Source organism: Pseudomonas sp. St386 (assembly GCF_018325865.1).
GTDB classification, from domain to species: domain Bacteria; phylum Pseudomonadota; class Gammaproteobacteria; order Pseudomonadales; family Pseudomonadaceae; genus Aquipseudomonas; species Aquipseudomonas brassicacearum.
In genome coordinates, this window is sequence record NZ_AP021900.1 from 631319 (window position 1) to 688989 (window position 57671).

The following is a 57671-nucleotide window of genomic DNA, read 5'->3' on the forward strand; positions in this document are numbered from 1 at the left end:
TCGCGACGTTATGGGCGAGGTGCAGCGGATTGATGGTGCCGACAATAGCACTGGCGACACCAGGATGCTCAAACAACAGTTCGAAGCTGGCGCGAACCGGGTCTACCCCGGGGCTCAGGCAGACGTGACCACTGGCCAGGGCTTTCTTCACCAGGATCGCTTTGCCGTGTTCGCTGGCGTATTCAATGACAGCCTTTTCGTTTCGTTCGTTCAGATTGTAGGTGACCATCGCACAATCGCCTTGCTCCAGGGCTTTCAAGCCACCGTCGACGGTCTTGCCGGAAAAACCGAAGCCGCCGATCTTGCCCTCGCGCTTGAGCGCCGCCAGGGTCGGGTAGACCTCGCTGTCGTTGAGGATCGCCAGGTCGTTGCCATCCGAATGTACCAGGACCAGGTCGATATAGTCGGTTTCCAGGCGCTTGAGGCTGCGTTCCACCGAAAATCGGGTATGGGTGGCACTGAAGTCGTGGCGCGATTGGCCGTCGCTGAATTCTTCGCCGACCTTGCTGACAATCACCCAGTCCTGGCGTTGGCCGCGCAGCAGCGGGCCGAGGCGCTCTTCGCTGCGGCCATAGGCCGGCGCGGTGTCGATCAGGTTAATACCCAGGTCGCGCGCCAGTCTGAGCAACATGCGCGCTTCGTCGTCATCGGGGATCCGAAAGCCGTTGGGGTATTTGACGCCTTGGTCGCGACCGAGCTTGACGGTGCCCAGGCCCAGGGGGGAGACCCGCGGGCCGTCATGGCCCAGGGGGCGATAGAGGTCATGCAGGGTCGGTTGGCTCATGGCAGCAGTTGCTCCCAGGCAGGGACGCCCATGGGCGGCTTCGGCAGGTCCGGCAGTGGGGCCGGGTGGCTTGGCTGGATACCATCGCGTTGCAGGGCATTGACCACCCGATCGGCGAAGTCCGGCGCCAGGGCCAATTTAGTCGGCCAGCCCACCAGCAGGCGATCCTGTTCGGCGAGGAAGGCGTTGTCCGGGCGGGTCAGGCCTGACTGCAACGGTTCGGCGCGGTCAACCCGCAGCGTGGCCCAGTGCGCGGTGCTCAGGTCAATCCAAGGCAACAATTGGCCGAGTTCTTTCTGGGCGGCGGCGATCTGCGCGGCAGGCTCGCGGGTCACGCCATCACCTTCGGCCAGATCGCCACCCACGTACCAGACCCATTGGCCATCGGCCGCCGGGTGGGTGGTCACGGTGACGCGCGGCTTCGGTCCGCCGCCCAGACAATGGGCGTAGAGGGGCTTGAGGCTGGGGCCCTTGACCAGGACCATGTGCAACGGTCGGCGCTGCATGGCTGGCTGGTCCAGGCCCAGGGCGCTGAGCAGGTCGGCGGTGCCGCCCCCGGCGCTGAGGACAATGCGCTGGGCACGAATCTCGCGGCCATCGACCTTGAGTCCGATCAGCTCGCCACCTTCGCGCAGCGGTTCGATGTGCTGCCCGGCCAGCAAGCTGTCGCCGGCCAGTTCCGCCAGGCGCGCGATCACGCTCGGCACGTCCACCACCAGCTCGGCCAGGCGATAGACCTTGCCCTTGAAGCGCTTGTCTTGCAGGGCCGGTGGCAACTGATCGCCCTTGACCTGATCGACCCGCCCGCGCACGGCCTTGCTGGCAAAGAAACTGGTGAGGTTGCCGGCCAGGGTGCCGGGGGACCAGAGGTAATGGGCATCGGACAGCATGCGCACGCCGGACAGGTCCAGCTCACCTTCACCTTTCAGGGCCTCACGCCAGCGACGCGGCATGTCGGCGATGGCTTCCGAGGCACCGGTCAGGGCGCCGTGCAGGGCGTACTTGGCGCCGCCATGGATGATGCCCTGGGATTTGACACTCTGCCCGCCGCCGAGGCTGGCGCTTTCCACCAGCACGGTCGAAAAACCCTGGCGACGCAGGCGTGCATTCAGCCAGAGGCCGGCGACGCCTGCGCCGACAATCAGAATGTCGGTGGAAATAACGGATGGCATGAGCGACCTCAATGTTCAAGACGAGGGCGCAGTATACAGACTCGATGCAGAGGGAATTTGTTGGCGATCAACCTGTGGGAGCAAAGCTTGCTCGCGATACAGGCAACTCGATTTCTTTAAGACCGCAGAGCCGTCATCGCGGGCAAGCCTTGCTCCCACACAAGCCTTGTTCCCATAGTTTCTGACTCTTGTTAGTGCCCGGCAGTCTTGGAAAAGAGTTGGATCACGACAACCCCGAGAACAATCAACGCCATCCCCAGCATCGCCGGCACGTCCAGTTTCTGCCCGTAGATGAACAGCGCCGCCACACTGACCATGACGATCCCCAGCCCGGCCCAGACCGCATAGGCCACGCCCACCGGTACGGTGCGCACCACCAGCGTCAGCATCCAGAATGCGGTGCCGTAGCCGACGATGACCAGCAGCAAAGGCAGAGGTGTGCTCAGGCCCTTGATCGCTTTCATTGAAACGGTGGCGATGACTTCGGCGCAGATGGCGATGGCCAGGTAGTAGTAGGCGTTCATGAGCGGTTCCTCTTCGACGGTTGCGTCTTTCGATGGGGCCATTCTAGAGGTGGGGCAGATGCGGTAAAGTCATTACCTATCTGTAATGGAGATAGGTTGAGCCATGAACGTACAGTGGAACCTGGAGCAATTGCGGCTATTTGTCGGGGTCGCCGAGAAACGTTCGTTTTCAGCCGTGGCCCGGGATCAGCGCAAGGCCCAATCGGCCATCAGCAGTGCGATTGCGTTGCTGGAGACGGATTTGGGCGTGAGCCTGTTCGAGCGCAGCAGCGGTCGTCAGCCCAGGCTCACCGACGCTGGCGAAGCCTTGCTTGAAGAGGCCAGGGAAGTGCTGCGTCAGTGCGAGCGTCTCAATGGCCGGGCCCTGGCCCTGATGCGCGGGCAGGAAGCGTCGCTGCGCCTGGCCCAGGACGAAGCCATGCCCTATCAGCCGGTCATCGACAGCCTGGCGGCCCTGGCCGAGCAATTCCCCACCCTCGAAGTGCAACTGGCCAGCGCCGCCCAAGGCGATGTGGCGCGCAAACTGGTGGAGCGCCGCGCCGACCTCGGCTTGCTGTTCTATCACGACCAGATCCCCGAGGCGCTGGAGCGCCGGGTGCTGGGCAGCGTCGAGATGGTGACGGTGTGCGGCAGGGGCCACCCACTGGCGAACCATGCTTATGTGACCTGCCGGGAAATGGCCCGGCATCGCCAGTTGTTGATGGCGACCCAGTCCAGTGTCTATCCCGGCAGTGAGCAGGCCAGCCCGCAGGTCTGGCGGGCCGACAGTTTCTATGTGCTGGCCGAATGGCTGAGGAGTGGCCTGGGCTGGGCCTGGTTGCCTCGGCATGTGGTGCAATACCCGGCGTACCTGGGCGACATGGTCGAACTCAGCAGCGAATGGACCCCGCCGGCCCTGGTGGTGGAACTGGTCTGGCGCCGCGACGAACCCCTGGGCCCGGCCGCGCGTTGGCTGGCGGAACGTTTTGCCGTGCAGTTGCAGGCGATTGGCTGAAAAACCGATAAACTCCGCCGCCATGAACAGAACTCTCTATAGCGCGTTGTTTTACCTGGGGCTGCCACTGGTAGCGATTCGGCTGTGGTTGCGGGCCCGCAAGGCGCCGGCTTATGCCCGGCGCATTGGCGAGCGGTTCTCCTGGGGGCTGCCGGTCATGGTGCCTGGGGGCATCTGGGTCCACGCGGTGTCGGTGGGCGAGAGCATCGCCGCCGCGCCAATGATCCGCGCCTTGCTGCAACGTTATCCACAGCTGCCGATCACGGTCACGTGCATGACGCCCACCGGTTCGGAGCGGATCCAGGCGTTGTTCGCCAACGAGCCGCGCATCCAGCATTGCTATTTGCCTTACGACTTGCCCTGCGCCGCCAAGCGTTTTCTCGACCGGGTCCGGCCGTCCCTGGCGGTGATCATGGAAACCGAGCTGTGGCCCAACCACATTCACCAATGCGCCAGGCGCGGCATTCCCGTGGCCCTGGCCAACGCGCGGTTGTCGGAGCGCTCGGCGCGGGGCTATGGGCGCTTTCCCAAGCTCACCCGGCCCATGCTCGCCGAGATGAGCCTGTTCGCCGTGCAGACCGAAGCCGAAGCCGAGCGTTTTCGCCAATTGGGCGCGCGGGCGGAAACCGTCGAAGTCACCGGTTCCATCAAGTTCGACCTGACCATCGACCCGCAACTGCTCGAAGACGCCAGCGCCTTGCGCCGCCAGTGGCAGGCAACCGAGCGCCCGGTGTGGATCGCCGCCAGTACCCATGAAGGCGAGGACGAAGTGGTGCTGGCCGCCCACCGTCGGTTGCTCGAGAGTTATCCCGATGCGTTGCTGATCCTGGTGCCGCGTCATCCCGAGCGCTTCGACGCAGTGCACCAACTGTGTGTAAGCGAAGGGTTGGCCACGGTGCGGCGCTCCAGCGGCCAGTCCGTGACCGCGCAGGCTTCGGTGTTGCTCGGTGACACCATGGGTGAATTGCTGTTTCTCTATGCGTTGGCCGACAGCGCGTTTGTCGGTGGCAGCCTGGTGCCCAACGGTGGGCACAACCTGCTCGAGCCGGCGGCGCTGGCGAAACCGGTGCTCAGCGGGCCGCACTTGTTCAACTTCCTCGAAATAGCCGCGCAACTGCACGCTGCCGGTGCGCTGGCGGAAGTGGACGATGCCGAAAGCCTGGCCCTGGCGGTACAGCGCCTGTTCGAACTGCCCCGCGATGCCCAGCGTATGGCCGAGGCGGGGTTGAAGGTGATGCGCAGCAACCAGGGCGCATTGCAGCGATTGCTGGAGGGGTTGGGGCGGTTGCTCGCCAGACAGTGATCATTCCCACGCAGAGCGCGGGAATGATCGGCACTTAATTACTGCGTCGGCCGTGAGCGCAATTGCGCCGCTGCCGCTTGCGCCAGGTCCGGCGGCAGGAAGTCGCGGTCCGGGTTGTAGTCGGGCTTGAGGTAGCGCGACAGGTCCTGCAGGTCCGCTGGGCTCAACGTTCCGGCCGCCTGCTTGAGACGCAGGTTGTCGAGGATGTAGTCGTAGCGGGCGTTGTTGTAGTTGCGCACCGAGGTGTACAGCTGACGCTGGGCGTCGAGCACATCAACGATGTTGCGGGTGCCCACCTGGTAGCCGATTTCCGTGGCTTCCACCGCGCTCTGGTTGGAGATGATCGACTGGCGCCGGGCCTGGACCTGTTCCACGTCGGTGTTTACCGCGCGGTGCAGGTTGCGGGTGTTTTCCACCACCTGCCGGCGCAGGCCTTCGCGTTGCTGCTCGGTCTGGGTGAGCTGCGAGTAGGACTCACGCACTTGGGAGCTGGTCAGTCCGCCGCTGTAGATCGGGATGCTCAGTTGCAGGCCGATGGTGCGTTGCTCGGCATCGCCGCCATAACGCTGGCCTGTGGGGTTCGGGTTGGTGAAACCGAGGCCGTCGTTGTCGCCTTTTTTGTACTGGGCTATCGCATCGAGGGTCGGCGCATGGCCAGCCTTGCGTTGGCGCAGGGTGTCCTCGGCGGCATCGACGGCGTAGTTGCTGGCCAGCAGGTTCAGGTTCTGCTTGGCCGCCGTGTCGACCCAGGCTTTGGCATCGTTCGGCGTCGGCGGCAGGATCGGCAGGGTGTGGACGATGCCCTGGAGCGAGTTGTACTGGCGGTTGGTCAGGGTGATCAAGGCTTCGAAGGCATCGTCGACCTGGCGCTGGGCGAGGATCCGGTTGGCCCGTGCTGTGTCGTAGCTGGCCTGGGATTGCAGCACGTCGGTCTTGTCCGACAGGCCTACGTCGAAGCGTTCGTTGGATTGGTCGAGCTGGCGCTTGAACGCGGCCTCCTCGGCCTTGGTCGAGGCCAGGTTGTCCTGGCTGCGCAGCACGTTGAAGTAGCTCTCGGCGCTTTGCAGGATCATGTTCTGTTCAGTGGCCGACAGTTGCAGCGACGCTTGTTCGTCGACGGACTTTGCCGCCTGGAGCTGGAACCAGCGGTCGGCGCGGAAAATCGGCTGGGACAGCGTCGCCTGGTAAACCGTGGAGCTGCGGGTGGCGGTCATCGCCGGCTGGTCAAGCTCGGTACGCGTGTTGTTCAGGTCGGCGCCGGCCGAAAGGTTGGGCAACAACCCGGCGCGAGCCTGGGGTACCACTTCCTTCTGGGCGCCATACTGGGCGCGGGCCGCGGCCAGGTCGGCGTTGTTGTCCACCGCTTCCTGATACACGCTCACCAGATCGGTTTTGGTGGTCAGGGGCGCTTCGGCAGCCCATGCCATTGCGTTGGACGCACAAGACACGGCAAGGGCCAGTGAAAGTTTGCGCAGCATGAGGCTATCCCTGCTTTATAAAATGAGAGTTCACGAATGAGAGTGCGCATATCGATGTGCGCGGCGTAGCGAGTGTAGTTGCGCCTGCGCGCGGCAACAATCCTGTATATGCGCCATTCATCACGCCTTTTGCCCTGGTGATGGCGTTCTCTCGTGGTTGTGTCTAGACTGGCCGGGTTCTTGTCGGGGTGCCTTGCTATGAGGCTGAGATCGAATAATTTCGGATCCCGTTGAACCTGATCAGGTTAGCGCCTGCGTAGGGAACAAGATTTCTCGTCACCCGGCGAGTCCTCTTGTGCTTCGTCCGGGATGTTGTTCGACCATCGACTTTCGATCTTCGAACATGCTCGAGCAGCAAGCACAGCGTCCGCACTTTCGTGCTGGGACGCGTCCATTCGTTACAGGTTCGCTCCGACAAAAATCCACTGCCTGGATGTGTGTCTGGAGAGCCCGTGATGACGACAAAATCAAAAAACGCGACCAACCTGAGTGAATCGGCCCAGGTCGATCAGCAATCGGTTCAGCCCTTTACCCGCTCGCAAAAAATCTATGTCCAGGGCAGCCGCCCGGATATCCGTGTGCCCATGCGCGAAATCAGCCTCGACGTGACCCCCACCGACTTCGGCGGCGAAATCAACGCGCCGGTCGTGGTGTACGACACCTCGGGCCCCTACACCGACCCGAACGTGATCATCGACGTGCGCAAAGGCCTGGCCGATGTGCGCTCTTCGTGGATCGAAGCCCGTGGCGACACCGAGCGCCTGGCGGGCCTGAGCTCCAGCTTCGGCCAGGAACGCCTGGCCGATCCCGAGCTGACCAAGCTGCGCTTCGCCCACGTGAACAACCCGCGTCGCGCCAAGCCGGGTGCCAACGTCAGCCAGATGCACTACGCGCGCAAAGGCATCATCACCGCCGAGATGGAATACGTCGCCATCCGCGAAAACATGAAGCTGGAAGTCGCCCGCGCCGCTGGCCTGCTGGACCAGCAACACGCCGGCCACAGCTTCGGCGCCAGCGTGCCGAAAGTCATTACCCCGGAATTCGTGCGTGACGAAATCGCCCGTGGTCGCGCGATCATCCCGGCCAACATCAACCACACCGAACTGGAACCGATGATCATCGGCCGTAACTTCCTGGTGAAGATCAACGGCAACATCGGCAACAGCGCGTTGGGTTCGTCCATCGAAGAAGAAGTGGCGAAGCTGACCTGGGGCATCCGTTGGGGTTCGGACACGGTCATGGACCTGTCCACCGGCAAGCACATCCATGAAACCCGCGAGTGGATCATCCGCAACTCGCCGGTACCGATCGGCACTGTGCCAATCTACCAGGCCCTGGAAAAAGTCGGCGGCGCGGCCGAAGACCTGACTTGGGAGCTGTTTCGCGACACGCTGATCGAACAGGCCGAGCAGGGCGTCGATTACTTCACCATCCACGCCGGCGTGTTGCTGCGCTATGTGCCGATGACCGCCAAGCGCGTCACCGGTATCGTCAGCCGTGGTGGTTCGATCATGGCCAAGTGGTGCCTGGCGCACCACAAAGAGAACTTCCTCTACACCCACTTCGAAGACATCTGCGAAATCATGAAGGCCTACGACGTCAGCTTCTCGCTGGGCGATGGCCTGCGTCCGGGCTCGATTGCCGACGCCAACGACGAAGCGCAGTTCGGTGAGCTGGAAACCCTCGGCGAGCTGACCAAGATCGCCTGGAAGCACGACGTGCAATGCATGATCGAAGGCCCCGGCCATGTGCCGATGCAACTGATCAAAGAGAACATGGACAAGCAGCTCGAGTGCTGCGACGAGGCGCCGTTCTACACCCTCGGCCCGCTGACCACCGACATTGCGCCGGGCTACGACCACATCACCTCCGGCATCGGTGCGGCGATGATCGGCTGGTTCGGTTGCGCGATGCTCTGCTACGTCACGCCGAAGGAACACCTCGGCTTGCCGAACAAGGATGACGTGAAGACCGGGATCATCACCTACAAGATCGCCGCCCACGCCGCCGACCTTGCCAAGGGCCACCCGGGCGCGCAGATCCGTGACAACGCCTTGAGCAAGGCGCGTTTCGAGTTCCGTTGGGAGGACCAGTTCAACCTCGGCCTGGACCCGGACACCGCCCGCTCGTACCACGACGAAACCCTGCCGAAGGACTCGGCCAAGGTCGCGCATTTCTGCTCGATGTGCGGGCCGAAGTTCTGCTCGATGAAAATCACCCAGGAAGTGCGCGAGTACGCGGCCAACCAACGCATCGAGGCTGTGGACGTGGACGTTGCCCAGGGCTTGGCGGAGCAGGCAGAGCGGTTCAAGAAGGAAGGTAGTCAGCTTTACAAGAAAGTCTGATTTGAGCTGATGGGGGCGGTGTTTTCACCGCCCCCATCGCGAGCAAGCTCGCGATAGCGGCCCCCAAAACAACAAATATCCCTCTGAGACAACAACCCTTGAACATCCAACCCAGCACCTACTCCCCAGACACCGCCGTGCCCCTGGACAAGCGCGTCTTCGGCGCCCGCGATCTGTTTTCCCTGTGGTTCTCCCTGGGCATCGGCCTGATGGTCTTGCAGGTCGGCGCCTTGCTCGCGCCGGGCCTGGGCTTGAGTGGTTCGTTGCTGGCGATTTTCCTCGGTACGCTGGTGGGCGTCCTGCTGCTGGCGGCCGTCGGCGTGATCGGCAGCGACACCGGCCTGTCGGCCATGGCCGCGCTCAAGCTCAGCCTTGGCGGCAAGGGCGCGAGCGTGCCGGCGGTGTTGAACCTGCTGCAGCTGATCGGCTGGGGCTCGTTCGAAATCATCGTCATGCGTGACGCCGCCAGCCTGCTCGGTGCCCGAGCCTTCAGCGAAGGCAGCCTGGGCTCCAACCCACTGCTGTGGACGCTGTTCTTCGGCGCCCTGGCGACCCTGCTCGCGGTCAGCGGGCCGTTGACGTTCGTGCGCAAGGTCCTGCGCAAGTGGGGCATCTGGCTGCTGCTGGCGGCGTGTATCTGGTTGACCTGGAATCTGTTTGCCAAGGCCGACCTGGCAGCGCTGTGGGCCCAGGCGGGCGACGGCTCGATGCCGTTGGCGGTGGGGTTTGATATCGCCATTGCGATGCCGCTGTCGTGGTTGCCGCTGATCGCCGACTACTCGCGTTTCGGCAAACGCGCCAAAAATGTGTTTGGCGGCACCGCGTTGGGGTTCTTCATCGGTAACTTCTGGCTGATGAGCCTGGGCGTGGCCTACACCCTGGCGTTCGCGCCAAGCGGTGAAGTCAATGCGCTGCTGCTGGCCCTGGCGGGCGCCGGGTTGGGCATTCCGTTGCTGCTGATTCTGCTGGATGAGTCGGAAAACGCCTTCGCCGACATTCACTCGGCGGCGGTCTCCAGTGGCATGTTGTCGGGGCTGAAGGTCGAGCACCTGGCCTTGGCGATCGGCGTACTCTGCACCTTGATCGCCTGCTTCGCGCCGTTGGCGCAATACCAGAACTTCCTGTTGCTGATCGGCTCGGTGTTCGCACCGCTGTTCGGCGTGGTGCTGGTGGACCACTTCATCCTGCGCAAACGCAGCAGCCAAGTGGTGTCAGCCGCGTTGCGCTGGCCGGCCCTGTTGGCCTGGTTGGGTGGGGTGAGCACTTATCACTTGCTGGCCAACTTCTATCCGGACATCGGCGCAACCCTGCCGTCGCTGATCCTGGCAGGGTTGCTGCAACTGTTGCTGGGCCGGGCTTTCAGCTACGGCCGGGGAACAGCTCGGGCTTGAGGATGCCATTGAGGCGTGGGTAAGCGATCTTCAATTCGATGTGGCCCAGGGCGTATGGCGCGATGGTGCTCACTTCGTACTTGAGGATCACCCCGCCGTAGGTCAGCGCCACGTGTGGGGTTTTCTGGAAGGACCACTGTTTCAGGAACTCGGGTTCCTGATCCAGCTTGGTGCTGATCAGCCAACTGTTGTGGGCGACCTGGGCGGCTTTCCAGAACGCTTCTTCCTGGCCCGGCAGGAGCATGTCCGACAGTGTCAGCACCTTGTGTTGCTGGCGCGAATAGTTGATGAAGCCACGGCCCGGCGTACCGTGGGCGCCGCCGGTGTCCAGGTAGCTGGACAATTCGATGATCACCAGGCCGTCATGTTGCTCACGTACCTTGGCCTGCAAATAGCTGCTGTTGCGGGGCGTGGCGTTGCGCAGGAACTGCTCGCGATAGGCGGCAAGCGTCGGCGCAACCGGGGCGTCCGGGGTGGTGCGGGTCATTTGCAGCAGGCGTTTTTCGACGATGCCGTCCAGGGCCGGCTCGGTGGGGAAGTGCAGGGTATCGATGTTCACCAACGGGCAGTCGGCACTGGCGCAACCTTGTTGCAGTTGTTCCGACGCATCGCGGGTGGTTTCCAGCGGTGCGCGGTAATTGGGTTGGAACAGGCTTTGGCAAGCGCCCAGGGTCAGGGCAATGGCGGCCACGGAGGCAGTTTTGAAAAGCGACATGGGCGTCCTTCATGGAACAGGGAAAGGCGAAAAGTTACCCGCTTCGACTGCCAGCAGGACAATCAGTTCGCCACTAAGCTCATTAGAGTTCTTTCACCTTCTGCCGTCCATCCCGATGAGTGGAAAGGGGCTGCATCAAAGGGTACGGGCGCGTTAGGATGGCGCGAAGCCGAGGTTGGAACCTCGTATTGATCCATTGCACACGAGGATTGTCATGACCGATTTCGCCAACGCCGCACCGAGCACCGTGGACATCGTCAAGCGCGAGAGCTGCTTCCAGGGTTTCTACAAACTCGACCGTGTGCACTTGCGTCACGAATTGTTTGCCGGTGGCATGAGCCGCGAAATCAGCCGTGAATTGTTCGTGCGCCATGACGCGGTGTGCGTGTTGCCCTACGACCCGCAGCGCGATGAAGTGGTGTTGATCGAGCAGTTTCGCGTCGGCGCCATGGACAAGATCGCCAACCCTTGGCTGGTGGAATTGGTGGCCGGCCTGATCGACAAGGACGAACAACCGGAAGAAGTTGCTCATCGTGAAGCGCAGGAGGAAGCTGGGCTTGCCTTCGCTGCGCTTTGGCCGATGACCAAGTATTTTCCATCCCCGGGCGGCAGCGATGAATTCGTCCATTTGTACCTGGGGCGTTGCGACAGCACGGGGGCGGGCGGGCTGCATGGCCTGGTGGAAGAGGCGGAAGATATCCGCGTCAAGGTCTGGTCTTTCGAAGATGCCCTGCAAGCTGTGCGCGACGGACAAATCTGCAATGCACCGAGCATCATCGCCCTGCAATGGCTGGCCTTGAACCGCGAGGAAGTGAGGGGGCTATGGTCCTGAACAAGCTGCGCGATCGCTATCGCGTCGATCTGGTGGGGTTGCAGGCCGCCTGCGAGGCCAACTACGCCCGCCTGATGCGCTTGTTGCCGGACATGCGCAACGATCCGGCGCCGCGGCGTATCGCCGTGACCCACGGCGACCAGATGCTGGGCGTGCTGGCTCTGGAAGTGTTGCAGACTTGCCCCTACACCACCACGCTGCAAGTGCGCCAGGAGCACAGCCTGCCCTGGCTGCCGGTGCCGCAGCTGGAGGTCCAGGTCTATCACGATGCGCGCATGGCCGAAGTCGTCAGCGCCGAACATGCACGACGCTTTCGCGGCATCTATCCTTACCCCAATGCGTCAATGCACCAGCCGGATGAAAAAGCCCAGTTGAACCTGTTCCTGGGCGAGTGGCTGAGTCATTGCCTGGCGCTGGGCCACGAGTTCGAAGTCGTTCGGTAGTTGTGAACCGGTTCCGGTTCGCGGGTTTCCCCTTTCGATCATCCCCCAGCATAATTGCGGCTTCATGCAACGGCGTGACTGCGCCTGGGAGAGAGCGATTTGCCGAGCGTATCCAGCTTGACCACTGCCGATGCGGCGTTGCTGGTCCAACTGTCTGACAGCCATTTGTTCGCCGAGGCCGATGCCTCGTTGCTGGGCATGAATACCCGTGACAGTTTGTGGGCGGTCATTGATTTGGTGCTCAAGCAGCAGCCGGACATTGACCTGATGCTCGCCACCGGGGATCTGTCCCAGGACGGCACGCTGGAGTCCTACGCGGCGTTTCGGCAATTGACTGCGCGAATCGATGCGCCGGCGCGGTGGATTCCCGGCAACCATGATGAGCCGCAGGTGATGCTTGAGGCGGCGGTCAAGAGCACGTTGCTCAATCCGGTGGTGGACATTGGCAACTGGCGGGTGACGATGCTGGATTCCGCCGTGCCTGGTTCGGTGCCGGGTTTTTTGGCCGAGGAGCAGTTGATTCTGTTGGCCAATGCCTTGAGCGAGGCGCCGGAGCGGCATCACTTGGTGTGCCTGCATCATCATCCTGTTTCGATTGGGTGTGCGTGGATGGAGCCGATTGGGTTGCGTAATCCTGAGGCGCTGTTTGCGGTGTTGGATCGGTTTCCTCAGGTGCGGGCGGTGTTGTGGGGGCATGTGCACCAGGAGGTTGACCGGATGCGCGAGGGGGTTCGTTTGTTGGCTTCGCCTTCGACCTGTATTCAGTTTGAGCCGGGGAGTGAGGATTTTGCGGTGGGCTCGCAGGCGCCGGGGTATCGGTGGTTGCGATTGTTGCCGGATGGGCGGTTGGAGACGGGGGTTGAGCGGGTGGTTGGGTTTGCGTTTACCCCTGACTATGGCTCCAACGGTTACTGAGGACGAGGCGGCCTGACAGCCGGCCCGTCTCTCCCGGTCGTACATCCTTCAGATCTGTTTGAGCAGGACCTGTGGGAGCAAAGCTTGCTCGCGAGGCGGCCTGATAGCCGACCTGATTCTCCGGTCATACCCCGATCCAATTGTGTGGGCTTGCTCGCGAAGACGGCGGTACATTCAGCATGGATGCAAGCAGACCCACCGCCATCGCGAGCAAGCTTTGCTCCCACAGGGATCGGCGGTGGACACTGATCTTATAAACAGCCAAAAACCTGTGTGGGAGCGAGCTTGCTCGCGATGGCGGCTGACAGCCGACCAGGGTTTGTGGGAATGGTCGGACATCCTTCCTGGTTCAAGCAGATTTTTCCGACGAGCTCTGGCGGTTGCTGGGTGGGAAGGGCTGTCGCTAACCTTTTCCCGTCGCTGAAAGTTCAGCGGCCGGGCCTGGAAACCCGAAAGTAGGAGGGCGTTATTTCAATCCTAGTGGAGCGCCAACATGTCTGAAGATAACTCTGGGCCAACAAAAAAAGATTCCATTTCTCCCGAAGCCAGCCAGATTCCCCCGATACTCGATGAAGCCGCCAAGCGCGCCATCGACCATTATCTTGACCCCAAACCTCAAGCCAAAAAGAAAAAGCCCTCAGGTCAACTGTTCACCGTCGTGGAAGGCGTCGACACCGAAAGCCTGCTGGCCAACCTCAGCGAAACCCTGGCCTCAGCCGATGCCATGGTCAGCGACCTTGCCTTCGACCTGAAAGGCTCGCGACGCCATGTTGCCCTTGGCATTCAGCAACTGATCGAGCTGGGCGCTTTATTGGCGAATCGGATGCTGGACAACGTCAATACACAATCCTGACCACACCGCGCGCAGAGGCGAGCAAGATCGCTCCCACAATTGGACCGGAGTACGACCGGGAGAACCAGGTCGGCTGTCAGGCCCCCTCGCGAGCAAGCTTTGCTCCCACAGATCTGACGGGTGTACAACCGGGAGAGCCAGGTCGGCTGTTAGGCCGCCTCGTGGTGGACGTTGATCTCGGCGCCCCGTTAACCACGCTGGCCGAGCGCAGGCATTGTGGAGTGGGCAACCCGGCATGGATGCCGGGTTAGCCGCGCTGGGCCATGGATGGCCCTTCGCGGCGGGCCCACGGAGCAAATGCCTTCGTTCAGGCACACCGAGCCTAGGCGAGGTGCCAAGTGGTGGGGCAAGCCTTTTTTGCTTACTTTTTTTGGCGTTTGAAAAAAAGTGAGCCGCCGTCAGGGCGGAACCCTAAGTGGCCGTTACCGCAGAAATGGATATGTACTCAGTTAAGCCGCCATCGCGAGCAAGCTTTGCTCCCACAGGTGCTGTGATCGACGATTCATGGGAGGCAACAACACGGTCAAATCCCCCCAATCACCGCAATCTCCCTGTAAACTCCGGCTTTTGCCCAACACCCAGGGAGTCGGCAATGTCGGGTTCGATCCTTTATATCCATGGCTTCAACAGCGCCCCGGCGTCGACCAAGGCCTGTCAATTGACCGAGGTGATGGCACGCCTGGGCCTGAGCGACCAGTTGCAGGTGCCCGCCTTGCATCACCACCCCCGCCAGGCCATCGGTCAGTTGGAGCAGGCGATTACAGAACTGGGGCGCCCGCTGCTGGTCGGCAGCTCGCTCGGCGGCTACTATGCGACTCACTTGGCCGAGCGCCACGGCCTCAAGGCCCTGTTGGTCAACCCTGCCGTCAGCCCGCATCGGATGTTCGACGGTTACCTGGGCACGCAGAAGAATTTGTACACAGATGAAACCTGGGAATTGACCCACGACCACGTCACGGCCCTGGCCGAACTGCAAGTGCCGGCGCCCCGGGATCCGCAGCGGTTTCAGGTATGGTTGCAAACCGGTGACGAAACGCTGGATTATCGCCACGCCCAACAGTATTACCGCGCCTGTGCCTTGCGCATCCAGGCCGGCGGCGACCACAGTTTCCAAGGGTTTGCCCAGCAGTTGCCGGCGCTGTTGAGTTTTGCCGGCATTGGCGCCGATTTGTACCAGGCGATCGACTTCACGTCGCTGTGAGCCCATCGCCCCTTTTTCATTGAACACTGACGACGAGACCCCATGGCCACTCCCAGCGCTAGCTCTTATAACGCAGACGCCATCGAAGTCCTCTCGGGCCTCGACCCGGTGCGCAAGCGCCCCGGCATGTACACCGACACCAGTCGGCCGAACCATCTCGCCCAGGAAGTCATCGACAACAGTGTCGACGAAGCCTTGGCCGGGCACGCTCGTTCGGTGCAGGTCATCCTGCACGCCGATCACTCGCTGGAAGTCAGCGATGATGGCCGCGGCATGCCGGTGGACATTCACCCCGAAGAGGGTGTGTCGGGCGTCGAGCTGATCCTCACCAAGCTCCACGCCGGCGGCAAGTTTTCCAACAAGAACTACCAGTTCTCCGGCGGTCTGCACGGGGTGGGTATTTCCGTGGTCAACGCCTTGTCGACCCAGGTGCGGGTGCGGGTCAAGCGTGACGGCAACGAATACCAGATGACCTTCGCCGACGGCTACAAGGCCACCGAGCTGGAAGTGGTCGGCACCGTCGGCAAACGCAACACCGGGACCAGCGTGTATTTCGCTCCGGACCCGAAGTATTTCGATTCGCCGAAGTTTTCCGTCAGCCGCCTCAAGCATGTGCTCAAGGCCAAGGCCGTGCTGTGCCCGGGGTTGCTGGTCAGTTTCGAGGACAAGGCCACTGGCGAGAAAGTCGAGTGGCATTACGAAGACGGCCTGCGTTCTTACCTGGTGGACGCGGTCAACGATTTCGAGCGCCTGCCCAACGAGCCGTTCTGCGGCAGCCTGGCTGGTAACAAGGAAGCCGTGGACTGGGCGCTGTTATGGCTGCCCGAAGGCGGCGAAAGCGTCCAGGAAAGCTACGTCAACCTGATCCCCACGGCCCAGGGCGGCACCCACGTCAACGGGTTGCGCCAGGGTTTGCTCGATGCCATGCGCGAGTTCTGCGAGTTCCGCAATCTGCTGCCCCGTGGCGTGAAGCTGGCGCCGGAAGACGTCTGGGAGCGCATCGCCTTCGTGCTGTCGATGAAGATGCAGGAACCGCAATTCTCCGGCCAGACCAAGGAGCGCCTGTCGTCCCGCGAAGCGGCGGCGTTTGTCTCCGGGGTGGTCAAGGATGCGTTCAGCCTGTGGCTCAACGCCAACCCGGAAACCGGCCTGGCCCTGGCAGAGTTGGCAATCAATAACGCCGGCCGCCGCCTCAAGGCCAGCAAGAAGGTCGAGCGCAAGCGCATCACCCAGGGCCCGGCATTGCCGGGCAAGCTCGCCGATTGCGCCGGGCAGGACCCGATGCGTTCCGAGCTGTTCCTGGTGGAAGGTGACTCCGCCGGCGGCTCGGCCAAGCAGGCGCGGGACAAGGAGTTCCAGGCGATCCTGCCGCTGCGAGGCAAGATCCTCAACACCTGGGAAGTGGACGGCAGCGAAGTGCTGGCCAGCCAGGAAGTGCATAACATCGCGGTGGCCATCGGTGTCGACCCGGGCGCCGCGGACATGAGCCAGCTGCGCTACGGCAAGATCTGCATCCTCGCCGACGCCGACTCCGACGGCCTGCACATCGCCACGTTGCTCTGCGCTTTGTTCGTCCAGCATTTCCGCCCGCTGGTGGACGCCGGCCACGTTTATGTGGCGATGCCGCCGCTGTACCGCATCGACCTGGGCAAGGAAATCTACTACGCCCTGGACGAGGCCGAGCGCGACGGCATTCTCGATCGCCTGGTGGCCGAGAAGAAACGCGGCAAGCCGCAGGTCACTCGATTCAAAGGCCTGGGCGAGATGAACCCGCCGCAACTGCGTGAAACCACCATGGATCCGAACACCCGCCGTCTGGTGCAGTTGACCCTGGATGATTTCGAAGCGACCTCGGAGATGATGGACATGCTACTGGCGAAGAAACGCGCCGGCGATCGCAAGTCCTGGCTCGAATCCAAAGGGGACCTGGCCGAGGTGCTGGCCTGATGCGCAACGGTTTCGCCCTGGCGTTGTTGCTGTGGGCGGGGGTTGTGGTCGCAGGGCCTGCACCGGAGCTGAAGTTGCTGTCCGAGCATGCCGTCGATGGCATGCGCGGCGGTAATCTGTCCGGGTTGGCGCTGTGTGGCAGCGAAATGTGGACGGTATCCGATCGCGACGATGATCGGATCTATCGCCTCGCGCCCTCCGAGTCTTCGCTCTGGCAGGCCGAGGTGGTTGAAATCGAGGTGCCGGCGGTTCCCGACAGCGGTTTGCCCTGGGGTTTGAAGTCCCGAACCTGGGCAGCGTCGTTCCTGCGCGGTGGCGAGCTGGATTTCGAAGGCATCAGTTGCGACAGCGCTGGCAATCGCTATGTGGTCAGCGAGTCCCAAGCCGCCGTGTTGCAGGTACCGCCTGCGGGGCCGGCGTCGTGGTTGAAAATTGCACCAACAATGATCCGCCAGGCCCGCGCCAGCGGCATGTTGTTGCATTTCAATGCGCTATTCGAAGGTTTGGCGGTCAACCCGGCCGGTGACCAACTGTGGTTGGCGGCCGAGCGTGAGCGTCGCGGGCTTTTGTTGATCAAGCGTCAGCAAACGGTGTGGGACTGCGATGGCAACTGTGTGTTGCTGAGTGAAGCGGGGCTGGAGATGCAGCCGGCGCAGTTCCCCAAGGCCAAGGCGGTTTCGCGGGATTTTGCTGATTTGTCATTGTTCAATGGCAAGCTGTTTACCCTGGAGCGCAACGCCTTTCAGATCTGCCGGCGTGACCCGCAGACCGCCCAAGTGGAGCGGTGCTGGTCGTTCGCCGCCGAGGCGTTGCAGGACGGTCGGCGTTATTCCCAGGATTATGGGCTGGCCGAAGCGCTGGTGGTGGACACCGAGGGCGCCTGGATCGGCCTGGACAACAACGACGGTGCTCGCGCCGACGGCGAAACGCGGCCGATCATCTGGCGCTTCGCCGCGCCGGACGGGGGCTGGGGCGCCTCGCCATGAGTCAGTCGCCGCCGGGCAGGCGTGCTGGCAGGGTGTTGATGATATTGGCCTGGTGCGCGGCGCTGTTCCTGGCAACGCGGTTTTTTGCCCAATGGGAGCAGCGCCAGCAAAACCCCAATGCCCAGGTGTATTCGCAAAGAGGCGAAGGGTTTATCGAGGTGAAGTTGGTCGGCAATAGACAGGGCCATTTCGTCGCCAGCGGCCAGATCAACGGTCAGCCGGTAGATTTCATGCTCGACACGGGCGCCACCGATGTGGCGATTCCGGTGGAGTTGGCCGAGCGCCTCAAGCTGGAAAAGGGTTTCGGCGTGACGTTGAGTACCGCCAACGGTTTGAGCGAGGGCTATCGCACCCGCATCGACCGGTTGCAATTGGGTGACATCGTGTTGCGCGATGTCCGTGCCCTGGTGGCGCCAGGCCTGGGTGGCACGCAAGTGCTGCTGGGCATGAGCGCCCTGAACAAACTTGAATTTACCCAGCGCGACGGCACCATGCTGCTGCGCCAGACAACGAACTGATGAGGCCCGCATGAGCGACATTCTTGCAGACAGCTTAGACGGCGTAGAACGCCGATCGCTGGCTGACTTCACCGAAAATGCCTACCTCAATTACTCCATGTACGTGATCATGGACCGTGCCTTGCCGCACATCGGCGATGGTTTGAAGCCGGTTCAGCGGCGGATCATCTATGCCATGAGTGAACTGGGGCTGGATGCGGATTCCAAGCACAAGAAATCGGCGCGTACCGTCGGTGACGTGCTCGGTAAGTTCCACCCCCACGGCGACTCGGCCTGCTATGAAGCCATGGTGCTGATGGCCCAGCCATTCAGCTATCGCTACACGCTGGTGGACGGGCAGGGTAACTGGGGGGCGCCGGACGATCCCAAGTCTTTCGCGGCCATGCGTTACACCGAGGCGCGGTTGTCGCGCTATTCCGAAGTGCTGCTCAGCGAGCTGGGCCAGGGCACCGCGGACTGGGGGCCGAACTTCGACGGCACCCTCGATGAACCCCTGGTTTTGCCAGCGCGTTTGCCGAATATTCTCCTCAATGGCACCACCGGCATTGCCGTGGGCATGGCCACCGACGTGCCGCCTCACAACCTGCGGGAAGTGGCCACGGCGTGCGTGCGTCTGCTGGACGAGCCCAAAGCCACGGTGGAACAACTCTGCGAGCACATCCAGGGCCCGGACTATCCGACCGAAGCGGAAATCATCACCCCGCGTGCCGACCTGCTGAAAATCTATGAGACCGGCCGTGGTTCGGTGCGCATGCGCGCCGTGTATCACGTTGAAGACGGCGACATCATTGTCACGGCGCTGCCGCACCAGGTTTCCGGGGCCAAGGTCTTGGAGCAAATTGCCGCGATGATGCAGGCAAAACCGTCGAAAGCACCGCAAGTGGCTGACTTGCGCGACGAATCCGACCACGAAAACCCGTGCCGCATCGTGATCATCCCGGTCAACAGCCGAGTCGACCACGACGCGCTGATGCAGCACCTGTTCGCCAGCACCGACCTGGAGTCCAGCTACCGGGTCAACATCAACATCATCGGCCTGGACGGCAAGCCGCAGTTGAAAAACCTGCGGGCATTGCTGGTGGAGTGGCTGGAGTTCCGGGTCAAGACCGTGCGTCGGCGCCTGCAATTCCGCCTGGACAAGGTCGAGCGTCGCCTGCACCTGTTGGACGGTTTGCTGATCGCCTACCTCAACCTGGATGAAGTGATCCACATCATCCGTACCGAGGAGCACCCCAAGGCCAGCCTGATCGCCCGTTTTGCCCTGAGTGAAATCCAGGCCGACTACATCCTCGACACCCGCCTGCGGCAGTTGGCGCGGTTGGAAGAGATGAAGCTGCGTGCCGAACAGGATGAACTCCTCAAGGAACAGGCCAAGCTGCAAGCCTTGCTGGGCAGCGAAGCCAAGCTCAAGAAACTGGTGCGCACCGAACTGCTCAAGGACGCCGAAACCTACGGCGACGACCGTCGCTCGCCAATCGTCGAGCGTGCCGAAGCCAAGGCGCTGAGCGAGCACGATCTGCTGCCGAACGAGAAAGTGACCGTCGTACTGTCAGAAAAAGGTTGGGTGCGTTCCGCCAAAGGTCATGATATTGACGCGACGGGGCTTTCCTACAAGGCCGGGGACGGCTTCAAGGCCTTGGCGGCCGGGCGTTCCAACCAGTTTGCGGTGTTCGTTGACTCCACCGGGCGCAGCTATTCGGTGCCGGCCCACACCCTGCCGTCGGCTCGTGGCCAGGGCGAACCGCTGACCGGTCGTTTGACGCCGCCGCCGGGTGCAACTTTTGAATGCGTGCTGATGCCTGATGATGATGGACTGTACGTAATTGCATCGGACGCGGGCTACGGGTTCGTGGTCAAGGGCGAGGATCTGCAAGCCAAGAACAAGGCGGGCAAGGCGTTGTTGAGCCTGCCGAACAACGCCAAGGTGATTGCGCCGCGGCCGGTGGCCGATCGGGAGAGCAACTGGCTGGCTTCGGTCACCACCGAAGGCCGGTTGCTGGTGTTCAAGATCAGCGATCTGCCACAGCTGGGTAAAGGCAAGGGCAACAAGATTATTGGGATTTCCGGCGAACGGGTTGCCAGTCGTGAGGAATATGTCACGGATATTGCAGTGTTGCCGGAAGGCGCCACGCTTGTGCTACAGGCAGGCAAGCGCACGCTTTCGTTAAAGGCGGACGATCTTGAGCATTACAAGGGTGAACGTGGTCGGCGGGGCAACAAGCTCCCAAGGGGGTTTCAGCGAGTCGATGCGCTGCTCGTCGAAAACCTCAATTAGGCGTACTAGAGGGCTCGGTCTGCGATTAAATGCCGCAGATCGATACTTTCGCGCTGGAGTCGGCGCGCATATTCACGGATGATAGGCCCTTTCAAGCGCCGGCGTGGCCGAGCGTTCTTCATAATGACCGAGTATTTTTTCACTGTGGTAAGCCTTGTGGCTGCCACCTGGACGGAACGATGACTGCTCTGCGCCTCCCTATTTTGTGGCTCGCCGGCCTGCTTGGCCTGGCGGGCTGCAGCATGAACCAGCCGGTGTCGCTGTACCAACTGGACAGCGGAACCCCGGCCCAGCCTGCGCAAAGCACAGGCATGGCTGTATTGCTGGGGCCGGTCCTGATCGCCGACTACCTGCAACGCGAAACCTTATTGCAACGCCAACCGGACGGCAGCCTGCAGGCCGCCACTGACGGTCGTTGGGCTGGCAGCCTGTCTTCCGACATCGATCAGTTGCTGCTGCGCCAGGTCGCCGGGCATCTGGACAGCCAGCGTGTAGTGCTGGCACCCGCGACCCAAGGCTTCACCCCGGATGTACAGGTGCTGCTGTCGATTACCCGCCTGGACTCGGGTAAAGCCCAGCCGGCAGTGCTCGATGCCCAATGGCGGTTGATCGACCGTCGTGGCAAGGTGCGTGAGAACCGCATCGTTCATCTGCAAGAGCAACATGCCGGCACCACGGCGGCACAGGTCCAGGCCCAGGGCGTGCTCCTGCAACGCCTGGCCGAACAGCTGTCCGTGTCGCTCAAGCCCCTGGCCAACCAGCCACCTGTCGCAGAAGTCCCACGCAAGGCCGCTCCCGCCCCGGCCAAGCCGGTAGAAAAGGATAAGGACAAGATCCCCATGGCCTTGCCGATTCGTACGGACATGGAAGTGTTCAGGTTCTGACGCCAGGACTGGATGCAAAACAAAGCCCGCGTTGAAGCGGGCTTTGTTGTTTCTGCCGGTTGGGTTTTCCGGTGCCTGTACCGGCCTCATCGCGAGCAAGCTCGCTCCCACAGGAGGATCCTGCAGCCACATATCCAATGTGGGAGCGAGCTTGCTCGCGATGGCGGCGCTAAAGGCAACAAAAAAGCCCGCAGACAATCACTCATCTGCGGGCTTCGTCATTTCAAGTCCTGAGGCTCAGGCCTGGCGCTCATGCATCCGCGCCAACTGCCGCTCCAGCATTGATGGATAAGGTTCCATCAAGCGTTCCACGCAGCACGCGCCTTCGGGGCTGGCGATGGGGCGGATGCGAGCGCGTTGGCGGATCAGGGCGTCGTCGTTGATCTTGCGCTCCACCAGCAGCAGGTTGCGGCTGTGTTGCGACAGTGCCAGGGCGTCCTGGGCGGTTTCGGTCAGCAGCAGGTCGATCTGGCTCAGGCCAAACAAGCCATCGCCCAGGGTCAGGCCCAATTGTAGTTGCAGGGTGATGCCGCTGTCGGCGACTTCGATCTGCAACTGGTGGCCCAAGGCGCGCAGCAACTCACCGCAGCAAATGGCGTTGGTCAGGTAGTCGTCACCGCTGTCTTCGGTGTGAAACAGCATTAGCGTGCTGCCATCGTTCAGGGTGTGCAGTTCGCCCTGATAGAGCGATGCGGCCTGGTCGAGGCAGTCGCGGTAGCGCTCGAGCAATTCCTTCAGGCGCGCCTGGGGCAGGCGGCGCAGTTGGTCCTGGGCGCCCAGTTGCACGGCCAGTACGGCACTGTGCTGGGGCAGGTTCGAGGCGACTGGCCTGGCGACCGGTTGAGGTGTTCCATCGACTGACTCGTCCCGCAGGTCGGCAAACGCGTCGTCGTCTTCATCGTCTTCAACCGTGCGTACCACGTGGCGTGGAGCCGGTTTGGAAGCAGGCATTGGCTGGCTTTCATCGAAGCCCGGGTCGCGCAGGTTACGCACTTCGAAGCCCGGCTCGGCATCGTCGTCGTCCACGTAGTCGATGTCTTCAGGTTCCGGCACGGGCTCAGGCTCCGGCGCGAAGCTGGCGTGCAGTTGCCGGGCCAGATCGCCGATTTCGTCCTGGCGCTGGGTGGCTGGCGTGTGTTCGTCGATGTCCCGCAGCCAGACGCGCAATTGCAACAGCGGCGTGGAGATGTGCCGCCCCAGGCGCAGGCTCAAGGCCAGTGCCAGTGCCAGCAGGATCGCGCTGAGGATACCCATGCTTTGCAGGCTGATGGTCATCGGTTGCTGGAACTGGTCCATGTCCAGGCTGATGCGCAGCTGCCCGGCGGTCACGTCCTGGAAGGTGATCTTGCTCTGGTACATGCCGCCGGACTCGCCCAGCAGGCCTGGCTTGGGACGCTGGCCGGCCTCGGCGAGGATGCGGTTGTCCACGCTGTAGATGGCGGCGTGGGCCACCAGTTTGTTCTTGGTCAGGTTGTTGAGCAGCACGTTGAGGCTGAGGATGTCGTTGGACACCAGCAGCTCGGTGGCGGACGTGGCGGTCTGGGTGGTCAGGCTTTCACCCAGGGCGTCGGCCTGCTCGTGCATCGCCTGCTTGAACTGCAAGCCCATCACGCAGGCGTAGATGACCAGGGCCAGGGCGACCAGGATCACGTTATGGCTGGCAATGCGCAATGCTATCGGCACACGACGGTGACGCAGTGCACGGAAGATCAGCAGGAAGAAGTTGTCGGTTTTGACTGGCGTGGGCCGGTTCACTGAGCTCGGCTCTTTGTCCGTGAAATTGACGCGCAGTATAGCGACAGCCCCATGACCGGCAAAGCACTGGCGGTGCCCGATGGTCACTGAATGTGGGTAGAATGCGGTTTTTTTCCACCTGCGGGGGTGCGCCTTGCGCGAAATCGTCCTGATAAACATCACTGGCAGCGACCGTCCGGGTCTGACTGCGGCCATTACCGGCGTTCTGGCCCAGGGTGGTGTGAACATTCTCGACATCGGTCAGGCGGTGATCCACGACACGTTGTCGTTCGGCATCCTGGTTGAAATCCCGGACGCCGAACAAGGCAAGTCGGTGCTCAAGGACATCCTGTTCACCGCCTACAAGCTCGACCAACAGGTGCGCTTCACCCCGGTGTCCGAGGACGATTACCGACATTGGGTGGCCGGCCAGGGCAAGAAGCGCCACATCGTTACCCTGTTGACCCGCAAGGTTACCGCCGAGCAGTTGCAGCGTGTCAGTTCGATCACCGCCAAATATGACCTGAACATCGACCATATCGACCGATTGTCCGGGCGCATGCCGCTGGACACCCCGGACGACAAGGGCAAGGGTTGCATCGAGTTTTCGGTGCGCGGCGAGCCGGCGGATCCCCAGGCGTTGCGTGCCGAGTTCCTCAGCGTGGCCCAGGAACTGAACGTCGACATCGCCTTCCAGGAAGATTCGCTGTTCCGCCGTAACCGCCGCCTGGCGGTGTTCGACATGGACTCGACGCTGATCGAAGCCGAAGTCATCGACGAACTGGCCAAGGCGGCCGGCGTGGGCGACAAGGTCTCGGCCATCACCGAGCGAGCCATGGCTGGCGAGTTGGATTTCCGGGCCAGCTTCAAGGAGCGCCTGGCGCTGCTCAAGGGGCTGGACGTCAGCGTGCTGGATTCCATTGGTGCTTCGCTGCGCCTGACCGAAGGCGCCGAGACGCTGTTCGCCGAACTCAAGCGCCTGGGCTACAAGACCGCCATCCTGTCCGGCGGCTTCACCTACTTCGCCAAGCAGCTGCAGGCCAAGCTCGGCATCGACTACGTGTTCGCCAACGAACTGGAAGTGGTGGATGGCAAGGTGACCGGCGTGGCCGTCGAGCCGATCGTCGATGCCCAGCGCAAGGCGGACCTGCTGCGTGAACTGGCTGAAAAAGAAGGCCTGCGCCTGGAACAGACCATCGCCGTGGGCGACGGTGCCAACGACTTGCCGATGCTGGCGATAGCGGGCCTGGGCGTGGCGTTCCGCGCCAAGCCGCTGGTCAAGCAGTCGGCCAGACAGGCGATTTCCACCCTGGGGCTGGATGGGGTGTTGTACCTGTTGGGCTTCAGGGATCGTGACGGGCAGCTCTGAGTCTGTCGCAATCTTTGTGGCGAGGAGATCTAGCTGTGGGAGCAAGGCTTGCCCGCGATAAACGATAACGCGGTCTATAAAAGAACCGCGGTGCCAGCATCGCGAGCAAGCTTTGCTCCCACAGAGAATTCTCTCTTCACAAAGGGTTACGCGTTGGCTGCCTACAGCGACTTCCACAACGAATCAAAATTCCCTTCTTGCTCGCCGCCATCCCCGTTGGCGGTTGAGTCTTCCGGGTGATAAGCAAACTGATTGAAACTGTGGGTGCTGGTGACCCGGCGGTCCAGGCCGGCGCGGCGTTCCTGGCCGTTGGTGTTGATCAACACCCGCTGGCCCTCCTGGAACGGCAGGCGCGGGGCGATCATGGTGGGGGGGAGATCAATGGCGCTGATCTCGGGGAGTAACAGCCCGCGCAGGTAGTGACCGTGCTCATTTTCTTCGCGGACCAGTTGCAGCCCACAAGGCTGGGCATGCGGTGCGACCAGCTCGATGCCCATTTGCATGGCGCCGTTGCGCACTTGTCGGATCCAGCGCACCACGGCAACGCTCCAGGCTTGGTCGCTGGTGTCCCGGATGCCGATCATTTCCCCGGCTTGCAGTTGTTCCGGCACTTCCTTGGGCCAGCCGAGGCAGTAGCCGCCGGGGCTGTGGTTGATGATTGGCAAGTCGTAGGTGGGGAAGTGATGCTGGTTGTCGGAGCTGGTGCCATCGTCATCGGCCGGGTTGACCGGGTACTCGATTTCTTCATAGGGCAGCAGGTCGCTGTCGCCGGCGGGGGCGGCGTCGAACGCTTGCTTCCAAGTGTCGCTTGTCTTGCTTGGCGAGGCTTCGAAGCGGGCCTTGCGGGTGCCGGGGCTTTTCAGTATCTCGGTGAAAGAGCGCTCGCCGCCGAGGTAGTAGTGCAGCGCGCTCATGCCCACGCACAGGGTCAGCGTGCCGTTGCCCTCGGTGCGCTGGAAGCTGCGTTCGGCCGCTTCGCCCCAGGCGGCTTGCAGGTGATGCAAGGTGTCGACGCTCATGCCGCCCGGTATTGGCAGGCTATGCTCGGCAGGTTGTTCCAGGTGCGTGGCGATTGCGCGCACCAGGGGTTGTGGATCGAAGCCCTGCAAGGTTGGCTGCTGTTCGGCGCGGAACTTGGAGCGGTAGCGTGGCCCGACATCCAGCTCCGGAGCGACCGCGAACAGGCTGGCAGCGCTGGAGGTGGGATCGAGCTTGACCCACTGGCTCCAGGATTCGAGCGCCTGGGTCAGCCACCCGATTTGGCTCTGGCGCAGTTGATTGCTGCGTGACGCTCCCAGCAACAAGGCAACGACATAGGTCTGTTCGGGGTTCAATTGATGAACCTGGCTCGCCAGTTCGTCACTCACGCTCAGGTGCTGCAACCGGTGCAGGCAGGCGATCCGATACAACTGATGTAAATCGAGCCACAGCCCTTCAGGCACTGGGCTGTACAACTGACTGGCGCGCAGCAGCGGGCCATTGAGGGCATGCATCGCCCGTTGCAGCGCGGTGCTCAGCAGGCGGGCCCGGTCCTTGGTGTATTTCGATGCCATACGCGCCACGATCTGTTTGTAGCCCATCGCCAGCTGGGTTTGCAGCGCCTGGCACAGGTTGACGATCTTGCGCGAGCGTTCATCCAGCACGATGGCCTGTTGCAGGAAGTGCCGCTCCAGGTGCTTGCAGACGTAATACACCTCGGGCCGCAGCAGCTCGAGCAGTTGCAGGCGATTGTCGCTGGGCGTGAGCAGTTGGTTGAGTTCGCCAAGGGCTTGGTACAAAAGGCGAGCTGTTTCGCCGATGTTGGCCTTGGGCAGGTTGGCGATCCAGCGCTTGAGGTCCCGTGGCGTGGCGTCGCAGAACGACAAGCGTGCTTGCGTCGGGGTCATGACGCGCAATAGCTGGAGAGGGCTGGTCTCATTCATGCCGTGTACGGGCTCCGGCGGGAAATAAACGTGATGTTTCCAACTCTAGCAGCTGACAGGCCGGCGTGTTGGCCTGAGTGTGCTGTGTGAGCAAAGCTTGCTCGCGATGCAGGCGCCGCAGTTTCTTTTGGACCGCGTCATCGTTCATCGCGGGCAAGCCTTGCTCCCACAGGTCTTGCTCCCACAACCCTGCTTCAAAGGACGGGCGTGAATCAGGCCTTTGGCAGTGCCAGGCCCTGGCCCATCTGCACTGGCGAACCGGCCACCAGGCCTTCGGCCCATTTCACCTGGTCCGGACCGAACAGCACGATGGCTGTCGAACCCAGCTTGAAGCGACCCAGTTCGGCGCCTTTTTCCAGATGAATCGGCGCGCGGGCGGCTTCGTCATAACGGAAGGTTTTCAGCTGGCGCTTGGGAGGTGTCACCAGTCCGGCCCAGACGGTTTCGATGGACGCTACGATCATCGCGCCCACCAGTACAACGGCCATCGGCCCGCGTTCGGTGTCGAAAATGCACGCCACGCGCTCGTTGCGGGCGAACAGCTCCGGAACGTTTTCGGCGGTGGTCTGGTTGACCGAGAAAATCCGTCCAGGGATGTAGACCATCTCCCGCAGGGTGCCGGCCAGTGGCATGTGCACGCGGTGATAGTCCTTGGGGGAGAGGTAGATGGTGGCGAAATCGCCGCCCATGAACGGCGCCGCGTTGGCCGCATCACCGCCCAGCAGCTCCAGCACGCTGAAGCTGTGGCCCTTGGCCTGGAACACCCGGCCATGCTCGATCGGGCCGAGCTGGCTGACGGCACCGTCGGCGGGGCTGAGGATCGCGCCCGGGGTATCGTCCAGCGGGCGTGCGCCGTCTTTCAGGGCGCGGGTGAAGAAGGCGTTGAAGTGCTCGTAGGCAGTCAGGTCTTCCACCAGTGCTTGGGACATGTCCACTTGGTAGCGCTTGGCAAACCATGCGGTGAAGGCGTTCTTGAACCAGCGCACGCGGCATTCGGCAATGCAGCCGGCCAACCGCGACAGCAGGTGGTGGGGCAGCAGGTATTGAGTGAGGATGAACAAACGGTTTTTCATTAACTGTCCTTAAGAACCTTCAAAGCTCGATGGGTGTGTCGGGGTGGTTGCCCCATTCACCCCAGGAACCGGCATAGCCTTTGACTCGTGGATAACCGAGCGCCTTGGCCACCAGGTAGGTGAAGCCGGAGCGGTGGTGAGTCTGGCAGTGGGTGATGATTTCTTTGTCAGGCGTGATGCCCAATTGTTCGAGGATTTGCGGCATGTCCTTGCGGATGCGCAGGTTGCGCGCTTGGTCCATGCCGGCAGTCCATTCGAAATTGACCGCGCCGGGAATGTGTCCGCCTCGGGCTGCGACGACTTTCTCTCCGGAATATTCCAGCGGGCCGCGAGCGTCCCAGATCGCCAGGTCGGCAGCACCGAGGCGGCTTTGCAGGTACTCGCGGGTGGCGGTGGGGGCTTCGTGCAGCGTCAGGCTGACCGGGCCTGCGACGGGCGCAGGCACTTCGACGGACACCGGCAGGCCTTCGTCCAGCCACGACAGCAAGCCGCCGTCGAGGTAGTGGTAGTTTGAATGGCCGATCACGTCCAGCAGCCAGATAAACCGCCCGGCCCAGCCGCCGCCTTCATCGTCATAGACCACGTAGACCGCATCGGGGTTGTGTCCGAGCTCGCCGAACAGGGCTTCGAGGTCGGCTTTGGCCGGCAGCAGGCCCGGCGCCGGCGGTTGACCGAGCTGGGTACGCTTGGGGTCGACGAAGCGTGCGCCAGGGATATGGCCGGTGCTGTAGCGGGCGGCGCTGGTCAGGTCCACCAGAATCAGTTCGCGGGCGTCGAGGCGCGGCAGCAGCTCGCTCGGCTCGATCACCAGCGGCAAGCCAGAGAAGTCAGGCATGTGAGGTCTCCAGGGGCGCAAAGGGAAAAGATTGTAGCAAGTTCAGCGGCCGCGGTTGGTAAAGGTATGCAGGGCTCGTTCGATGCATTGCACGGTTTTGCCGAAGGCTTGCACGGTCACGTCCGAGAACGGTCCGCCGCCCTGGTCCACCACCACCAGCATGATCACCCGGCCATTGCAGGTCAGCGAGCGCAGCAGCAGGTGCTCCCCGCGAAACAGGCTGCGCAGGCCCGGTGGCAGCAGCGCCGAAAACTGCGCGTTGTTGTCCGGGTTCAGGCGAACCTGGGCCTGCTGGGCCAGCAACCGCTGCACTATTTTGCTCTGGCTGATGGTAAAGCTCATGGCCGCGGCTTCTTTGGGCAGGCCGGCGGTCTGGTGTACGCGCACGCTGGTCTGGTTGCGGTCGGCCATCAGGATCATCACCCGGCGCATGCCGCAAGCCATCAACACGTCCCGTGCCGAGGTGGTCAGGTGCATGGCATTGCTGAAGGGGCTCGGTTCCACCAGCAGTGCGGAACATTGCTTGCGCCACTGGCTCAGGTCCTCGGCGCTGGGTGGGGGAGCAGGTAGCAAGCCGGGGTGGATGCGACGGCTGCCCCAGGGCCAGAGCAACGCCACGGCCGGATGCCAGAGGTCTGGCATGGCGTCATGACGGGCGCTGGTGACGGCTTGTTGGTGCAGCTGTTGCTGAACCTCATCCACCGGCATCTGCAGGTACAAACTGGTGAGGTATTGCCAGCGGGCACTGTGGGGGCCGTCCCAGGCCTGTTGCGCTGAGAGTGCCAGGCCGTTGGCCAGCAACACGGTGTTGGCCGGTTGATTGAGCCAGCGCCGCAGGGTTGGGTCGTCGTCCAGGCGATTCTGCTGGCGCAGCGGGTGCTCGCTGTCCCGGGCGATGCGCAGAACCTGCACCAGCTCGCGGCGTTCATTGAGCAGCAGGCGATAACCTTGCGTCACCCAGATCGGCAGGCGCCAGGTCTCTGCCAGCGCCAGGCAGATTTTCATCAGGCTGACGCCGAACAATTCGCGCTCTACCTTGCGCGCGGGCTCGCCTTTGTGGACGACCCGCAATTCCCACTCCCCCAGCAACCGCGGGTGAGTCAGGGCCAGTGGCCAGAGCGGCGAGAGAAACAACAGACTGCCCCAGTGAATGTCCTGCCACAGTCGCGCCAGGCGGCTGGCAAAAAAGCCATTGGCCTGTTGCGTGGCGTGTTGGCTGATCAATTGCAGCTGGCGCAAGGCGATGGGGATTTCGTGCCCTGGCAACGACGGCAGACGAGCGAGCAGTTCCTCGGTACGTTTGAGACCGAGGCGGTTGATGGCCACTTCGAGATTTTCCGCAGGTTCCGCAAGGCTGCCATGGGTGTGATGGTTGGCCTCGCGGATAACGCTCAGGGCCAGCGCGGGGCTGTCCTGCATCAGTTCGGCGATGTCACGCAACGAGCGGCGGCTGTCGGCAATGGCCTTGCAGACCAGGTCATGGCTGGCCTGGGGCACCGGCAGGTGCACGCCATCGAGCAGCTTCACCCAGCCTTCGAGGGTGGTCGGTCGTGGCGTTGGAACCTTCGTTTCGTTAGTCATGGCTGGACGTGATCATCGTATGAATTCTCTACGCCCGGAACGGGGCAAATTGGCTTTTCGCCAGAACAGCCTATAGTCTGGCGCAGTTTTGCCGATAAGTAGAAGAAGAGATTTTTCAGCTTCCGAATATGACCTTGAACCCGACTTAAATAAGTACTTTCTATCTATGGCTAAAATTATCGGCATCATCGTCGTGTTCGCGAGCGTGCTCGGCGGATACGTGCTTTCCCATGGCAAGATTGCCGCCCTGATCCAACCTTTCGAGGTGATGATCATCGGTGGCGCGGCCCTCGGTGCGTTCCTGCAGGCCAACCCCGGCTACATGACGATGCACGTGCTCAAGAAATCCCTGGGCATGTTCAGTTCGCGTTTCAGCCACACCTTCTACCTCGAAGTGCTGGGCCTGATCTACGAGATCCTCAACAAAAGCCGCCGTGAAGGCATGATGGCGATCGAAGGCGATATCGAAGACGCTGCCGCCAGCCCGATTTTCGCCAAGTACCCTGCGGTACTCAAGGACGCTCGCATGACGGCGTTCATCTGTGATTACCTGCGCATCATGTCGTCCGGTAACATGGCGCCCCATGAACTCGAAGGCCTCTTCGACATGGAGTTGTACAGCCTCAAGGAAGACCTGGAGCATCCATCCCACGCGGTCACCGGTATCGCCGACGCCATGCCTGGCTTCGGTATCGTCGCGGCGGTATTGGGTATCGTGGTGACCATGGCGTCCCTGGGCGACGGCGACCAGAAGTCCATCGGCTTGCACGTTGGTGCGGCACTGGTGGGTACCTTCTTCGGTATTTTGGCCGCATACGGTTTCTTCGGCCCGCTGGCCCACTCCCTGGCCCACGACGCCAAGGAAGAACTCAACGTCTACGAAGCCATCAAGGCTTCCCTGGTGGCCTCGGCCTCCGGCATGCCGCCATCGCTGGCGGTGGAGTTCGGTCGCAAGGTCCTGTACCCGGCGCACCGTCCAAGCTTCGCCGAGCTGGAACAAGCGGTTCGCGGTCGTTAGTGCTTTGCTTTGCAAATACGTTCCTTTTTTGGCGAGTGGCTGTTGCTGCCAGACAAGGCGCCGCGACGAGTCATAGCCCGCTATGGCGAGGAGCGGCAACGCCGTATGGCAGCAACAGGCACCGTCAAAATGGAACAGTATTTGTGAAGCAGAGCACCTAGGTCATGGAAAATAACCAGCCGATTATAATCAAGCGCGTCAAGCGCATCGCCGCGGGGCATCACGGGGGCGCCTGGAAAATCGCCTTCGCCGACTTCGCGACGGCGATGATGGCGTTCTTCCTGGTGCTGTGGCTGCTGTCCACGGCAACCCCGGAACAGAAGATCGCCATCGCCGGTTACTTCAAGGACCCGGTCGGTTTTACTGAAAGCGGCACGCCGTACATCATCGACCTGGGCGGATCACCGACCCTGGCACCGGATACGACCCTCAACCCCGAAGTCAAATCCCAGCCCCAGCCCGACAAGGTGACGACGGACACCGAGCAGGTCGAAGGCATGGCCGAGCAGATCGAGCGCGAACGCCTGGAATTGTTGCTGCAGGAATTGCAGAACAAGGTCGAAGAGAACCCGCAACTGCAGAAATTCAAGGACCAGATCCTGTTCGAGATCACGCCGAACGGCTTGCGCATCCAGATCATGGACGCCGAGAACCGGCCGATGTTCGACTCGGGTAGTGCGCGCCTGAAACCTTATTTTGAAGACATCCTGCTGGCCATGGCCGACACCATCAAGGCGGTGCCGAACAAGATCAGCATCAGCGGTCATACCGATGCCAAGCCCTACGTCGGCAAAGGTGATTTCGGCAACTGGGAGCTGTCCGCCAACCGTGCCAACGCGGCACGTCGCGCCCTGGTGGCTGGCAGTTATCCGGACGAGCAGGTGGCGCGGGTGGTGGGTTACGCATCCTCGGCGTTGTTCGACCGCAAGGACCCGTTCAACCCGGTCAACCGGCGTATCGATATCGTGGTGTTGACCAAGAAGGCCCAGCAAGCCATCGAAGGTTCGCAAACCGACGACCCTGCACCGGATCCGGCCCAGGGCCAGGGCGCGCCGGGTGAAGTGCCGGCCACGCCTGGGGCTGCGGTTGATCCGAACGCCTTGCCAGCGGATCAGCAACCCGTGCCGGCCCATGAGCTGCGCGAACGCCTGAACCTGTTCGACGCGGCGCCCAAGCCGGCCGAGCCGCCGGCACAGTGATCTGACTGGCGATAGCAAACCTGTGGCGAGGGGATTTATCCCCGCTGGGTTGCGCAGCAGCCCCTCTTTTCATCTGATACTCGAGATGGAATACAAAGGGGGGCGCTTCGCGCCCCAGCGGGGATAAATCCCCTCGCCACAATTGTGTCCGGCTCACATCCGGGTCAGTAACTGCTTTCCGGCAAGCTGGCGATGATCGAGCGGTAGCTGTTCATCCGCTGCTGATGCACGCGACCTTCTTCCAGCGCCTTGAGCAGGGCACACCCGGGCTCGCGGTCGTGCTTGCAGTCGCGGAAGCGGCAGGTGCCGATCAGCTCATTGAACTCGATGAACCCGGCTTCCACATCGGCCCGGCTGACGTGGCCCAGGCCGAACTCGCGGATGCCCGGTGAGTCGATCAATTCACCGCCGCCGGGGAAGTGGAACAGCCGCGCGGTGGTGGTGGTGTGGGTGCCCTGGCCGGACAGTTCGGACAACGGCCCGACGCGCGTCTCGACGTCCGGCAGCAGGCTGTTGACCAGCGATGACTTGCCGACGCCGGACTGGCCGACGAACACACTGATGTGCCCGTCCAGTTGCTGTTGCAATTGCTCCATGCCGTTGCCGTGGTGGGCCGAGACTTCCAGTACCGGGTAACCCAGATCCCGATAGACCGACAGCAGGGCGTTCAGCGCCGGGGCGTTGTGCTCGTCGATCAGGTCGAATTTGTTGAGCAGCAGCAGCGGACGGATGCCGGCGTGTTCGGCGGCCACCAGATAACGGTCGATCAGGTTGGCGTGGGGTTCGGGCAGCGGGGCGAACACGATGACGATCATGTCGACGTTGGCGGCCACGGGCTTGAGCTGGCCCCGGCTGTCCGGACGGCACAGTTCGGTGTGGCGCGGCAATTGCGCGACGATCACGCCGATGCCCTGGTTGCCGGCACGCCAGACGACCTGATCGCCCGTCACCAGCGCCGGCAGGTTGGCGCGCAAGTGGCAGCGGAACACTTGGCCGGCCAGCTCGCCTTCCCGAGCTTCGACCTCGACCTGCACGCCGAAGTGGGCGATCACCAGGCCAGTCTGTTCAGGGCCCAGGTCGCCACCCTCCAGGGCTTCGACAGCACTGGATTCGCGTTTGGCGGCGCGGGCGGCGCGCTCGCCCTGGATCTTTTCGATGCGCCAGTTTTGACGACGATTGAGTTGGCGTTTGGCCATGGGTGTTCCGTATGAAGAAATGCAGCGAATAGGGTAAAACGGTCGCGAGTTTAGCACGCCCAAGGGGCGGCCTAGGCTAAACTGCGTGGCTACGCCGAGGAGCTTCCCTATGCAAAACCCGCAGAACCTGATCTGGATCGACCTGGAAATGACCGGTCTGAACCCGGACACCGACGTCATCATCGAAATGGCCACCATCGTCACCGACAGCGACCTCAACACCTTGGCCGAAGGCCCGGTCATTGCGATCCATCACAGCGACGAGATCCTGGCCGGCATGGACGAGTGGAACACTCGCCAGCACGGCGGCTCGGGCCTGACCCAGCGGGTGCGCGAGAGCAAGATCAGCATGGCCGAGGCCGAAGCCCAGACCATCGCCTTCCTGGAGCAGTGGGTGCCCAAGGGCAAGTCGCCGATCTGCGGCAACAGCATCTGCCAGGATCGTCGCTTCCTGTACACCCACATGAAATCCCTGGAAAGCTACTTCCACTACCGCAACCTGGACGTCTCCACCCTCAAGGAACTGGCCGCCCGCTGGGCGCCGCAAGTACGCGACAGTTTCCAGAAGGGCGGCAGCCACCTGGCCCTGGACGACATCCGCGAGTCCATTGCCGAGTTGCAGCATTACCGTAAGCACTTCATCAAGTTCTGATTGAAGCGCACGGCGCTCTTGTGGCGCGGGGATTTGTGGGAGCAAAGCTTGCTCGCGAAACAGGCGACTGGGTCCCTGGAAGACCGCATAGCCTTCATCGCGGGCAAGCTTTGCTCCCACGGATATCCTGACCACAGATTCCTTGTTTGGCTTGGTCGATGGCTGCCCTCTTTTGGTGCCTGCCCGAAATGGCTAGACTGCGCGCCTTCTCGTAAGGACCGCCATCATGTTGCTGATGCTTTATCTGATCGCCATCACCGCTGAAGCCATGACTGGCGCCTTGTCTGCCGGGCGTCGGGGTATGGACTGGTTCGGCGTGGTGCTGATCGCCTGTGTCACGGCGCTGGGTGGCGGTTCGGTGCGTGACGTGCTGCTCGGGCATTACCCGCTCACGTGGGTCAAGCACCCCGAATACCTGGTGCTGACCACTGCCGCAGCGATGTTGACGGTGTTCCTGGCGCGCTGGATGCGCCATCTGCGTTCATTGTTCCTGGTGCTCGACGCCGCGGGGCTGGTGGCGTTCACCCTGATCGGCTGCATGACGGCCCTGGAAATGGGCCATGGCATGCTGGTGGCGTCGGTCAGCGGAGTGATCACTGGGGTGTTCGGCGGCATTCTGCGGGACATCTTCTGCAACGATATTCCGTTGATCTTCCGTCGGGAGCTCTACGCCAGCGTTTCGTTTGCCGCTGCGTGGTGTTATCTGCTGTGCGTCTTCCTGCAACTGCCAAGCGAACAGGCGATCCTCATCACTTTGTTCGGCGGTTTCCTGCTGCGGCTCCTGGCGATCCGTTTTCACTGGGAAATGCCGAAGTTCGTCTACAACGACGAGGCTTGACGCTCGGCATGTTGCCGCAACGCCCACTCCACGTGCTCGCGCACCAGCTCCGACGGGTAGTCGCGCCGCGCCTCCAGCGCTTGCAGCACGGGAATCGTTGACGGCGCATTACCCAGGCCCACTGCCAGGTTGCGCAGCCAGCGCTCGTAACCGGCGCGGCGCAGCGGCGAGCCTTCGGTGCTGCTCAGGAACGTCGTTTCGTCCCACATGAACAGCTCGGCCAGCCCGGCATTGTCCAGGTTGTGCCGTGGCTTGAAGTCGCTTTCCCCGGACGGCCGGGCGAAGCGGTTCCATGGGCAGACGATCTGGCAGTCATCGCAGCCGAACACCCGGTTGCCGATCAACGGCCGCAGTTCTTCGGGGATGGCGCTTTTCAGCTCGATGGTCAGGTAGGAAATGCAGCGGCGGGCATCGAGTACGTAGGGCCCGACGAAGGCATTCGTAGGACAGATGTCCAGGCACGCGGTGCATTTTCCGCAATGTTCGCTGGCATGGGGTGGATCCACCGGTAGCGGCAGGTCGACAAACAGCTCGCTCAGGAAGAAATAGCTGCCGGCCTTGCGGTTCAACACCAGGGTATTTTTACCGATCCAGCCCAGGCCGGCCTGTTCGGCGATGGCTTTTTCCAGGACCGGCGCGCTGTCGACGAAGGCGCGATAACCAAAGGGACCGATCACCGCCTGAATTTTTTCTGCCAGTTGCTGTACACGTTTACGGATCAATTTGTGGTAATCGCGGCCCAATGCATAACGCGAGACGTAGGCTTTCTCCGGTTGGCCGAGCATCTGCGCCATGTGCGTGTCGCCCGACAGGTAGTCCATGCGCAGGGAAACCACCCGTAGCGTACCCGGCACCAGTTCCTCGGGATGCGAGCGTTTGCTGCCATGGGCGCCCATGTAGTCCATTTCGCCGTGGTAGCCGGCATCGAGCCAGCGTTGCAGGTGTTGCTCATGCTCGGCAAGGTCCAGGCCGCTGATGCCGACCTGCTGGAAGCCCAGCTCGCGGCCCCACTCCTTGATGGATTGGGCGAGGGCGGGGAGGTCTGTGGGAATGGCAGGCATGAGGCGAGAGAAACCAGAGCTGAGATGCGTATAATTCTGCCAGACATCGGAGCCCGAAGACGCATGCCGCACACTAAAGATGATTTTCCCGACGCGCTGTACAGCGCCGCGCAGGTCCGGGCCCTCGACGCACAACTGATCGCGGCCGGCACCACCGGTTTCGAATTGATGCAGCGCGCCGCCCGCGCCACCTGGCGAGCGATCGTCCGGCGCTGGCCTGACGCCCAGGAGCTGACGGTGCTGGCCGGGCATGGCAACAACGCTGGCGATGGCTACCTGGTCGCGACCCTGGCCCGGCGCGCCGGCTGGTCGGTGCGGGTGCTGACGGTGGGCGAACCCCGGCGCTTGCAGGGTGACGCCGCCAATGCCCACGCCGAGGCGGTGGCGCTGGGCGTGCCGATGGAACCGTGGTCGGATGAGGCTGAATTGCGCGGTGTGTTGCTGGATGCGCTGCTCGGTACGGGCTTGAGTGGTGATGTGCGCGAGCCTTATGTGCGGGCTATCGATACGATCAATGTCAGCGGTCTGCCGGTCGCAGCGGTGGATATCCCCTCGGGGTTGTGCGCCGATACCGGTCGGGTACTGGGCACGGCGGTGGTGGCCGACCTCACCGTGACCTTTATTGGCTTGAAGCTTGGTCTGTTTACCGGCGAAGCGGCGGACCGGGTCGGTGAACTGGTGTTCAACGACCTGCACGCCGATCCAGATATTGTTGACACGGCACCGGCCAGTGCCCGATTGCTCTCACCCCATAATCTGCCACGTCTGACGCCTCGTGCCGCCACGTCCCACAAAGGCAAGTTCGGTCACGTGCTGTTGATCGGTGGCGACCGGGGCTTTGGCGGCGCGATCCAGATGAGCGCCGAAAGCGCCCTGCGCTGCGGTGCGGGGATGGTTTCGATGGCGACCCGCTGCGAGCATGTATCCGCCGCGCTGACGCGTTTGCCGGAAGTGATGGTGCAAGGCACCCATTCGGCGAACCAATTGATGGGCTTGCTCCAGCAGGCCAGCGTGCTGGTGGTCGGGCCGGGCCTGGGCCAAGCCGCGTGGGGGCGCAGCCTGTTGTCGGCGGCGGCCAATGCGCCGCTGCCGCAAGTATGGGATGCCGATGCGCTGAACGTGTTGAGCAGCGGCGAGGTTCGCTTGCCTGAACAGTGTGTCATCACCCCGCACCCGGGCGAGGCGGCGCGATTGTTGGAGTTATCCACAGCCCAGGTGCAGGCCGACCGTCCGGCGGCGGCCCATGCATTGAGCCAGAAATACACCGCCACGGTGATCCTCAAGGGCGCCGGCAGCCTGATTGCCAGCCCGGACGGTCGCCTGGCGGTTTGCAGCCAGGGCCATCCGGCCATGGCCACGGCAGGCCTGGGGGATGTGCTGGCTGGCGTGGTCGGCGCCTTGCTGGCCCAGGGCATGGAGGGGTTCGAGGCCGCGTGCCTGGCGGTCTGGCTGCATGCCAACGCAGGTGCCCAGGCCGGTCGCTCGGGGCGGGGTGTGGCGGCCACCGATCTGATTCCGGCCATTCGTCAGTTGTTGGAGGAGCATTCACCGTGTCTGAAGTAACCCTGTACGTGGCGGACGAACAAGCCATGACACAATTTGGCGCCCGCATCGCGCAGATCACCGCCGGCCACGGCCTGATTTTTCTCGAAGGCGACCTCGGCGCGGGAAAAACCACCCTGTCCCGTGGCATCATTCGCGGCCTCGGGCACGTCGGCTCCGTCAAGAGCCCTACGTTCACCCTGGTCGAGCCCTACGAGATCGGCGACATTCGCGCCTTCCATTTCGACCTGTATCGACTGGTGGATCCTGAAGAGCTGGAATTCCTCGGTATCCGCGATTATTTCGAAGATGACGCCTTGTGCCTGATCGAATGGCCCCAGAAGGGTGCAGGCTTTTTGCCAAAGCCCGACCTGACCATTACCATTGGCGCGCAGAACGGCGGGCGTTCGCTGAAACTGACGCCGCAAGGCTCGCGTGGCGAGTCGTGGTGTGCCGCTTTGGCATTGGAAAACTAATTGATGATGGGGTTTGGTATGCGCTTTCGCGCGGTGGTTGCTGTCGTAGGACTGTTGCTTACGGCACTGGCCGTCGATGCTGTGGCCGAGACAAAGGTCAACAGCGTTCGCCTCTGGCGGGCGCCGGACAACACACGGCTGGTGTTCGACCTGACGGGCCCGGTGCAGCACAGCGTATTCACCCTGACCGCCCCGGATCGCCTGGTGATCGACATCAACGGTGCGTCCCTGGGCGCGCCATTGAACGTGGCGACCGCCAACACGCCGATTACCGCGATGCGCTCGGCCCAGCGTACGCCGACCGACCTGCGGGTGGTCATCGACCTGAAAAAAGCCGTGACCCCGAAAAGCTTCACCCTGGCCCCCAATGCCCAATACGGCAACCGGCTGGTGGTGGACCTGTTCGACAACCCGGCCGATGCGGCGCCACCTCCGCCGCCGCCGACCAATGTCGCCACGGTACCGGCAGTGCCGGTGACCCCGACCGAACCTGCGCTCAAGCTGCCACCGGCGCCGGCCGGCAAGCGCGACATCATCGTGGTGATCGACGCCGGTCACGGCGGCGAAGACCCGGGCGCCTCGGGCTCGCGCGGGCAGCGGGAAAAAGACGTGGTGCTGTCCATCGCCCGCGAATTGCAGCGCCAGGTCAACGGCATGAAAGGCTTCCGCGCCGAACTGACCCGTACTGGCGACTACTTCATCCCCTTGCGCGGACGTACCGAAATCGCTCGCAAGAAAGGCGCCGATCTGTTCGTCTCCATTCACGCCGACGCCGCACCTTCGGCGGCGGCGTTCGGGGCCTCGGTGTTTGCCCTGTCCGACCGCGGTGCCACGTCCGAGACCGCCCGTTGGCTGGCCGACAGCGAAAACCGTTCCGACCTGATCGGCGGTGCCGGCAACGTCAGTCTCGACGACAAGGACCGGATGCTCGCCGGTGTATTGCTCGATTTGTCGATGACAGCCTCGTTGACCTCCAGCCTGAACGTCGGCCAGAAAGTCCTGAGCAACATCGGTCGCGTCACGCCGCTGCACAAGCAGCGCGTCGAGCAGGCCGGGTTCATGGTGCTCAAGTCGCCGGATATCCCGTCGATCCTGGTGGAAACCGGCTTCATCTCCAACGCCAACGAAGCGTCCAAGCTGTCGTCTTCCAACCACCAGCAGGCGCTGGCCCGTTCCATCAGCAGCGGCGTGCGGCAGTTCTTCCAGCAGAACCCACCGCCAGGCACTTACATTGCCTGGCTGCGCGACTCCGGCAAGATCGCCCAGGGCCCGCGGGACCATAGGGTCAGCCCCGGCGAAACCCTGGCGATGATCGCCGTGCGTTACCAGGTGTCGCCCGCGACCTTGCGCAGCGCCAACAACCTCAAGAGCGACGAGCTCAAGATCGGCCAGACCCTGACCATTCCCGGCAATGACGTGGCGGTCCAGCAATGAGTGATGAAGTGATCGGCAGCAACGCTCGCATCGAACTGCTCAGCCCCCGGCTGGCGAACCAGATCGCCGCCGGTGAAGTGGTCGAGCGCCCGGCGTCGGTCATCAAGGAACTGCTGGAAAACAGCCTCGACTCCGGAGCCAAGCGCATCGACGTGGATGTCGAGCAGGGCGGCGTCAAGCTGCTGCGGGTCCGCGATGACGGTGGCGGTATTTCTTCCGACGACCTGCCGCTGGCCCTGGCGCGTCACGCCACCAGCAAGATCCGCGACCTGGAAGACCTCGAGCGGGTCATGAGCCTGGGGTTTCGGGGCGAGGCGCTGGCATCCATCAGTTCGGTGTCGCGCCTGACCCTCACCTCCCGCACCCGCGACGCCGAGCAGGCCTGGCAGGTCGAGACCGAGGGCCGGGACATGGCCTCCCGCGTGCAGCCTGCGGCTCATCCGGTCGGCACCTCGGTGGAAGTGCGCGACCTGTTCTTCAACACCCCGGCCCGACGCAAATTCCTCAAGGCCGAGAAGACTGAATTCGATCATCTGCAAGAAGTCATCAAGCGCCTGGCCCTGGCGCGTTTTGACGTAGCGTTCCATTTGCGCCACAACGGCAAGACCATCCTCAGCCTGCACGAGGCCCACGATGATGCGGCCCGCGCCCGCCGTGTCGGCGCGGTGTGCGGCGCAGGTTTCCTGGAGCAGGCATTGCCCATCGAGGTGGAGCGCAATGGCCTGCACCTGTGGGGTTGGGTCGGCTTGCCGACCTTCTCGCGCAGCCAGGCGGACTTGCAGTATTTCTACGTGAACGGTCGGGCGGTACGCGACAAGCTGGTGGCCCACGCGGTGCGCCAGGCGTATCGCGATGTGCTGTTCAATGGCCGGCATCCGACCTTCGTGCTGTTTTTCGAAGTCGATCCGGCCGTGGTCGACGTCAACGTGCACCCGACCAAGCATGAGGTGCGTTTCCGTGACGGGCGCATGGTCCACGATTTTCTCTACGGCACCTTGCACCGCGCCTTGGGCGATGTGCGCCCGGAAGATCAACTGGCGGCGCCGGCGGCGGTGGGCGGCATGGTCCGGCCAACGGGGTTGGAAGCTGGCGAGTTCGGGCCTCAAGGCGAAATGCGCCTGGCGGCCAATGCACTGCTGGAGCAGCCGCAGCCTCAGCCGAGCTACAACACGGCCGGGAGCGGTGCCGGCAGCGGCTATCAGTATCAATACACGCCGCGCCCGCAATCCAACGTACCGGCAGCCGAGGCCCAGGCGGCCTATCGCGAGTTCTTCAAACCCTTGCCGGAAGCCGGAGCTGCGGCGATGCCCGACGGCCAGGGCGATATCCCGCCGCTGGGCTATGCCCTGGCGCAACTCAAAGGCATTTATATCCTCTCGGAAAATGCCCAGGGCCTGGTCCTGGTGGACATGCACGCCGCCCATGAGCGGATCATGTACGAGCGGCTGAAAATCGCCATGGCCAGCGAAGGCTTGAGTGGCCAGCCGCTATTGGTGCCCGAGTCCCTGGCGGTCAGCCAGCGCGAAGCCGATTGCGCCGAAGAACATGTGGCCTGGTTCCAGCGCCTGGGCTTCGAATTGCAGCGCCTGGGCCCGGAAACCCTGGCGATCCGTCAGATCCCGGCCTTGTTGAAGCAGGCCGAGGCCAATCGCCTGGTCAGCGACGTGCTGGCGGACTTGATGGAATACGGCACCAGCGACCGGATCCAGGCGCACCTGAACGAACTGCTCGGCACCATGGCCTGCCACGGCGCGATCCGCGCCAACCGGCGCCTGGCCCTGCCGGAAATGAACGGCCTGCTACGGGACATGGAAAACACCGAGCGCAGTGGTCAATGCAACCATGGCCGGCCGACCTGGACCCAACTGGGCCTGGACGACCTGGACAAACTGTTCCTGCGCGGTCGTTGATGAGCCAGTTGCCACCCGCGATTTTCCTGATGGGACCGACCGCCGCCGGCAAGACCGACCTGGCCATCGAATTGACCAAGGTCCTGCCCTGCGAGTTGATCAGTGTCGATTCGGCCCTGGTCTACCGGGGCATGGACATCGGCACCGCCAAGCCGTCGAAAGAACTGCTGGCCGAATTTCCCCATCGCTTGATCGACATCCTCGACCCGGCCGAGGCTTATTCGGCGGCCGATTTCCGCCGTGACGCACTCCAGGTCATGGCCGAGATCACCGCGCGGGGCAGGATTCCGCTGCTGGTGGGTGGCACGATGCTGTATTACAAGGCCTTGGTCGACGGGTTGGCGGACATGCCGGCAGCCGATCCCGAGGTGCGTGCGCAGATTGAAGAAGAGGCCGCGCGCCTTGGCTGGCAAGCCCTGCACGAGCAATTGGCGATCATCGACCCGGAATCGGCGGCGCGTATCCACCCCAATGACCCACAGCGGCTCAGTCGGGCCCTGGAGGTTTATCGGGTCAGCGGCCAGAGCATGACGGCCCTGCGCCAGCGACAATCTGCGCAAAGTACTGAAGCAGCCGCTTCGGGACTGCAACAATTGCCCTATACTGTCGCGAATCTGGCCATCGCTCCGGCGAACCGGCAAGTGCTGCATCGGCGAATTGAACAAAGATTCACATTAATGTTGGAACAGGGGTTCATAGACGAGGTCGTAGCCCTGCGTGAGCGAAGTGACCTGCATGCCGGGTTGCCGTCTATACGTGCGGTAGGTTATCGACAAGTCTGGGATTACCTGGACGGCAAGCTGACGTCAGCCGAGATGCAGGAGCGTGGGATCATTGCCACGCGCCAATTGGCGAAACGCCAGTTCACCTGGCTGCGCAGCTGGACTGACTTGCATTGGCTCGACAGTCTCGATTGCGACAATCTGCCACGCGCCTTGAAATACCTTGGGACCATCTCCATATTGAGCTGAGTCCTTGCAATTGCCGTCTATCCTTGGGGGTGTGACGGCCCAAGCCATCTGATTCCGATTTTTATTATTGATCCTTAAAGGAGTGCGGCACATGTCAAAAGGGCATTCGCTACAAGACCCTTACTTGAACACTTTACGTAAAGAGAAAGTTGGGGTGTCCATCTATCTGGTCAACGGGATCAAACTGCAAGGCACGATCGAGTCTTTCGACCAGTTCGTCATCCTTCTGAAAAACACCGTCAGCCAAATGGTCTACAAACACGCGATCTCGACAGTCGTGCCAGTTCGTCCAATTCGTCTGCCTAGCGCAACCGAATCCGAAGGCGGTGACGCTGAACCGGGTAACGCCTGATAGGAGCCTCCTTTGTTCTTTGAGCGCCACGGTGGTGGTGAACGGGCCATTCTCGTTCACTTGGATGGACAGGACCCTGAGGCGCGCGAAGATCCGCAGGAGTTTCAGGAATTGGCACTTTCGGCCGGCGCCGAGACCGTCGCGTTTTTCAACGTGCCGCGTCATCGGCCAACCGCCAAGTTCCTGATCGGCAGTGGCAAGGTCGAGGAGTTGCGCGACCTGGTCAAGGCCGAACAGGTCGATCTGGTGATTTTCAATCACATCCTCACGCCCAGTCAGGAACGTAACCTCGAACGTGTCTTCGAGTGTCGCGTGATCGACCGTACGGGGCTGATTCTCGATATTTTCGCCCAACGCGCCCGCACCCATGAAGGCAAGCTCCAGGTCGAACTGGCCCAGCTTGAGCACATGAGTACGCGGCTGGTTCGCGGCTGGACTCACCTTGAGCGGCAGAAGGGCGGTATCGGCCTGCGCGGCCCGGGTGAAACCCAGCTGGAAACCGACCGACGCCTGTTGCGGGTGCGCCTGCGCCAGATCAAGGGGCGGCTGGAAAAGGTCCGTAGCCAGCGCGAGCAGTCGCGACGCGGCCGCAAGCGCGCGGATATCCCGACGGTTTCACTGGTGGGTTATACCAACGCCGGCAAATCGACCCTGTTCAATAATGTCACCCAATCCGACGTCTACGCCGCCGACCAATTGTTCGCCACGCTCGACCCGACCCTGCGCCGGCTCGACCTGGACGACCTGGGGCCGATCGTGCTGGCCGACACCGTGGGCTTCATCCGTCACCTGCCGCACAAGCTGGTCGAGGCTTTCCGGGCTACGCTCGAAGAGTCGAGCAACTCCGACCTGCTGCTGCACGTGATCGATGCCGCCGAACCGGACCGGATGCTGCAGATCGAGCAGGTGATGGTGGTGCTGGGCGAGATCGGGGCTCAGGACTTGCCGATCCTCGAGGTATACAACAAACTCGATTTGCTCGAAGGCGTGGAGCCGCAGATCCAGCGCGATGCCGACGGCAAGCCGCAACGGGTCTGGCTGTCGGCCCGCGATGGCACCGGCCTGGACCTGCTCAAGCAGGCGGTGGCCGAGCTGTTGGGCAACGATCTGTTTGTTGGCACCCTGAAGTTGCCGCAACGTTTCGCCCGGCTGCGAGCTCAGTTCTTTGAGCTGGGGGCCGTGCAAAAAGAAGAACACGACGACGAAGGCGTCTGCCTGCTGGCTGTTCGCCTGCCTCGGGCGGAGCTCAATCGGCTGGTCAGCCGCGAAGGGCTGCAACCGATGGAATTCATCGAGCAACACACTTTGCAATAAAAGCCTGAGAAAGCTGTGTCAGGCATTCTGTAGCATTGGTCGGCGCGCCGTGGGTGCGTCTTTGCTTTATCAGATGGAGAGCGCTATGGCTTGGAATGAGCCGGGTGGCAACTCGAATAATCAGGATCCTTGGGGTGGCAAGCGTCGTAACAACGGCGACCGCAAGGGGCCGCCGGATCTCGACGAGGCCTTCCGAAAGCTGCAGGAAAGCCTGAACGGTTTGTTCGGTGGTGGTAAAAAACGCGGTGACGAGGGTGGCGGTCGTCCGGGCAAGGGCGGCGGTTTCGGCCTGCTCGGCATCGGTCTGGTCGTGCTGGCGGCTGTCTGGCTGTACAGCGCGGTCTATGTCGTGGACGAGCAGGAGCAGGCCGTGGTGCTGCGTTTCGGCAAGTACTACGAGACGGTTGGGCCTGGCCTGAATATCTATTTCCCGCCGATCGACCAGAAGTACCTGGAAAACGTCACGCGTGAGCGGGCGTACACCAAGCAGGGCCAGATGCTGACCGAAGACGAGAACATCGTCGAAGTGCCGCTGACCGTGCAATACAAGATCACCAACCTGCAGGACTTCGTGCTGAACGTCGACCAGCCGGAAACCAGCCTGCAGCACGCGACCGAAAGTGCTTTGCGCCATGTGGTGGGTTCCACCGCCATGGACCAGGTGCTGACCGAAGGTCGTGAACTGATGGCCAGCGAAATCAAGGAGCGCCTGCAGCGGTTCCTCGATACCTATCGCACCGGTATCACCGTTACCCAGGTCAACGTCCAGAGCGCGGCAGCCCCGCGTGAGGTCCAGGAAGCCTTCGACGACGTGATCCGTGCCCGTGAAGACGAGCAGCGTTCGCGCAACCAGGCCGAAACCTATGCCAACGGCGTCGTGCCGGAAGCCCGTGGTCAGGCCCAGCGCATCATCGAGGATGCCAACGGTTACCGTGACGAAGTGGTCTCCCGTGCCAAGGGTGAGGCTGATCGCTTCACCAAGCTGGTGGCCGAATATCGCAAGGCTCCAGAAGTCACCCGCGAGCGTCTGTACCTGGACACCATGCAGGAAGTCTTCAGCAACACCAGCAAGGTCCTCGTGACCGGCAACAAGAACGGCCAGAGCAATCTGCTGTACCTGCCGCTGGACAAGATGGTCGAGAGCGGGCGCAACACCAGCGCGCCGGCGACCAGTTCGGCGGCCGCCAGCAATGAAGCCAACGCTCGTGCGGCGGCGGACCTGCAGCAACAGCAAGCACGTACCAGGGAGAGTCGCTGATGAGCAATAAATCGCTGATCGCCCTTATTGTCGGTGTCGTCGTGGCGATCGCTGCCTGGAACTGCTTCTACATCGTGGCTCAGACCGAGCGTGCGGTGTTGCTGCAATTCGGTCGCGTGGTCCAGGCTGATGTCCAGCCGGGGCTGCATGTGAAGGTGCCGTACGTCAACAAGGTGCGCAAGTTCGACGGCCGCCTGATGACGCTGGATGCGCCGACGCAACGCTTCCTGACGCTGGAAAAGAAAGCCGTGATGGTGGATGCCTATGCCAAGTGGCGCGTGAAGGATGCCGAGCGCTTCTACACCGCGACCTCGGGCCTGAAGCAGATCGCCGACGAGCGCCTGTCCCGTCGTCTGGAGTCGGGCCTGCGTGACCAGTTCGGTAAGCGCACGCTGCATGAAGTGGTGTCCGGTGAGCGTGATGCGCTCATGGCCGACATCACCCGTTCGCTGAACACGATGGCGGAAAAAGAGCTGGGTATCGAAGTGGTCGATGTCCGGGTCAAGGCCATCGACCTGCCGAAGGAAGTGAACCGCAGCGTGTTCGAGCGGATGAGCACCGAGCGTGAGCGTGAAGCCCGCGAGCACCGCGCCAAGGGTAACGAGCTGGCCGAAGGCATCCGCGCCGACGCCGATCGTCAGCGCCGTGTGCTGCTGGCCGAAGCCTATCGTGAATCGGAAGAGGTCCGTGGTGATGGTGATGCCCAGGCCGCTGCGATCTACTCCAAGGCTTATGGCCAGGATCAGGAGTTCTACGGGTTCTATCGTAGCCTGCGTGCCTACCGCGAAAGCTTTGCGAACAAATCCGACGTCATGGTCCTGGACCCAAGCAGTGACTTCTTCCGCTACCTGGAAAAGGCCAAGCCTTGATGCGACGTTGACCTGAGGCACTCCGCCCGGCGGCTAAAGCGTCGGGCGGGGTGATCCTTTGGGAAAACGTGTGTATGATGCGGCAGCCGGGAAATTCCCGGCTTTTTTGCGTCTGCACGTTCGATTGCGGTTCACAGGTGCAGGCGTCGGGTTGAACGACTCGACAGGTTTTTCGAGGGAAGTGCTGGGCGAGGCCGATTGCGGGCCATTCGTCACGTCGCTCTTGCGCGTTTTTTGCCCATGATGCGCGCCTGGCGCAGGCATTTTCTGCTTCACTCAAGGCCAGCCCGAAAGCTGGCCGCCCGGACCATAGGGGAATGGCGTAATGGCAACGGTAGACCGCTGGCTGCTGCCAGATGGCATCGAAGAAGTACTGCCACCGGAAGCTGCGCGTATCGAAGTAGCGCGTCGGCAGGTGTTGGATCTGTTCCAGAGTTGGGGTTACGAGTTTGTCGTCACCCCGCATATCGAGTACCTGGAATCCCTGCTCACCGGCGCGGGCCAGGACCTGGACCTGCGCACCTTCAAGGTTATCGACCCGCAGTCGGGCCGGCAGATGGGCTTTCGTGCCGACATCACGCCGCAAGTGGCGCGCATCGACGCCCACACCCTGCGCCGTGAAGGTCCGAGCCGCCTGTGCTACGCCGGCAGTGTGCTGCATGCCCAGCCGCGTGCCTTGTCGTCTTCGCGCAGCCCGATCCAGTTGGGCGCCGAGTTGTATGGCGACGCCAGCCCGAGCAGCGACGTAGAAGTCATCAGCCTGATGTTGGCCATGCTGCAACTGGCTGACGTGCCGGATGTCCACATGGACCTGGGGCATGTCGGCATCTATCGCGGCCTGGCCCGTGCGGCCGGTTTGTCCGGCGAAGTGGAGCAACAGCTGTTCGATGCCCTGCAGCGCAAGGCCATCGACGAAGTCATCAGCCTGACCGAGGGCCTGCCGGCCGATCTGTCGGACATGCTGCGGGCGCTGGTGGGCCTGTGTGGCGGACGTGAAGTATTGGCCGCTGCCCGTGAACGCCTGGCCCATGCGCCGGCGCCCGTGTTGGCGGCGCTGGACGACTTGCTGGCGATTGCCGAGCGTCTGTCGGTGCGTTTCCCCGAGTTGCCGTTGTATTTCGACCTGGGTGAGTTGCGCGGTTATCACTACCACACGGGTGTCGTGTTCGCCGTGTTCGTCCCGGGCGTGGGCCAGTCCATCGCCCAGGGCGGCCGTTATGACGACATCGGTGCCGACTTTGGTCGTGCCCGTCCGGCGACCGGTTTCTCTACCGATTTGAAAACCCTGGTGACCCTGGGGCGTGCTGAAGTCGAGCTACCGTCTGGCGGTATCTGGATGCCTGACAGTACGGATGCGGCACTCTGGCAAGCAGTCTGCCAGTTGCGCAGTGAGGGTCAGCGTGTCGTCCAGGCCTTGCCTGGGCAACCTTTGGCCGCCGCCCGTGAAGCGGACTGCGACCGGCAATTGATTCAGCAGAACGGGCTTTGGCAAGTATTGCCGCTGGCTTCTTGAGTTTTCCTGCCGGCCGCGGCCGGCACCAAGTTTGCGCGAATGAGGACAAGTGTTATGGGTAAGAATGTCGTAGTCCTGGGCACCCAGTGGGGTGATGAGGGCAAAGGCAAGATCGTTGATCTGCTGACCGAACATGCTGCCGCCGTAGTGCGCTACCAGGGTGGCCACAACGCAGGTCACACCTTGGTGATCGACGGTGAAAAAACCGTTCTGCACCTGATTCCGTCGGGCGTACTGCGCGAAGGCGTCCAGTGCCTGATCGGCAACGGTGTGGTGGTTGCTCCCGACGCCTTGCTGCGGGAAATCATCAAGCTGGAAGAAAAAGGCGTACCGGTGCGCGAGCGCCTGCGTATCAGCCCGTCCTGCCCGCTGATCCTGTCCTATCACGTCGCGCTGGACCAGGCCCGTGAAAAGGCCCGTGGCGAGCTGAAGATCGGCACCACCGGTCGCGGCATCGGCCCGGCCTACGAAGATAAAGTAGCCCGTCGTGGCCTGCGCATCGGTGACCTGTTCCACCGTGAGCGTTTCGCCGCCAAGCTGGGCGAGTTGCTGGACTACCACAACTTTGTCCTGGTCAATTACTACAAAGAACCAGCCATCGACTTCCAGAAAACCCTGGACGAGTGCATGGAGTACGCCGAGCTGCTCAAGCCGATGATGCTCGACGTCACTGCCGAGCTGCACGAGCTGCGTCGCGCAGGCAAGGACATCATGTTCGAAGGTGCCCAGGGTTCGTTGCTGGACATCGACCACGGTACCTACCCGTACGTCACCAGCTCCAACACCACCGCCGGCGGCATCGCCACCGGTTCGGGTTTCGGTCCGATGTACCTGGACTACATCCTGGGTATCACCAAGGCCTACACCACTCGCGTGGGTTCGGGTCCGTTCCCGACTGAGCTGTTCGACGACGTCGGCGCCTTCCTGGCCAAGCGTGGCCATGAGTTCGGTGCTACCACCGGCCGTGCCCGTCGTTGTGGCTGGTTCGATGCCGTCATCCTGCGTCGCGCCATCGACGTCAACAGCATCTCGGGCCTGTGCCTGACCAAGCTGGACGTGCTGGACGGCCTGGAAACCATCAACATCTGCGTGGGCTACAAGAACCAGGACGGCGCCGTCATCGACGCACCGACCGACGCCGACAGCTACATCGGCCTGGAGCCGGTGTACGAGCAGATGCCGGGCTGGACCGAATCGACCGTGGGCGCCAAGACCCTGGAAGAGCTGCCATTGGCGGCCCGCAACTACATCAAGCGCGTCGAAGAGTTGGTCGGTGCGCCGATCGACATTATTTCGACGGGGCCGGACCGCAACGAAACCATCGTTCTGCGTCACCCGTTTGCCTGATAAGTCGTTGATGTAAAAAACAAAGGCCCCTCGTTTGGGGCCTTTGTCGTATCTGCCTGTCGAACGGCACGACCTTTGCTATGCATCGTTAACAATAAGTACTTCTTTGAAGTGCCATCAATTTAATGGCGTTTAGTAGAGGGATTCCCCTGTGTCGGCCGTTCTCTCACTGTTACAAAGCCGTCTATTGCGGCCTGTGTTCGTTACCCTGGGTATCGCCCTTTTGGTGCAAGTGCTCGTGGCCGTCGCGCTGACCCGAAGCACGGTCACCGCGCTGGAGGCCGAGCTAGGGGTCCGGCTGGGGGTGGATAGTCAGAAATTGTCTGGCGAACTGGAGCAGGCCGGACGCGAGGTCACCTCAAGCCTGGACAGTTTGTCTGCCAGCACTCGTCAGCGCCTCACCGCCGGTTTGTCGACGCGGCTGAAGGACGAGCAGGCGCAGTTGCGCACGACACTCGAGAAATCGCTCAAGGATTCCGCCAATGATATGGCGCAACTCCTGGCCTCGGTCGCGCCACGCGCCATGTGGGACAGCGACATACCGACCCTTTCCGAATTCGCCCGCCGGGCCCAGCGCAACCCTAATGTGTTGTTCGTTATTTATGACGACGCCAGTGGTGAGCACCTGACTCGTTACCTGAACCGGGAAAACCCGATCAACAAGGCGCTGCTGGAGAAAGGCAAGGGCGAGCGAGCGTTGGATAAAGTGCTGGATGCGGCGAAGAGCGACCCCTCGGTGTATTACCTCGAAGCCTCGATCAGCCCCAACGGCGTAGAGATTGGCAAAGTATTGATGGGCGTTTCCACGGCTTCCGTTGAAGCTGACCTGAAGGCGCTGGACCAACGCTTCTTGGCCTTGATCGCCAGCAGCGACCAGTTGGTCGGTGACAGCCTCAAGGGGGCGGCGGCCGACAGCGCCACCGCCATGCGCGGTCGTCTGGAGTCGGCCCAGGCCACCGCCACACAGATGCAGACCAATACCTCTAGCACTGTGCAGGAAGCCGCAGGCACCTTGCGCTGGCGCATCGGCCTGGGCCTGGCGCTGGTGGGCTTCGGCGTGCTGGTGCTGCTGGCCGTGGTGCTGGGGCGTCGGGTGGTCAATCGCTTGAAGTTGCTGATCGCGGCCATGAACGACTTGGCGGCGGGCGAGGGTGACCTGACCAAGCGTGTGCAAATCAACAGCAAGGACGAAATCGGCGACATGGCCTCAGCGGTCAACCGCTTTGTGGATAAGTTGCAACCCATCGTGCGCGAGGCGGGCGATGTGGCCCAGCGTACCGGTGTGGAAATCGGTGCGATGACCTTGCGCAACTCCGGTGCCGATGCGGCGGCCGGGATGCAGCGTGATGAGGTGGCCGAGAGCCTGCGTGCGCTGTCGCAAATGGCGGATGAGGCTCAATCGGAAAGCCAGGCGATGCAGGCGGCTTTGCAGCAGGTGGTGGAGATCCGCCAGGCCACCGATGAAAACACTCGCACTTCGGCCAAGGTCAGTAGCTTGATCGAGGCGTTGGCCGGGCAGGTAGACACCGGGGCGAAAGTGATCGAGCGGCTGGCGCAGCAGAGCGAACAGATCGAAGTGGTGCTGACGGTGATTCACGGCATCGCCGAGCAGACTAACTTGTTGGCCTTGAACGCGGCCATCGAGGCGGCGCGGGCCGGGGAGACCGGGCGCGGGTTTGCCGTGGTGGCGGATGAGGTGCGGGCCCTGGCGAGCAAGACCCAAAGCTCAACGGGCGATATCCAGGCGCATATCGTGGCCTTGCAGCAGGGGGCTCGCGAAGCGGTGGCCGCTATCGGCCAGGCCGGGCGCCAGGCCAGCGAAGGCTTGTTGGTGCTGCGAGACAGCGCGCGGTTGCAGCAGTCGGTGCAGGCATCCGTGGAGCAGGTGCATGCGGCCATCGGCCTGGCGACTCAGGCAGCGGCTCATCAGGCCCAGGGTGCGCAAGCGGTGCGCGGGCGGGTGGAAACCATTCATGCCCAGGCCGAGAAGGCGGCCCAGGCCGTGGTCGAGACCACCGCCAGCGGCAAGGTGCTCGACAACCTGGCGGCGCAGTTGAAGGCAAGCCTGGGGCAGTTCCGGGCTTGATCAGGCTGCTAGGCTGGCCTCATCGCGAGCAAGCTCGCTCCCACAGGTGATTTTTAGTGGATACAGATTTTGTGTCCGGCATGAATCCCTTGTGGGAGCGAGCTTGCTCGCGATAGCGATGTCAGCGGCTCAGATATATTCCCAGAGGCCAGAAACGCAAAAACCCGCTTTCGCGGGTTTTTGTGAGGTTCAAGGCCGTAACCTTGAAGCTTGAATTGGTGCCCAGAAGAAGACTCGAACTTCCACGACCTTGCGGTCACCAGCACCTGAAGCTGGCGTGTCTACCAATTTCACCATCTGGGCAGCATCTTCAGCGTTGCCGCTGTTGATGTCGCGCACTATACGGAGCGCATTTTGATCTGTAAACCCCTGTTTTTGTTTTAGTAATTGCCAAACGCAATTGCAGGGGGCAAAAATGCAAAAACCCGCTTTCGCGGGTTTTTGTTGAGCATGCAGGCCATTGACCTGTTGCTCGAAATTGGTGCCCAGAAGAAGACTCGAACTTCCACGACCTTGCGGTCACCAGCACCTGAAGCTGGCGTGTCTACCAATTTCACCATCTGGGCAATATCGACATCGTGTGTACGTCGTCGATGGCGCGCACTATACGGAGCGTCTTTTTAACTGTAAACCCCTCCTGAGAAAAAAACCGCTAAATTTCACGAGCGGTGCTTTTCCGGGCTTCCAAGGCGGGCCAAATGACTTTAGAAAAGCGATCGGATGCTTGAAATTTCCCGTTTCATTAAGCCTATGCCAAACTAACCCGCATATAGACAAGGTGAAAACTCTCTAATGGCCGATTGGCAGTCCCTCGATCCCGAGGCCGCTCGTGAAGCGGAAAAATATGAAAACCCTATTCCTAGCCGCGAACTGATCCTGGCGCATCTCGCCGATCGGGGGTCGCCTGCTAGCCGCGAGCAGTTGGTCGAAGAGTTCGGTCTGACCACCGAGGACCAACTCGAAGCCCTGCGCCGCCGTCTGCGCGCCATGGAGCGCGACGCTCAACTGATCTACACCCGGCGCGGCACCTATGCGCCGGTGGACAAGCTCGACCTGATCCTGGGCCGCATCGCCGGTCACCGTGACGGCTTCGGTTTCCTGATCCCGGACGACGGCAGCGACGACCTGTTCATGAGCCCGGCGCAAATGCGCCTGGTGTTCGACGGTGACCGGGCCCTGGCCCGTGTTTCCGGCCTGGACCGTCGTGGTCGCCGTGAAGGCGTGATCGTCGAAGTGGTGTCCCGTGCCCACGAGTCCATCGTCGGCCGTTACTTCGAAGAAGGCGGTATCGGTTTTGTTGTGCCGGATAACCCGAAGGTCCAGCAGGAAGTGCTGATTACCCCGGGCCGTAATGGCGCCGCCAAGGTGGGTCAGTTCGTCGAGGTGAAAATCACCCACTGGCCAACTGCGCGCTTCCAGCCACAGGGCGATATCGTTGAAGTGGTCGGCAACTACATGGCGCCGGGCATGGAGATCGACGTCGCGCTGCGCACCTACGACATCCCTCACGTCTGGCCCGAGGCTGTGCTCAAGGAAGCCGCCAAGCTCAAGCCGGAAGTTGAAGAGAAAGATAAAGAAAAACGCATCGACCTGCGCCATCTGCCGTTCGTCACCATCGACGGCGAAGATGCCCGCGACTTCGACGATGCGGTCTACTGCGAAGCCAAGCCTGGCAAGCTGCGCCTGTTCTCCGGCGGCTGGAAGTTGTTCGTCGCGATTGCCGACGTGTCCAGCTACGTGAAGATCGGTTCGGCCCTGGATAACGAAGCCCAGGTGCGCGGCAACTCCGTGTATTTCCCTGAGCGCGTGATCCCGATGCTGCCTGAGCAGCTGTCCAACGGGCTGTGCTCGCTGAATCCGAAAGTCGACCGTTTGGCCATGGTGTGCGAGATGACCATCTCCAAGACCGGCGAAATGACCGACTACCAGTTCTACGAAGCGGTGATCCACTCCCAGGCGCGCCTGACCTACAACAAGGTCAGCACCATCCTGGAAACGCCGAAGACCAGTGAAGCCAAGACCCTGCGTACCGAATACGCTGGCGTGGTGCCGCATCTCAAGCAGCTGTACTCGCTGTACAAGGTATTGCTGGGTGCCCGTCACGTGCGTGGCGCAATCGATTTCGAGACCCAGGAAACCCGGATTGTCTTCGGTTCCGAGCGCAAGATCGCCGCAATCACCCCGACGACCCGTAACGATGCGCACAAGCTGATCGAAGAGTGCATGCTGGCGGCCAACGTAGCCACCGCGGAATTCCTCAAGAAGCACGAGATTCCTGCGTTGTACCGCGTGCACGACGGCCCGCCGCCGGAGCGTCTGGAAAAGCTGCGCGCCTTCCTCGGCGAGCTCGGCCTGTCCCTGCACAAAGGCAAGGACGGCCCGACGCCGAAGGACTACCAGGCACTGCTGGCCAGCATCAAGGACCGTCCGGATTACCATGTGATCCAGACCGTGATGCTGCGCTCCCTGAGCCAGGCGGTTTACAGCGCCGACAATCAGGGCCACTTTGGCCTGAATTACGAAGCGTACACCCACTTCACCTCGCCGATCCGCCGTTACCCGGACCTGCTCACGCACCGCGCGATCCGCAGCGTGATCCATTCCAAGCAGAACACCCCGCACGTCAAGCGCGCCGGTGCCATGACCATTCCGAAGGCACGGATCTATCCGTACGACGAAGCGGCCCTGGAACAGTTGGGCGAGCAGTGCTCCATGAGCGAGCGCCGCGCCGACGAAGCCACTCGCGACGTGGTGAACTGGCTCAAGTGCGAGTTCATGAAAGACCGCGTGGGCGAGTCGTTCCCAGGCGTGATCACTGCAGTGACAGGCTTTGGTTTGTTTGTCGAGCTGACCGACATCTACGTCGAGGGCTTGGTGCACGTCACCGCCTTGCCGGGTGATTACTACCACTTCGATCCTGTGCACCACCGCCTGGCGGGCGAGCGCACCGGTCGCAGCTTCCGTCTGGGCGACACCGTGGAAGTGCAGGTCATGCGCGTCGACCTCGATGAGCGCAAGATCGACTTCGGAATGTCTGACAAGCCCGCCGAAGCACCGACTGGCCGTAAAAAGCGTGGCAACGAGACCGCAGCGCCTGCGACCAAAGGTAAGGGTAAAGGTGCTCCTGCAAAAACCGCGGAGCCTGAGCCAGCCAGGGCCGGTCGCCGTTCGTCTGTCAAGGACAAGGCTCCCGAGGCCTACCGCCCCAGCGACGCTGCGGCGAAAAACGCCGAACTGCGCAAGAGCCGCGAGTTGAAGCAGCAGTTGCTCAACGAAGCCAAAAGCGGTGGTAAAGCGGCGTCTGGGGGAAAGTCCCACGGGGCGGAAAAACCGTCGAGCAAGCCAAGTAAACACCGTAAAGGCCCGCCAAAAGCGGGTTCGGCCCCCGCGAAAAGCGGCGGGTCGCGCAAACCTAAGGCCAAGTCATGAGTCTGGAAAAAATCTACGGCGTGCACGCCGTAGAAGCACTGCTGCGTCACCACCCTAAACGTGTCAAGCAAGTATGGTTGGCGGAAGGTCGCAGCGAGCCGCGTGTGCAGGCGCTGGTCGAACTGGCCACCCAAAACAAGGTTGCCATCGGCCAGGCCGAGCGTCGTGAAATGGACGTGTGGGTCGAAGGCGTTCACCAGGGTGTGGTTGCGGACGTAAGCCCGAGCCAGGTCTGGGGCGAGGCGATGCTCGACGAACTGCTCGATCGCACCGAAGGCGCGCCCCTGCTGCTGGTGCTGGACGGCGTGACCGACCCGCATAACCTCGGCGCCTGCCTGCGTTCGGCGGATGCGGCGGGTGCGTTGGCGGTGATCGTGCCTAAAGACAAGTCGGCAACCCTGACGCCGGCTGTGCGTAAGGTCGCCTGCGGCGCGGCGGAAGTGATTCCACTGGTGGCGGTGACCAACCTGGCGCGTACCCTGGAAAAACTCCAGCAGCGCGGCTTGTGGGTGGTTGGCACGGCGGGTGAGGCCGAGGTCAGCATTTATGACCAGGACCTGACGGGCCCGACGATCCTGATCATGGGCGCCGAAGGCAAGGGCATGCGCCGCCTGACCCGCGAGCACTGCGATTACCTGGTCAAGCTGCCGATGGCCGGTAGCGTCAGCAGCCTTAACGTTTCGGTCGCGACCGGTGTGTGCCTGTTCGAAGCGCTGCGCCAGCGCAGCGTCAAGGCTTCCGCCAAAAAGCCTTGATCTTGTTGTAACCCCTGTGGGAGCGAGCAGGCTCGCTCCCACATTGGGTTTGTGTCTGGATGAAGATCGGCGGTTGTTCAAATAATCGCCAATTGCCTTGCACCTCCCTCGGCCCTTCTCTACAATTGCGCCCCTTGCTGTGATGGCAGGCACTTATGTGTCTAGCGTCCACAAGTCCATAAGTGTCATTCACTCCTTGTCTGACCGTTTTTGAGCGGCAGGCTACAACCCGTAAGGAGCATTCATGCGTCATTACGAAATCATCTTTTTGGTCCACCCGGATCAAAGCGAGCAAGTCGGCGGCATGGTTGAGCGTTACACCAAGCTGATCGAAGAAGACGGCGGCAAAATCCACCGTCTGGAAGATTGGGGCCGTCGTCAACTGGCCTACGCAATCAACAATGTTCACAAGGCTCACTACGTGATGCTGAACGTTGAGTGCACTGGCAAGGCCCTGGCCGAGCTGGAAGACAACTTCCGCTACAACGATGCAGTGATCCGTAACCTGGTCATCCGTCGCGAAGAAGCCGTCACCGGCCAATCCGAGATGCTCAAGGCTGAAGAAAACCGCAGTGAGCGCCGTGAGCGTCGCGACCGTCCTGAGCACTCTGACAGCGCCGATGGCGATGACAGCGATAGCGACAGCGACAACAGCGATAACGCTGACGAGTAATCCACGGACCTTTTAAGGAGCCAATCACATGGCACGTTTCTTCCGTCGTCGTAAATTCTGCCGCTTCACCGCTGAAGACGTGAAAGAGATCGATTACAAAGATCTCAACACTCTGAAAGCCTACGTATCCGAGACCGGCAAAATCGTTCCAAGCCGTATCACCGGTACCAAAGCTCGTTATCAGCGTCAGCTGGCCACCGCTATCAAGCGCGCCCGCTTCCTGGCCCTGCTGGCCTACACCGACAGCCACGGCCGCTGAGACCGGGCAGTCGACGAGTAGTAAGGGATTGAATGCATGCGCGCCTTAGCTGACTTCATCATGCGGGGACGTGTGCAGGCCACGTTGGTTGTGGCCGGATCCGCGGCATTGCCGCTGTTGTTCTGGTTGAGTGCCGCCGCTGGGTGCCTTGTGCTCCTGCGGCGCGGTTCGGACGCCTTGAGCGTCCTGGGTATCGGGATGTTGTCAGCGTTGGTGAGCTGGTACTTCCTGAAGGACCCGACAACACTTTTGGTGTTGCTCGGGGCTTGTGGCCTGGCGTTGGTTCTGCGCGCCGGACATACCTGGAATCGCGTGCTGCTGTGCAGCGTGGCCGTGGGGTTGTTGTGTGCGGTGAGCCTGGGAACTGTCTTCAGTTCCTTCATCGAGTCACTGGCGCAGACGTTCGAAGACGTCCTGCCGCTGGCGATGGGTGGGGTCTACGAGACATTCTCGGCAGACCAGAAGGCGTTTTTCATCGCCCTTAGCGCTCCGCTGATGATCATCTCGATAGCGTTATCGTCGCAGATCTTTAGCGTGCTGTGCCTGATCCTTGGGCGCTATTGGCAGGCGTTGTTGTATAACCCCGGTGGTTTCGGTCGCGAATTTCGCGCCATCCGATTCCCCAAGAGCGTGGCGCTGTCACTGCTGGCCGTCATGTGTGTTGCTCCGTTTTTCGGACTGCATGCACTGATCCTGTTGCCGTTGTGCAGTGTACCGCTGGTCTTCGCCGGCCTGGCCCTGATTCACGGGCTGGTGGCGCAGAAACGACTGGCCACTTTCTGGCTGGTGGGGTTGTACGTGACGTTGTTGCCTTTCATGCACTTGCTCGGTCCGTTGCTCGTGGTCATGGCCATCGTTGACAGCCTGATTGATTTTCGCGGTCGTATGGCGTCGAAAGACGCCGACAACGCGAACGGTGAAGGTTAAAAGTTAGAGGATTTTCACATGCAACTGATCCTTCTGGAAAAAGTCACCAACCTGGGCAACCTGGGTGACAAAGTAAACGTTAAGGCCGGTTACGGTCGTAACTACCTGCTGCCTTACGGCAAAGCCACCGCTGCGACCGCTGCCAACCTGGCTGCGTTCGAAGAGCGTCGTGCTGAGCTGGAAAAAGCTGCCGCAGACCGTAAAACCTCGGCTGAAAGCCGTGCTGCCCAACTGGCTGAGCTGGAAGTGACCATCACTGCCACCGCTGGCGACGAAGGCAAGCTGTTCGGTTCGATCGGTACTCACGACATCGCTGACGCACTGACCGCCTCCGGCGTTGAAGTTGCGAAAAGTGAAGTTCGTCTGCCGAACGGCACCATCCGCAACGTAGGCGAATTCGACGTAGCCGTGCACCTGCACGCCGAAGTTGAAGCCACCGTACGCGTTGTCGTGGTAGCAGCCTAAGCAACACCTGTCGGTTGGCACCCTCGGGTGCTTGCCGGTAACATCGGGCACGA

At 62.1% G+C, this 57671-nt stretch carries 49 protein-coding genes, 2 tRNA genes and 1 riboswitch (1 of these 52 cut by a window edge); of the genes, 37 read left to right on the forward strand and 14 right to left on the reverse strand.

Annotated features, from left to right (window positions below; translation table 11 throughout):
• From KI235_RS02715 to KI235_RS02725, 3 genes are all read right to left on the reverse strand, one after another.
• A protein-coding gene (locus tag KI235_RS02715) for an aldo/keto reductase (RefSeq protein WP_212795479.1) crosses the window boundary here: on the reverse strand, positions 1-784 show its 5' portion. It extends 29 nt beyond the left edge of the window; 784 of the gene's 813 nt are visible here — the first part of the coding sequence; it begins with the start codon at positions 782-784; the stop codon falls past the left edge of the window.
• Complete coding sequence (locus tag KI235_RS02720; RefSeq protein ID WP_039013575.1) at positions 781-1956, reverse strand: FAD-dependent oxidoreductase; 1176 nt, start codon at positions 1954-1956, stop codon at positions 781-783. Before KI235_RS02720 ends, KI235_RS02715 begins: the two co-directional genes overlap by 4 nt.
• Positions 1957-2147: 191 nt before the next feature.
• The gene (locus KI235_RS02725; protein WP_003197153.1) at positions 2148-2480 is read right to left on the reverse strand and encodes a multidrug efflux SMR transporter; all 333 of its coding nucleotides are present in this window, start codon (positions 2478-2480) and stop codon (positions 2148-2150) included.
• A gap of 103 nt (positions 2481-2583) precedes the next feature.
• On the opposite strand from KI235_RS02725, the gene KI235_RS02730 reads away from it, so the two are divergent.
• Both KI235_RS02730 and waaA read left to right on the forward strand, forming a co-directional pair.
• Positions 2584-3474, forward strand: coding sequence for a LysR family transcriptional regulator (locus tag KI235_RS02730; protein WP_003197154.1), 891 nt, complete (start codon positions 2584-2586; stop codon positions 3472-3474).
• A gap of 22 nt (positions 3475-3496) precedes the next feature.
• Positions 3497-4777: a lipid IV(A) 3-deoxy-D-manno-octulosonic acid transferase gene (gene waaA, locus KI235_RS02735; protein WP_003197156.1), complete on the forward strand. Its 1281-nt coding sequence runs from the start codon at positions 3497-3499 to the stop codon at positions 4775-4777.
• A 38-nt stretch (positions 4778-4815) separates the two neighbouring features.
• On the opposite strand, the gene KI235_RS02740 is transcribed toward waaA, so the two are convergent.
• On the reverse strand, positions 4816-6255 hold the full coding sequence (locus KI235_RS02740) for a TolC family outer membrane protein (protein ID WP_003197157.1): 1440 nt from the start codon (positions 6253-6255) through the stop codon (positions 4816-4818).
• Positions 6256-6429: 174 nt separating this feature from the next.
• Positions 6430-6535: riboswitch (TPP riboswitch) on the forward strand.
• A 175-nt stretch (positions 6536-6710) separates the two neighbouring features.
• Here KI235_RS02740 and thiC point away from each other — a divergent pair.
• Both thiC and cytX read left to right on the forward strand, forming a co-directional pair.
• Entirely contained in the window at positions 6711-8600 is a 1890-nt protein-coding gene (gene thiC, locus KI235_RS02745) for a phosphomethylpyrimidine synthase ThiC (RefSeq protein WP_003197160.1), read from the forward strand.
• A 98-nt stretch (positions 8601-8698) separates the two neighbouring features.
• The gene (gene cytX, locus KI235_RS02750) at positions 8699-9991 is read left to right on the forward strand and encodes a putative hydroxymethylpyrimidine transporter CytX (RefSeq protein ID WP_013692126.1); all 1293 of its coding nucleotides are present in this window, start codon (positions 8699-8701) and stop codon (positions 9989-9991) included.
• Here cytX and KI235_RS02755 read toward each other — a convergent pair.
• Positions 9960-10706, reverse strand: a complete 747-nt coding sequence (locus tag KI235_RS02755) for a DUF3298 domain-containing protein (protein ID WP_003197166.1) — start codon at positions 10704-10706, stop codon at positions 9960-9962. The two genes, cytX and KI235_RS02755, sit on opposite strands and share 32 nt — an antisense overlap.
• Positions 10707-10920: 214 nt before the next feature.
• Here KI235_RS02755 and KI235_RS02760 point away from each other — a divergent pair, with 214 nt between their 5' ends.
• The 10 genes from KI235_RS02760 (at position 10921) to KI235_RS02805 (ending at position 21560) form a co-directional block, all read left to right on the forward strand.
• A complete protein-coding gene (locus tag KI235_RS02760; protein WP_003197169.1) occupies positions 10921-11538 on the forward strand; it encodes an NUDIX domain-containing protein in 618 nt (205 codons plus the stop codon).
• Complete coding sequence (locus KI235_RS02765) at positions 11529-11981, forward strand: DUF1249 domain-containing protein (protein WP_003186471.1); 453 nt, start codon at positions 11529-11531, stop codon at positions 11979-11981. Before KI235_RS02760 ends, KI235_RS02765 begins: the two co-directional genes overlap by 10 nt.
• 99 nt (positions 11982-12080) lie before the next feature.
• The gene (gene cpdA / locus KI235_RS02770) at positions 12081-12896 is read left to right on the forward strand and encodes a 3',5'-cyclic-AMP phosphodiesterase (protein ID WP_003197172.1); all 816 of its coding nucleotides are present in this window, start codon (positions 12081-12083) and stop codon (positions 12894-12896) included.
• 493 nt (positions 12897-13389) lie between these two features.
• On the forward strand, positions 13390-13749 hold the full coding sequence (locus KI235_RS02775) for a DUF6124 family protein (RefSeq protein WP_003197174.1): 360 nt from the start codon (positions 13390-13392) through the stop codon (positions 13747-13749).
• Positions 13750-14341: 592 nt separating this feature from the next.
• Positions 14342-14950 (forward strand): YqiA/YcfP family alpha/beta fold hydrolase, encoded by a 609-nt coding sequence (locus KI235_RS02780; RefSeq protein ID WP_003197175.1) that lies wholly within the window; start codon positions 14342-14344, stop codon positions 14948-14950.
• A gap of 42 nt (positions 14951-14992) precedes the next feature.
• Complete coding sequence (gene parE, locus KI235_RS02785) at positions 14993-16897, forward strand: DNA topoisomerase IV subunit B (RefSeq protein WP_003197177.1); 1905 nt, start codon at positions 14993-14995, stop codon at positions 16895-16897.
• The gene (locus KI235_RS02790; protein WP_003197179.1) at positions 16897-17883 is read left to right on the forward strand and encodes an esterase-like activity of phytase family protein; all 987 of its coding nucleotides are present in this window, start codon (positions 16897-16899) and stop codon (positions 17881-17883) included. The genes parE and KI235_RS02790 overlap by 1 nt, the downstream gene beginning before the upstream one ends.
• Positions 17880-18401 (forward strand): TIGR02281 family clan AA aspartic protease, encoded by a 522-nt coding sequence (locus KI235_RS02795; RefSeq protein WP_003197180.1) that lies wholly within the window; start codon positions 17880-17882, stop codon positions 18399-18401. Before KI235_RS02790 ends, KI235_RS02795 begins: the two co-directional genes overlap by 4 nt.
• Positions 18402-18411: 10 nt before the next feature.
• Positions 18412-20676, forward strand: a complete 2265-nt coding sequence (gene parC, locus KI235_RS02800) for a DNA topoisomerase IV subunit A (protein ID WP_003197182.1) — start codon at positions 18412-18414, stop codon at positions 20674-20676.
• Between the two features lie 179 nt (positions 20677-20855).
• The gene (locus KI235_RS02805; RefSeq protein ID WP_003197185.1) at positions 20856-21560 is read left to right on the forward strand and encodes a PqiC family protein; all 705 of its coding nucleotides are present in this window, start codon (positions 20856-20858) and stop codon (positions 21558-21560) included.
• A gap of 237 nt (positions 21561-21797) precedes the next feature.
• Here the strand turns inward: KI235_RS02805 and KI235_RS02810 are convergent, their stop codons facing one another.
• Positions 21798-23315, reverse strand: coding sequence for an AhpA/YtjB family protein (locus tag KI235_RS02810; RefSeq protein ID WP_003197187.1), 1518 nt, complete (start codon positions 23313-23315; stop codon positions 21798-21800).
• Between the two features lie 133 nt (positions 23316-23448).
• On the opposite strand from KI235_RS02810, the gene serB reads away from it, so the two are divergent.
• Entirely contained in the window at positions 23449-24663 is a 1215-nt protein-coding gene (gene serB, locus KI235_RS02815) for a phosphoserine phosphatase SerB (protein WP_003197189.1), read from the forward strand.
• A gap of 161 nt (positions 24664-24824) precedes the next feature.
• Here serB and KI235_RS02820 read toward each other — a convergent pair whose 3' ends face one another.
• The 4 genes from KI235_RS02820 to KI235_RS02835 all read right to left on the reverse strand — a co-directional run bounded on the left by KI235_RS02820 (position 24825) and on the right by KI235_RS02835 (position 30074).
• On the reverse strand, positions 24825-26585 hold the full coding sequence (locus KI235_RS02820) for a hypothetical protein (protein WP_033028051.1): 1761 nt from the start codon (positions 26583-26585) through the stop codon (positions 24825-24827).
• 212 nt (positions 26586-26797) lie between these two features.
• Positions 26798-27658, reverse strand: a complete 861-nt coding sequence (asd, locus tag KI235_RS02825; protein WP_003197192.1) for an archaetidylserine decarboxylase — start codon at positions 27656-27658, stop codon at positions 26798-26800.
• Positions 27659-27677: 19 nt separating this feature from the next.
• Positions 27678-28493 carry a rhodanese-like domain-containing protein gene (locus tag KI235_RS02830; RefSeq protein WP_212795480.1) on the reverse strand — a complete coding sequence of 272 codons (816 nt, stop codon included), beginning with the start codon at positions 28491-28493 and terminating at the stop codon, positions 27678-27680.
• A 42-nt stretch (positions 28494-28535) separates the two neighbouring features.
• Positions 28536-30074 carry an HDOD domain-containing protein gene (locus KI235_RS02835; RefSeq protein WP_212795481.1) on the reverse strand — a complete coding sequence of 513 codons (1539 nt, stop codon included), beginning with the start codon at positions 30072-30074 and terminating at the stop codon, positions 28536-28538.
• A 166-nt stretch (positions 30075-30240) separates the two neighbouring features.
• Between KI235_RS02835 and motA the strand changes: the two genes are divergently transcribed.
• A complete protein-coding gene (gene motA, locus KI235_RS02840; protein ID WP_003197198.1) occupies positions 30241-31092 on the forward strand; it encodes a flagellar motor stator protein MotA in 852 nt (283 codons plus the stop codon).
• Positions 31093-31256: 164 nt separating this feature from the next.
• The gene (gene motB, locus KI235_RS02845; protein WP_027911966.1) at positions 31257-32291 is read left to right on the forward strand and encodes a flagellar motor protein MotB; all 1035 of its coding nucleotides are present in this window, start codon (positions 31257-31259) and stop codon (positions 32289-32291) included.
• A 164-nt stretch (positions 32292-32455) separates the two neighbouring features.
• On the opposite strand, the gene rsgA is transcribed toward motB, so the two are convergent.
• Complete coding sequence (gene rsgA / locus KI235_RS02850; RefSeq protein ID WP_003197201.1) at positions 32456-33487, reverse strand: small ribosomal subunit biogenesis GTPase RsgA; 1032 nt, start codon at positions 33485-33487, stop codon at positions 32456-32458.
• A gap of 109 nt (positions 33488-33596) precedes the next feature.
• On the opposite strand from rsgA, the gene orn reads away from it, so the two are divergent.
• Complete coding sequence (gene orn / locus KI235_RS02855; protein WP_003197208.1) at positions 33597-34139, forward strand: oligoribonuclease; 543 nt, start codon at positions 33597-33599, stop codon at positions 34137-34139.
• A 223-nt stretch (positions 34140-34362) separates the two neighbouring features.
• The gene (locus KI235_RS02860; RefSeq protein WP_172681391.1) at positions 34363-34977 is read left to right on the forward strand and encodes a trimeric intracellular cation channel family protein; all 615 of its coding nucleotides are present in this window, start codon (positions 34363-34365) and stop codon (positions 34975-34977) included.
• On the opposite strand, the gene queG is transcribed toward KI235_RS02860, so the two are convergent.
• On the reverse strand, positions 34959-36038 hold the full coding sequence (gene queG, locus KI235_RS02865) for a tRNA epoxyqueuosine(34) reductase QueG (protein ID WP_003197215.1): 1080 nt from the start codon (positions 36036-36038) through the stop codon (positions 34959-34961). The two genes, KI235_RS02860 and queG, sit on opposite strands and share 19 nt — an antisense overlap.
• A 63-nt stretch (positions 36039-36101) precedes the next feature.
• Here queG and KI235_RS02870 point away from each other — a divergent pair, with 63 nt between their 5' ends.
• The 12 genes from KI235_RS02870 to KI235_RS02925 all read left to right on the forward strand — a co-directional run bounded on the left by KI235_RS02870 (position 36102) and on the right by KI235_RS02925 (position 51110).
• Complete coding sequence (locus KI235_RS02870) at positions 36102-37601, forward strand: bifunctional ADP-dependent NAD(P)H-hydrate dehydratase/NAD(P)H-hydrate epimerase (RefSeq protein ID WP_043041917.1); 1500 nt, start codon at positions 36102-36104, stop codon at positions 37599-37601.
• On the forward strand, positions 37589-38056 hold the full coding sequence (gene tsaE, locus KI235_RS02875; RefSeq protein WP_003197219.1) for a tRNA (adenosine(37)-N6)-threonylcarbamoyltransferase complex ATPase subunit type 1 TsaE: 468 nt from the start codon (positions 37589-37591) through the stop codon (positions 38054-38056). The genes KI235_RS02870 and tsaE overlap by 13 nt, the downstream gene beginning before the upstream one ends.
• Positions 38057-38059: 3 nt before the next feature.
• Positions 38060-39490 (forward strand): N-acetylmuramoyl-L-alanine amidase, encoded by a 1431-nt coding sequence (locus tag KI235_RS02880; RefSeq protein WP_013692130.1) that lies wholly within the window; start codon positions 38060-38062, stop codon positions 39488-39490.
• Entirely contained in the window at positions 39487-41400 is a 1914-nt protein-coding gene (gene mutL / locus KI235_RS02885; protein ID WP_003197223.1) for a DNA mismatch repair endonuclease MutL, read from the forward strand. The genes KI235_RS02880 and mutL overlap by 4 nt, the downstream gene beginning before the upstream one ends.
• Entirely contained in the window at positions 41400-42371 is a 972-nt protein-coding gene (miaA, locus tag KI235_RS02890) for a tRNA (adenosine(37)-N6)-dimethylallyltransferase MiaA (protein ID WP_212795482.1), read from the forward strand. The genes mutL and miaA overlap by 1 nt, the downstream gene beginning before the upstream one ends.
• Positions 42372-42462: 91 nt before the next feature.
• The gene (hfq, locus tag KI235_RS02895; protein WP_003186419.1) at positions 42463-42723 is read left to right on the forward strand and encodes an RNA chaperone Hfq; all 261 of its coding nucleotides are present in this window, start codon (positions 42463-42465) and stop codon (positions 42721-42723) included.
• Positions 42724-42735: 12 nt separating this feature from the next.
• Positions 42736-44037 (forward strand): ribosome rescue GTPase HflX, encoded by a 1302-nt coding sequence (hflX, locus tag KI235_RS02900; RefSeq protein ID WP_003197227.1) that lies wholly within the window; start codon positions 42736-42738, stop codon positions 44035-44037.
• 85 nt (positions 44038-44122) lie between these two features.
• The gene (hflK, locus tag KI235_RS02905; RefSeq protein ID WP_003197228.1) at positions 44123-45295 is read left to right on the forward strand and encodes an FtsH protease activity modulator HflK; all 1173 of its coding nucleotides are present in this window, start codon (positions 44123-44125) and stop codon (positions 45293-45295) included.
• On the forward strand, positions 45295-46164 hold the full coding sequence (hflC, locus tag KI235_RS02910; RefSeq protein WP_003197230.1) for a protease modulator HflC: 870 nt from the start codon (positions 45295-45297) through the stop codon (positions 46162-46164). Before hflK ends, hflC begins: the two co-directional genes overlap by 1 nt.
• Positions 46165-46489: 325 nt before the next feature.
• Positions 46490-47677 (forward strand): ATP phosphoribosyltransferase regulatory subunit, encoded by a 1188-nt coding sequence (locus KI235_RS02915; RefSeq protein WP_003197238.1) that lies wholly within the window; start codon positions 46490-46492, stop codon positions 47675-47677.
• Between the two features lie 54 nt (positions 47678-47731).
• The gene (locus KI235_RS02920) at positions 47732-49024 is read left to right on the forward strand and encodes an adenylosuccinate synthase (RefSeq protein WP_003197240.1); all 1293 of its coding nucleotides are present in this window, start codon (positions 47732-47734) and stop codon (positions 49022-49024) included.
• 151 nt (positions 49025-49175) lie between these two features.
• Positions 49176-51110 carry a methyl-accepting chemotaxis protein gene (locus KI235_RS02925; RefSeq protein ID WP_003197242.1) on the forward strand — a complete coding sequence of 645 codons (1935 nt, stop codon included), beginning with the start codon at positions 49176-49178 and terminating at the stop codon, positions 51108-51110.
• Between the two features lie 216 nt (positions 51111-51326).
• On the opposite strand, the gene KI235_RS02930 is transcribed toward KI235_RS02925, so the two are convergent.
• Together KI235_RS02930 and KI235_RS02935 are read right to left on the reverse strand one after the other, a co-directional pair.
• Positions 51327-51413 (reverse strand) — tRNA-Leu (locus KI235_RS02930).
• Between the two features lie 176 nt (positions 51414-51589).
• Positions 51590-51676: transfer RNA gene (locus tag KI235_RS02935), tRNA-Leu, on the reverse strand.
• Between the two features lie 226 nt (positions 51677-51902).
• Between KI235_RS02935 and rnr the strand changes: the two genes are divergently transcribed.
• The 6 genes from rnr to rplI all read left to right on the forward strand — a co-directional run bounded on the left by rnr (position 51903) and on the right by rplI (position 57618).
• Positions 51903-54539: a ribonuclease R gene (gene rnr, locus KI235_RS02940; protein WP_003197244.1), complete on the forward strand. Its 2637-nt coding sequence runs from the start codon at positions 51903-51905 to the stop codon at positions 54537-54539.
• Positions 54536-55294 carry a 23S rRNA (guanosine(2251)-2'-O)-methyltransferase RlmB gene (gene rlmB / locus KI235_RS02945; protein WP_003197246.1) on the forward strand — a complete coding sequence of 253 codons (759 nt, stop codon included), beginning with the start codon at positions 54536-54538 and terminating at the stop codon, positions 55292-55294. Before rnr ends, rlmB begins: the two co-directional genes overlap by 4 nt.
• Positions 55295-55538: 244 nt before the next feature.
• Positions 55539-55967 (forward strand): 30S ribosomal protein S6, encoded by a 429-nt coding sequence (gene rpsF, locus KI235_RS02950; protein WP_003186395.1) that lies wholly within the window; start codon positions 55539-55541, stop codon positions 55965-55967.
• A gap of 28 nt (positions 55968-55995) precedes the next feature.
• Positions 55996-56226, forward strand: a complete 231-nt coding sequence (gene rpsR, locus KI235_RS02955; protein WP_002551829.1) for a 30S ribosomal protein S18 — start codon at positions 55996-55998, stop codon at positions 56224-56226.
• 36 nt (positions 56227-56262) lie between these two features.
• Positions 56263-57153, forward strand: coding sequence for a hypothetical protein (locus KI235_RS02960; protein WP_003197248.1), 891 nt, complete (start codon positions 56263-56265; stop codon positions 57151-57153).
• A gap of 18 nt (positions 57154-57171) precedes the next feature.
• Positions 57172-57618 carry a 50S ribosomal protein L9 gene (gene rplI / locus KI235_RS02965; RefSeq protein ID WP_003197251.1) on the forward strand — a complete coding sequence of 149 codons (447 nt, stop codon included), beginning with the start codon at positions 57172-57174 and terminating at the stop codon, positions 57616-57618.
• Positions 57619-57671: the final 53 nt, after the last annotated feature.

Bases quoted from the DNA above. Each gene is read 5' to 3' on its own strand.
- KI235_RS02720 (WP_039013575.1), bottom strand. From the start codon at position 1,956: ATGCCATCCGTTATTTCCACCGACATTCTGATTGTCGGCGCAGGCGTC.
- KI235_RS02725 (WP_003197153.1), bottom strand. From the start codon at position 2,480: ATGAACGCCTACTACTACCTGGCCATCGCCATCTGCGCCGAAGTCATC.
- KI235_RS02730 (WP_003197154.1), top strand. From the start codon at position 2,584: ATGAACGTACAGTGGAACCTGGAGCAATTGCGGCTATTTGTCGGGGTC.
- waaA (WP_003197156.1), top strand. From the start codon at position 3,497: ATGAACAGAACTCTCTATAGCGCGTTGTTTTACCTGGGGCTGCCACTG.
- KI235_RS02740 (WP_003197157.1), bottom strand. From the start codon at position 6,255: ATGCTGCGCAAACTTTCACTGGCCCTTGCCGTGTCTTGTGCGTCCAAC.
- thiC (WP_003197160.1), top strand. From the start codon at position 6,711: ATGACGACAAAATCAAAAAACGCGACCAACCTGAGTGAATCGGCCCAG.
- KI235_RS02755 (WP_003197166.1), bottom strand. From the start codon at position 10,706: ATGTCGCTTTTCAAAACTGCCTCCGTGGCCGCCATTGCCCTGACCCTG.
- KI235_RS02760 (WP_003197169.1), top strand. From the start codon at position 10,921: ATGACCGATTTCGCCAACGCCGCACCGAGCACCGTGGACATCGTCAAG.
- KI235_RS02765 (WP_003186471.1), top strand. From the start codon at position 11,529: ATGGTCCTGAACAAGCTGCGCGATCGCTATCGCGTCGATCTGGTGGGG.
- KI235_RS02775 (WP_003197174.1), top strand. From the start codon at position 13,390: ATGTCTGAAGATAACTCTGGGCCAACAAAAAAAGATTCCATTTCTCCC.
- KI235_RS02780 (WP_003197175.1), top strand. From the start codon at position 14,342: ATGTCGGGTTCGATCCTTTATATCCATGGCTTCAACAGCGCCCCGGCG.
- parE (WP_003197177.1), top strand. From the start codon at position 14,993: ATGGCCACTCCCAGCGCTAGCTCTTATAACGCAGACGCCATCGAAGTC.
- KI235_RS02790 (WP_003197179.1), top strand. From the start codon at position 16,897: ATGCGCAACGGTTTCGCCCTGGCGTTGTTGCTGTGGGCGGGGGTTGTG.
- KI235_RS02795 (WP_003197180.1), top strand. From the start codon at position 17,880: ATGAGTCAGTCGCCGCCGGGCAGGCGTGCTGGCAGGGTGTTGATGATA.
- parC (WP_003197182.1), top strand. From the start codon at position 18,412: ATGAGCGACATTCTTGCAGACAGCTTAGACGGCGTAGAACGCCGATCG.
- KI235_RS02805 (WP_003197185.1), top strand. From the start codon at position 20,856: ATGACTGCTCTGCGCCTCCCTATTTTGTGGCTCGCCGGCCTGCTTGGC.
- KI235_RS02820 (WP_033028051.1), bottom strand. From the start codon at position 26,585: ATGAATGAGACCAGCCCTCTCCAGCTATTGCGCGTCATGACCCCGACG.
- asd (WP_003197192.1), bottom strand. From the start codon at position 27,658: ATGAAAAACCGTTTGTTCATCCTCACTCAATACCTGCTGCCCCACCAC.
- KI235_RS02830 (WP_212795480.1), bottom strand. From the start codon at position 28,493: ATGCCTGACTTCTCTGGCTTGCCGCTGGTGATCGAGCCGAGCGAGCTG.
- KI235_RS02835 (WP_212795481.1), bottom strand. From the start codon at position 30,074: ATGACTAACGAAACGAAGGTTCCAACGCCACGACCGACCACCCTCGAA.
- motA (WP_003197198.1), top strand. From the start codon at position 30,241: ATGGCTAAAATTATCGGCATCATCGTCGTGTTCGCGAGCGTGCTCGGC.
- motB (WP_027911966.1), top strand. From the start codon at position 31,257: ATGGAAAATAACCAGCCGATTATAATCAAGCGCGTCAAGCGCATCGCC.
- rsgA (WP_003197201.1), bottom strand. From the start codon at position 33,487: ATGGCCAAACGCCAACTCAATCGTCGTCAAAACTGGCGCATCGAAAAG.
- orn (WP_003197208.1), top strand. From the start codon at position 33,597: ATGCAAAACCCGCAGAACCTGATCTGGATCGACCTGGAAATGACCGGT.
- queG (WP_003197215.1), bottom strand. From the start codon at position 36,038: ATGCCTGCCATTCCCACAGACCTCCCCGCCCTCGCCCAATCCATCAAG.
- KI235_RS02870 (WP_043041917.1), top strand. From the start codon at position 36,102: ATGCCGCACACTAAAGATGATTTTCCCGACGCGCTGTACAGCGCCGCG.
- KI235_RS02880 (WP_013692130.1), top strand. From the start codon at position 38,060: ATGATGGGGTTTGGTATGCGCTTTCGCGCGGTGGTTGCTGTCGTAGGA.
- mutL (WP_003197223.1), top strand. From the start codon at position 39,487: ATGAGTGATGAAGTGATCGGCAGCAACGCTCGCATCGAACTGCTCAGC.
- miaA (WP_212795482.1), top strand. From the start codon at position 41,400: ATGAGCCAGTTGCCACCCGCGATTTTCCTGATGGGACCGACCGCCGCC.
- hfq (WP_003186419.1), top strand. From the start codon at position 42,463: ATGTCAAAAGGGCATTCGCTACAAGACCCTTACTTGAACACTTTACGT.
- hflK (WP_003197228.1), top strand. From the start codon at position 44,123: ATGGCTTGGAATGAGCCGGGTGGCAACTCGAATAATCAGGATCCTTGG.
- hflC (WP_003197230.1), top strand. From the start codon at position 45,295: ATGAGCAATAAATCGCTGATCGCCCTTATTGTCGGTGTCGTCGTGGCG.
- KI235_RS02915 (WP_003197238.1), top strand. From the start codon at position 46,490: ATGGCAACGGTAGACCGCTGGCTGCTGCCAGATGGCATCGAAGAAGTA.
- KI235_RS02920 (WP_003197240.1), top strand. From the start codon at position 47,732: ATGGGTAAGAATGTCGTAGTCCTGGGCACCCAGTGGGGTGATGAGGGC.
- rnr (WP_003197244.1), top strand. From the start codon at position 51,903: ATGGCCGATTGGCAGTCCCTCGATCCCGAGGCCGCTCGTGAAGCGGAA.
- rlmB (WP_003197246.1), top strand. From the start codon at position 54,536: ATGAGTCTGGAAAAAATCTACGGCGTGCACGCCGTAGAAGCACTGCTG.
- rpsF (WP_003186395.1), top strand. From the start codon at position 55,539: ATGCGTCATTACGAAATCATCTTTTTGGTCCACCCGGATCAAAGCGAG.
- rpsR (WP_002551829.1), top strand. From the start codon at position 55,996: ATGGCACGTTTCTTCCGTCGTCGTAAATTCTGCCGCTTCACCGCTGAA.
- KI235_RS02960 (WP_003197248.1), top strand. From the start codon at position 56,263: ATGCGCGCCTTAGCTGACTTCATCATGCGGGGACGTGTGCAGGCCACG.
- rplI (WP_003197251.1), top strand. From the start codon at position 57,172: ATGCAACTGATCCTTCTGGAAAAAGTCACCAACCTGGGCAACCTGGGT.